General features: G+C 60.9%; 49 protein-coding genes, 2 tRNA genes and 2 pseudogenes (1 of these 53 running past the window's edge). 18 read left to right on the top strand and 35 right to left on the bottom strand.

The window, feature by feature from the left end; all coding sequences use genetic code 11:
- The 3 genes from AC09SL_RS18160 to AC09SL_RS18150 all read right to left on the bottom strand — a co-directional run.
- Positions 1–2,066 carry the beginning of an NEL-type E3 ubiquitin ligase domain-containing protein gene (locus tag AC09SL_RS18160; protein WP_058546570.1) on the bottom strand. The gene continues 2,986 nt to the left of window position 1, outside the view, so the window shows 2,066 of its 5,052 coding nt (coding positions 1–2,066); it begins with the start codon at positions 2,064–2,066; its stop codon lies off the left edge, out of view.
- A gap of 110 nt (positions 2,067–2,176) precedes the next feature.
- Entirely contained in the window at positions 2,177–2,476 is a 300-nt protein-coding gene (locus AC09SL_RS18155) for a chaperone modulator CbpM (protein ID WP_058546569.1), read from the bottom strand.
- Between the two features lie 213 nt (positions 2,477–2,689).
- The gene (locus AC09SL_RS18150; protein ID WP_058546568.1) at positions 2,690–3,628 is read right to left on the bottom strand and encodes a DnaJ C-terminal domain-containing protein; all 939 of its coding nucleotides are present in this window, start codon (positions 3,626–3,628) and stop codon (positions 2,690–2,692) included.
- A 297-nt stretch (positions 3,629–3,925) separates the two neighbouring features.
- On the opposite strand from AC09SL_RS18150, the gene AC09SL_RS18145 reads away from it, so the two are divergent.
- Complete coding sequence (locus AC09SL_RS18145; protein WP_058546567.1) at positions 3,926–5,200, top strand: Hsp70 family protein; 1,275 nt, start codon at positions 3,926–3,928, stop codon at positions 5,198–5,200.
- A gap of 134 nt (positions 5,201–5,334) precedes the next feature.
- On the opposite strand, the gene AC09SL_RS18140 is transcribed toward AC09SL_RS18145, so the two are convergent.
- From AC09SL_RS18140 to AC09SL_RS18125, 4 genes are all read right to left on the bottom strand, one after another.
- The gene (locus AC09SL_RS18140) at positions 5,335–6,348 is read right to left on the bottom strand and encodes an AI-2E family transporter (RefSeq protein ID WP_058546566.1); all 1,014 of its coding nucleotides are present in this window, start codon (positions 6,346–6,348) and stop codon (positions 5,335–5,337) included.
- 219 nt (positions 6,349–6,567) lie between these two features.
- Entirely contained in the window at positions 6,568–6,840 is a 273-nt protein-coding gene (locus tag AC09SL_RS18135) for a PsiF family protein (RefSeq protein WP_058546565.1), read from the bottom strand.
- Between the two features lie 69 nt (positions 6,841–6,909).
- A complete protein-coding gene (locus AC09SL_RS18130; RefSeq protein WP_058546564.1) occupies positions 6,910–7,800 on the bottom strand; it encodes an esterase/lipase family protein in 891 nt (296 codons plus the stop codon).
- Positions 7,801–7,914: 114 nt separating this feature from the next.
- Positions 7,915–8,553 carry an FMN-dependent NADH-azoreductase gene (locus AC09SL_RS18125; protein WP_058546563.1) on the bottom strand — a complete coding sequence of 213 codons (639 nt, stop codon included), beginning with the start codon at positions 8,551–8,553 and terminating at the stop codon, positions 7,915–7,917.
- A gap of 136 nt (positions 8,554–8,689) precedes the next feature.
- On the opposite strand from AC09SL_RS18125, the gene AC09SL_RS18120 reads away from it, so the two are divergent.
- Positions 8,690–9,604, top strand: a complete 915-nt coding sequence (locus AC09SL_RS18120) for a LysR substrate-binding domain-containing protein (RefSeq protein WP_058546562.1) — start codon at positions 8,690–8,692, stop codon at positions 9,602–9,604.
- A gap of 227 nt (positions 9,605–9,831) precedes the next feature.
- Positions 9,832–10,362: a ferritin-like domain-containing protein gene (locus AC09SL_RS18115; protein ID WP_058546561.1), complete on the top strand. Its 531-nt coding sequence runs from the start codon at positions 9,832–9,834 to the stop codon at positions 10,360–10,362.
- A 65-nt stretch (positions 10,363–10,427) separates the two neighbouring features.
- Here AC09SL_RS18115 and AC09SL_RS18110 read toward each other — a convergent pair whose 3' ends face one another.
- Positions 10,428–12,503 (bottom strand): AsmA family protein, encoded by a 2,076-nt coding sequence (locus AC09SL_RS18110; RefSeq protein WP_058546560.1) that lies wholly within the window; start codon positions 12,501–12,503, stop codon positions 10,428–10,430.
- Between the two features lie 378 nt (positions 12,504–12,881).
- Here AC09SL_RS18110 and AC09SL_RS18105 point away from each other — a divergent pair, with 378 nt between their 5' ends.
- The 8 genes from AC09SL_RS18105 (at position 12,882) to AC09SL_RS18070 (ending at position 18,978) form a co-directional block, all read left to right on the top strand.
- Positions 12,882–13,376 (top strand): hypothetical protein, encoded by a 495-nt coding sequence (locus AC09SL_RS18105; RefSeq protein ID WP_064107017.1) that lies wholly within the window; start codon positions 12,882–12,884, stop codon positions 13,374–13,376.
- 156 nt (positions 13,377–13,532) lie between these two features.
- Complete coding sequence (locus AC09SL_RS18100; RefSeq protein ID WP_058546558.1) at positions 13,533–14,165, top strand: TetR family transcriptional regulator; 633 nt, start codon at positions 13,533–13,535, stop codon at positions 14,163–14,165.
- Positions 14,166–14,639: 474 nt separating this feature from the next.
- The gene (locus AC09SL_RS18095) at positions 14,640–15,023 is read left to right on the top strand and encodes a DUF6124 family protein (protein WP_058546557.1); all 384 of its coding nucleotides are present in this window, start codon (positions 14,640–14,642) and stop codon (positions 15,021–15,023) included.
- A 223-nt stretch (positions 15,024–15,246) separates the two neighbouring features.
- Positions 15,247–15,747: an urease accessory protein UreE gene (ureE, locus tag AC09SL_RS18090; RefSeq protein WP_058546556.1), complete on the top strand. Its 501-nt coding sequence runs from the start codon at positions 15,247–15,249 to the stop codon at positions 15,745–15,747.
- Positions 15,744–16,433 (top strand): urease accessory protein UreF, encoded by a 690-nt coding sequence (locus AC09SL_RS18085; protein WP_058546555.1) that lies wholly within the window; start codon positions 15,744–15,746, stop codon positions 16,431–16,433. The genes ureE and AC09SL_RS18085 overlap by 4 nt, the downstream gene beginning before the upstream one ends.
- Positions 16,434–16,442: 9 nt before the next feature.
- The gene (ureG, locus tag AC09SL_RS18080; protein ID WP_003197309.1) at positions 16,443–17,057 is read left to right on the top strand and encodes an urease accessory protein UreG; all 615 of its coding nucleotides are present in this window, start codon (positions 16,443–16,445) and stop codon (positions 17,055–17,057) included.
- A gap of 31 nt (positions 17,058–17,088) precedes the next feature.
- Positions 17,089–17,661 carry a HupE/UreJ family protein gene (locus tag AC09SL_RS18075; RefSeq protein ID WP_058546554.1) on the top strand — a complete coding sequence of 191 codons (573 nt, stop codon included), beginning with the start codon at positions 17,089–17,091 and terminating at the stop codon, positions 17,659–17,661.
- Positions 17,662–17,844: 183 nt separating this feature from the next.
- The gene (locus AC09SL_RS18070; protein ID WP_064107016.1) at positions 17,845–18,978 is read left to right on the top strand and encodes an AGE family epimerase/isomerase; all 1,134 of its coding nucleotides are present in this window, start codon (positions 17,845–17,847) and stop codon (positions 18,976–18,978) included.
- A gap of 162 nt (positions 18,979–19,140) precedes the next feature.
- On the opposite strand, the gene AC09SL_RS18065 is transcribed toward AC09SL_RS18070, so the two are convergent.
- The 8 genes from AC09SL_RS18065 to amaB form a co-directional block, all read right to left on the bottom strand.
- Complete coding sequence (locus AC09SL_RS18065; protein ID WP_058546553.1) at positions 19,141–19,905, bottom strand: SDR family oxidoreductase; 765 nt, start codon at positions 19,903–19,905, stop codon at positions 19,141–19,143.
- 764 nt (positions 19,906–20,669) lie between these two features.
- Complete coding sequence (locus AC09SL_RS18060) at positions 20,670–21,386, bottom strand: ABC transporter ATP-binding protein (protein ID WP_058546552.1); 717 nt, start codon at positions 21,384–21,386, stop codon at positions 20,670–20,672.
- Positions 21,383–22,255: an ATP-binding cassette domain-containing protein gene (locus AC09SL_RS18055; RefSeq protein ID WP_058546551.1), complete on the bottom strand. Its 873-nt coding sequence runs from the start codon at positions 22,253–22,255 to the stop codon at positions 21,383–21,385. Before AC09SL_RS18055 ends, AC09SL_RS18060 begins: the two co-directional genes overlap by 4 nt.
- Positions 22,252–23,535 carry a high-affinity branched-chain amino acid ABC transporter permease LivM gene (gene livM, locus AC09SL_RS18050; RefSeq protein ID WP_058546550.1) on the bottom strand — a complete coding sequence of 428 codons (1,284 nt, stop codon included), beginning with the start codon at positions 23,533–23,535 and terminating at the stop codon, positions 22,252–22,254. Before livM ends, AC09SL_RS18055 begins: the two co-directional genes overlap by 4 nt.
- Positions 23,536–23,538: 3 nt before the next feature.
- On the bottom strand, positions 23,539–24,453 hold the full coding sequence (locus tag AC09SL_RS18045) for an ABC transporter permease subunit (protein ID WP_058546549.1): 915 nt from the start codon (positions 24,451–24,453) through the stop codon (positions 23,539–23,541).
- A gap of 174 nt (positions 24,454–24,627) precedes the next feature.
- On the bottom strand, positions 24,628–25,761 hold the full coding sequence (locus AC09SL_RS18040; RefSeq protein WP_058546548.1) for an ABC transporter substrate-binding protein: 1,134 nt from the start codon (positions 25,759–25,761) through the stop codon (positions 24,628–24,630).
- A gap of 370 nt (positions 25,762–26,131) precedes the next feature.
- On the bottom strand, positions 26,132–27,415 hold the full coding sequence (amaA, locus tag AC09SL_RS18035) for an L-pipecolate oxidase (RefSeq protein WP_058546547.1): 1,284 nt from the start codon (positions 27,413–27,415) through the stop codon (positions 26,132–26,134).
- A gap of 169 nt (positions 27,416–27,584) precedes the next feature.
- Positions 27,585–29,075 carry an L-piperidine-6-carboxylate dehydrogenase gene (amaB, locus tag AC09SL_RS18030; protein ID WP_058546546.1) on the bottom strand — a complete coding sequence of 497 codons (1,491 nt, stop codon included), beginning with the start codon at positions 29,073–29,075 and terminating at the stop codon, positions 27,585–27,587.
- A 178-nt stretch (positions 29,076–29,253) separates the two neighbouring features.
- Here amaB and AC09SL_RS18025 point away from each other — a divergent pair, with 178 nt between their 5' ends.
- From AC09SL_RS18025 to nadE, 3 genes are all read left to right on the top strand, one after another.
- Entirely contained in the window at positions 29,254–30,162 is a 909-nt protein-coding gene (locus AC09SL_RS18025) for a LysR family transcriptional regulator (RefSeq protein WP_058546545.1), read from the top strand.
- A 279-nt stretch (positions 30,163–30,441) separates the two neighbouring features.
- The gene (gene pncB, locus AC09SL_RS18020; RefSeq protein ID WP_058546544.1) at positions 30,442–31,668 is read left to right on the top strand and encodes a nicotinate phosphoribosyltransferase; all 1,227 of its coding nucleotides are present in this window, start codon (positions 30,442–30,444) and stop codon (positions 31,666–31,668) included.
- 4 nt (positions 31,669–31,672) lie between these two features.
- Entirely contained in the window at positions 31,673–32,500 is an 828-nt protein-coding gene (gene nadE, locus AC09SL_RS18015) for an ammonia-dependent NAD(+) synthetase (protein ID WP_058546543.1), read from the top strand.
- Between the two features lie 186 nt (positions 32,501–32,686).
- Here nadE and azu read toward each other — a convergent pair whose 3' ends face one another.
- Positions 32,687–33,133 carry an azurin gene (azu, locus tag AC09SL_RS18010; RefSeq protein ID WP_058546542.1) on the bottom strand — a complete coding sequence of 149 codons (447 nt, stop codon included), beginning with the start codon at positions 33,131–33,133 and terminating at the stop codon, positions 32,687–32,689.
- 341 nt (positions 33,134–33,474) lie between these two features.
- On the opposite strand from azu, the gene AC09SL_RS18005 reads away from it, so the two are divergent.
- Both AC09SL_RS18005 and AC09SL_RS18000 read left to right on the top strand, forming a co-directional pair.
- Positions 33,475–34,062 (top strand): LOG family protein, encoded by a 588-nt coding sequence (locus tag AC09SL_RS18005; protein ID WP_003197276.1) that lies wholly within the window; start codon positions 33,475–33,477, stop codon positions 34,060–34,062.
- A gap of 68 nt (positions 34,063–34,130) precedes the next feature.
- Positions 34,131–34,319: a hypothetical protein gene (locus AC09SL_RS18000; RefSeq protein ID WP_057448273.1), complete on the top strand. Its 189-nt coding sequence runs from the start codon at positions 34,131–34,133 to the stop codon at positions 34,317–34,319.
- 278 nt (positions 34,320–34,597) lie between these two features.
- Here AC09SL_RS18000 and AC09SL_RS17995 read toward each other — a convergent pair whose 3' ends face one another.
- From AC09SL_RS17995 to rnr, 16 genes and pseudogenes are all read right to left on the bottom strand, one after another.
- A complete protein-coding gene (locus AC09SL_RS17995) occupies positions 34,598–35,491 on the bottom strand; it encodes a transglutaminase family protein (RefSeq protein WP_058546541.1) in 894 nt (297 codons plus the stop codon).
- Positions 35,491–37,977 carry a circularly permuted type 2 ATP-grasp protein gene (locus tag AC09SL_RS17990; RefSeq protein WP_058546540.1) on the bottom strand — a complete coding sequence of 829 codons (2,487 nt, stop codon included), beginning with the start codon at positions 37,975–37,977 and terminating at the stop codon, positions 35,491–35,493. The genes AC09SL_RS17995 and AC09SL_RS17990 overlap by 1 nt, the downstream gene beginning before the upstream one ends.
- A 253-nt stretch (positions 37,978–38,230) precedes the next feature.
- Positions 38,231–41,521, bottom strand: coding sequence for a transglutaminase family protein (locus tag AC09SL_RS17985; protein WP_058546539.1), 3,291 nt, complete (start codon positions 41,519–41,521; stop codon positions 38,231–38,233).
- A 174-nt stretch (positions 41,522–41,695) separates the two neighbouring features.
- A complete protein-coding gene (locus AC09SL_RS17980; RefSeq protein ID WP_058546538.1) occupies positions 41,696–42,157 on the bottom strand; it encodes a hypothetical protein in 462 nt (153 codons plus the stop codon).
- Positions 42,154–43,080: a hypothetical protein gene (locus AC09SL_RS17975; protein WP_058546537.1), complete on the bottom strand. Its 927-nt coding sequence runs from the start codon at positions 43,078–43,080 to the stop codon at positions 42,154–42,156. Before AC09SL_RS17975 ends, AC09SL_RS17980 begins: the two co-directional genes overlap by 4 nt.
- A 96-nt stretch (positions 43,081–43,176) precedes the next feature.
- The gene (locus AC09SL_RS17970) at positions 43,177–43,638 is read right to left on the bottom strand and encodes a hypothetical protein (protein WP_058546536.1); all 462 of its coding nucleotides are present in this window, start codon (positions 43,636–43,638) and stop codon (positions 43,177–43,179) included.
- Complete coding sequence (locus AC09SL_RS17965) at positions 43,639–44,103, bottom strand: hypothetical protein (RefSeq protein WP_064107015.1); 465 nt, start codon at positions 44,101–44,103, stop codon at positions 43,639–43,641. It abuts the gene before it with no gap.
- Positions 44,100–45,017, bottom strand: a pseudogene (locus tag AC09SL_RS17960) (NAD synthetase). The gene AC09SL_RS17965 and the pseudogene AC09SL_RS17960 overlap by 4 nt, the downstream one beginning before the upstream one ends.
- A 360-nt stretch (positions 45,018–45,377) precedes the next feature.
- The gene (locus tag AC09SL_RS17955; protein WP_058546535.1) at positions 45,378–47,678 is read right to left on the bottom strand and encodes a YgiQ family radical SAM protein; all 2,301 of its coding nucleotides are present in this window, start codon (positions 47,676–47,678) and stop codon (positions 45,378–45,380) included.
- A gap of 251 nt (positions 47,679–47,929) precedes the next feature.
- Positions 47,930–49,327 (bottom strand): replicative DNA helicase, encoded by a 1,398-nt coding sequence (gene dnaB, locus AC09SL_RS17950; RefSeq protein ID WP_027911801.1) that lies wholly within the window; start codon positions 49,325–49,327, stop codon positions 47,930–47,932.
- A gap of 117 nt (positions 49,328–49,444) precedes the next feature.
- A complete protein-coding gene (gene rplI, locus AC09SL_RS17945) occupies positions 49,445–49,891 on the bottom strand; it encodes a 50S ribosomal protein L9 (RefSeq protein WP_058546534.1) in 447 nt (148 codons plus the stop codon).
- A gap of 18 nt (positions 49,892–49,909) precedes the next feature.
- Entirely contained in the window at positions 49,910–50,800 is an 891-nt protein-coding gene (locus AC09SL_RS17940; RefSeq protein WP_058546533.1) for a YybS family protein, read from the bottom strand.
- Between the two features lie 36 nt (positions 50,801–50,836).
- A complete protein-coding gene (rpsR, locus tag AC09SL_RS17935) occupies positions 50,837–51,067 on the bottom strand; it encodes a 30S ribosomal protein S18 (RefSeq protein WP_002551829.1) in 231 nt (76 codons plus the stop codon).
- Between the two features lie 28 nt (positions 51,068–51,095).
- Positions 51,096–51,524, bottom strand: coding sequence for a 30S ribosomal protein S6 (gene rpsF, locus AC09SL_RS17930; RefSeq protein WP_003186395.1), 429 nt, complete (start codon positions 51,522–51,524; stop codon positions 51,096–51,098).
- A gap of 309 nt (positions 51,525–51,833) precedes the next feature.
- Positions 51,834–52,595 carry a 23S rRNA (guanosine(2251)-2'-O)-methyltransferase RlmB gene (gene rlmB, locus AC09SL_RS17925; protein WP_025211553.1) on the bottom strand — a complete coding sequence of 254 codons (762 nt, stop codon included), beginning with the start codon at positions 52,593–52,595 and terminating at the stop codon, positions 51,834–51,836.
- Positions 52,592–55,210 (bottom strand): ribonuclease R, encoded by a 2,619-nt coding sequence (gene rnr, locus AC09SL_RS17920; protein ID WP_058546532.1) that lies wholly within the window; start codon positions 55,208–55,210, stop codon positions 52,592–52,594. The genes rlmB and rnr overlap by 4 nt, the downstream gene beginning before the upstream one ends.
- A gap of 226 nt (positions 55,211–55,436) precedes the next feature.
- On the opposite strand from rnr, the gene AC09SL_RS17915 reads away from it, so the two are divergent.
- Together AC09SL_RS17915 and AC09SL_RS17910 are read left to right on the top strand one after the other, a co-directional pair.
- Positions 55,437–55,523, top strand: a tRNA-Leu gene (locus tag AC09SL_RS17915).
- Positions 55,524–55,701: 178 nt separating this feature from the next.
- Positions 55,702–55,788: transfer RNA gene (locus AC09SL_RS17910), tRNA-Leu, on the top strand.
- Positions 55,789–56,004: 216 nt separating this feature from the next.
- Here AC09SL_RS17910 and AC09SL_RS17905 read toward each other — a convergent pair.
- Both AC09SL_RS17905 and AC09SL_RS17900 read right to left on the bottom strand, forming a co-directional pair.
- Positions 56,005–56,754 carry a methyl-accepting chemotaxis protein gene (locus AC09SL_RS17905; RefSeq protein ID WP_413468845.1) on the bottom strand — a complete coding sequence of 250 codons (750 nt, stop codon included), beginning with the start codon at positions 56,752–56,754 and terminating at the stop codon, positions 56,005–56,007.
- 108 nt (positions 56,755–56,862) lie between these two features.
- Positions 56,863–57,123: pseudogene (locus tag AC09SL_RS17900) on the bottom strand (HAMP domain-containing protein); the annotation flags it as partial.
- Positions 57,124–57,550: the final 427 nt, after the last annotated feature.

Raw genomic sequence — 57,550 nt, 5'->3', positions numbered from 1 at the left:
TCGACTTGCCGACACAGGCCGAAGCGCTTGATCGTATCGGCCAGCAAGGCAGGCATCGGCTCGCCCTCGACGTGCATCCGCCGCAGCACCGCTTCGCTCGTACCGCTGGCCGTACGGATCTGTTCCAGTTCGGCATCGCCGAAGTCCCTGACGAGGTGACCGAGTCTTCGCATCAGCGTGCTTCCCTCCCAACTCCGGGGCTGCTCCAGTTCATGGCGCCAGGCCCCGCTGCCGTTGTGCATCAACTCGGGCTGATAGGCCTGCGGTCCGCGGGAAGGATGACGGACACGATAACGCTGGGTCGTCGGCTCCTGTTGCACTTCGTAATGGTCGCCGTCCAGCGACACGACATCCCGACCACCGACTCGATACAGGCCTCGAGCGTCGGGAACCGACGCGGCCGGCGGTTCCCGATCGCTGCGGTAGGCGCGCAGGTCAGGACGCCAGAGGCGTGACTCGCCATTGGCCAAGGTCACAGGTTCCATTTGGGCCACCGTGTCCGATGGCACGACGTGCGGCAGCACTTTCGCGCCGGCGGCGGCGAATACCACGTTAAGCGCCAGGCTTGAGAAATGCGCCCACATCTCCTGGGTCTCACCGCGCTCGAATGCTTCAATGCCCTCGACTGCCTCATCGAGCATCTGCACGGCCCACACCGTCATCATCACCGGCCCTAGCCCGGGCACTATGAAGGCGGCCATGTTGAGCACATCGATAACCGTGTTCTCCCAGCTATCCAGACGCGCCTGGCGCGCTTTTTGGTCTTCGTCGCCGGTGGGCACCGCCGCCGCGCGTGCATCCGTCAGGATCTTGCCAACTTGCTCGCGGCGCAGCTTCTCCCACAAGGCGTCACGAATGAGCAATGTCTCCATGGGCAGATTGCGCAACTGCGACGCGAGAGGAAAATCCGCCTGCTGGTCGGTTTGCGATGAAGGTTGATAGAGCCGGTTGAAGCGCTCGAAAAAAGCGCCTTGCTCGCGCAGCGGCACGAAGCGACTGAAGAAACGCCGGTACTGGAGGCCATGCAGGCGTCGACGCAGTTCCACCATGAATTCGGCGCTGGAGGCATATTCCTTGACCGGGTGTTCCGGGTCGTCAGGTATGTACGCCACCACCCGCTCCACACGGTTGCTGTGCTCGCGCTCGGGACCGATCAGCAGGGGGCCGATCAGTTCCACATCGAAGATTTTCAGCGAAGCGACGGTCACCGAGCGGCCATCGAGCTTGATGCCGGATTGACCCCCGACGAGCTGCAGCAGCATCTGGTAGGTGTCCTGGCGGATATCGGACTTGGATCGGGCGATTTCGATGCTGATCGCCAGCGATTGTCTATGATGCTCGCGCAGTTGGCGGTCCAGTTCGTTGCGGCCCTGGTCATTGCTCGGTTGCAGGATCGCCTTGAGGTGCTCCTGGTATCGGCGGCCCAGGTCCAGCTCGCGGCACAGCTTGATGAAGGCCTGCGGGGCAATCGGCAGCGCGCCCTCCCGGACAGACTGCAAGGTAGGGTTCAGGGTGCCATCGGAAGATACGGGCGTCGTCGTGATGAAATGGCAGTCATCGCAGTCGAGCTTGCGTTCTTCGTCCGGCTCGAAATTCGCGAGGGCCGCCTCCAGCAACGAACTGCCCCGATACTCGATGGTATCGAACGCCTCTCCTGTCAAGCGATGGAGCAGATTGCTGCCGAGGTCGGTGCGGGTCTTGACGGCGAATTTGCGCGCAAGATAAACCTCCCTGACGTTCAACGTTCGCCGGAAGGTGTTTTCAATGGCCTGGCTGAGAAGCGGTTCGGCAAAGGTGCGAATGTCTTGCACCGAGCCCAACGTGTTGTCGATCTGGCTCAAGACGGCGCAGTATCGCTCATGGCTGCGCTTGAGCTCGGTCCTGGTTTCAGGGTCCGCCTTCGCGTACCAGTCGGGAATTTCCAGCTGATGTTTGCTCAGCGCCACCTGGCGCAGCGTACTGGCCTGGGTGTAGCAGGCGGGGATCCGACTCTTGAGCAGATCGTCATGCACGCCGGCGGGGTTGGAAGGCGAAGCCGCAATGGCTTCGTTTGGCGGTATAGGCATATCGGGTCATCCTTGACGAAGAAAACCCGAGCCTAAGCATTCGCCCCATGTTGAATGAGGTAACTATTTATCGCTTGTACAACATGACATGACGTAAAGGCCCACCATGGTCAGCCCACCCAACGCCCCAATTGCTGACGCAGCCGCCGGTTCTCAGCGCGCAACTGTTGCACTTCCTCGAGCAGGTCCAGCGCCAGGGCAACGCCTTCCCATTCCAACTCCAGTTCGCGCCGCAGCTTGGCGGCGCGCCGCGCAAGGACCAGTTCGTAGTCAGTGAAACGCCAATCCGAGGGGGCGGCGCCGTGAGGTTCGAGAATGCCGTGTTCGACGATTTCGATGACATGGACATCCAGCAAAGCCGCGGCCTCGCAAAATTCCCTCAGGTTCAGTTCAATGATCGGGTTGTTCATGGTCTGCTTCTCCCAATGCTGTAACTGTGTAGGAGTGTAGGAGCTGGTAGAGCTGGTAGGAGCTGACGAGTGAAACGAGGCTGCGATCTTTTGATCTTGATCTTTCGCTTCGGACTCAATGGCTAGCGCAAAGATCGCAGCCTCGTTTCACTCGTCAGCTCCTACATGCTCCTACCCGTTCCTACGGGGCGATGCTCAAAAACCGGCCCGTGTTCAGAAATTCTCCCGCGGATCGAATGCGGCTTTCTTCGCCAGTTCCGCCCACAACGCCTTGACCGCCTCGTCACTGGCCTTGGGCATCACGGCCTTGAGCTGCACGAACAGGTTACCGCGCTCGCCCGCCTTGTTGCGCAGGCCGTGGCCCTTGGCGCGCATGCGCTGGCCGTTCTGGCTGCCGGCCGGGACCTTGAGGTTGATCTTGCCAGTGAGGGTCGGCACCGCCACTTCCGTACCCAGCGCCAATTCCCACGGAGCCAGGGGCAAGGTGATGATCAGGTCCTGGCCTTCGACATCGAACTTGGGGTGCGGGGCGAAACGAATGGTCAGGTACAAATCGCCATTGGCGCCGCCACCGATACCCGGCGCGCCCTGGCCCTTGAGGCGGATGCGTTCGCCGTCGGTCACCCCCAGCGGAATCTTCACGTTCAGGCTTTTGCTGGTGTTGCTCACATGCTGACCGGCCGCGTTGTACTGCGGCACCTGGAAACTGACCTTTTTCGACTCGCTCGACAGGCTTTCTTCCAGGAAGATCGGTAATTCCATTTCCACGTCTTGCCCTCGACGGCCGGCGCTGCGACCTGACTGCCCACCACCGAAACCTGGCCCGCGATTACCGAAGATCGAACTGAAGAAGTCCGAGAAGTCCCCGGTGTCCTGGCCACCAAAACCACCACGGCTCTGCCAGCCCGGCGGGCCCTGGAAGGGTTGGCCGTGCTGACCGTAGCGGCGCAGGTCGTCGTATTCGGCGCGCTTGTCGGCGCTTTTCAGCGCTTCATAGGCTTCGGAGACGTCCTTGAACTGGGTCTCGGCATCCTTTTCCTTGCTTACGTCCGGGTGGTACTTGCGCGCCAGTTTGCGATAGGCGGCCTTGATCGTGGCGTCGTCAGCCGTCGGCTCGACACCCAGGATCTTGTAATAGTCTTTGAAGTCCATTGAAGGATCACCATCCGTTATCGATATAGCACCGCCATGCACAGCATGCCCGTGGTACAAGCCCCGGAATTTGACCAATCTCAAGGTTTGTGACCGGGCGGCGCTTCAGAAGTTTATCGGCAGCCGGTGGCGGTTCTTGTACCCGCCCTGTGGCTACCAGGCCCATGCCAGCAAGTTTGGGGGTATAAGGGCCGCTTTCAAGGCCGACGATTGCGAATTACTAGATAACCGGCCTTCGAATCCGCGCCACACTGGCATACACTGCGCGGCCGTTTTTTCAACTGGAACCCGAAAGACATGAAAAACGCATCCCCGGCCCGTGCCTGCGGCATCGACTTTGGCACGTCCAACTCCACTGTCGGCTGGCTGCGCCCCGGCATGGAAACGTTGATCGCGCTGGAGGACGACAAGATCACCCTGCCTTCGGTGGTCTTTTTCAATCTCGAGGAACGTCGCCCGGTGTATGGCCGCCTGGCCCTGCACGAATACCTGGAAGGCTACGAAGGCCGGCTGATGCGCTCGCTCAAGAGCCTGCTGGGCTCCAAGCTGATCAAGCACGACACCAGCGTGTTGGGCACGGCCATGCCGTTCAAGGATCTGCTGGGGCTGTTCATCGGCCAGCTGAAGAAACGCGCCGAAGCCACCGCCGGTCGGGAATTCGAAGAAGTGGTGCTGGGTCGCCCGGTGTTTTTCGTCGACGACGATGAAATGGCCGACCAGGAAGCGGAAAACACCTTGGTGGACGTCGCCCGCGCCATCGGTTTCAAGGAGGTTTCGTTCCAGTACGAGCCCATCGCGGCGGCATTCGACTATGAATCGACCATCGAGAAAGAAGAGCTGGTGCTGATCGTCGACATCGGCGGTGGTACCTCGGACTTCTCCCTGGTGCGCCTGTCCCCCGAGCGTCGCACCCACGATAACCGTCACGCCGACATCCTCGCCACCGGTGGCGTGCACATCGGAGGGACCGACTTCGACAAGCAACTTTCGCTGGCCGGCCTGATGCCGCTGTTCGGCTACGGCAGCCGCATGAAGAGTGGCGCCTACATGCCCACCAGTCACCACATGAACCTGGCGACCTGGCACACCATCAACGCGGTGTACTCGCAAAAATCCACCCTGGCCCTGGGCAGCATGCGCTACGACATCGAAGACACCGGCGGCATCGACCGGCTGTTCAAACTGATCGAACAGCGCGCCGGGCACTGGCTGGCGATGGAAGTGGAAGAAACCAAGATCGAGCTGACCCACGCCGACCAGCGCCACGTGCCGCTGGACCGGATCGAGCCAGGCCTGAGCGTGGACCTGAGCCGGGCCTTGTTCGAGTCGGCCATCGACGGCTTGCTGGAGCGGGTACGCGGCAGCGTCACGCAGCTGCTCAACGATGCCAACGTGCGGGTCGATCAGGTGGACACGGTGTTCTTCACCGGCGGTTCCAGCGGCATCCCGGCGCTGCGCAACAGCGTCTCGGCGATGCTGCCCCAGGCGCGGCATGTGGAAGGCAATATCTTCGGCAGTATTGGCAGTGGGTTGGCGATCGAGGCGATGAAGCGGTATGGGAGCCAGGTCTGATCCAAGACCCAGGCGCGGCCTTCGCGAGCAAGCCCGCTCCCCCAGTTTGATCGCATTCTTCCTGAAGGAACTCGGTCACCTGTGGGAGCGGGCTTGCTCGCGAAGACGCCAGATCAGTCAACCCATTGGCTGGATCAGACCATCCCCACCAGCTTCAACTCACTCTTGAGATACGCATAATAAATCGGCCCCGCCACCACCCCCGGCAGGCCGAATGCGGCTTCGAATACCAGCATCGCCATGAGCAACTCCCAGGACTTGGCGCTGATCTGCCCGCCGACGATGCGGGCATTGAGGAAGTACTCGAGCTTGTGGATCACGATCAGGTAACCCAGCGCCGCCACCGCCACCCAGATCGACAGCGACAAGGCGACGATGGTGATCAAGGTGTTGGACATCAGGTTGCCGATGACCGGCAGCAGGCCCAGCAAAAACGTCATCACGATCAGGGTCTTGGTCAACGGTAGATGGATGCCGAACAGCGGCAGCACCACCGCCAGGAAAATCCCGGTGAAGAAGGTGTTGAGCAAGGAAATCTTGATCTGCGCGAAGACGATGTTACGAAACGCCTTGACCAGCAGGCTCAGGCGATCGAACAGCGCCGCGGCCAGGGGCTTGCGCTTGGTCACGTCGGGGATGCGCTGCAGGGCAACGATGGCCCCCAACACCATGCCGATCAGCAACGTCACGAACATGTGGGCCGCGTCCTTGCCCACCAGTTGCAGGTCGCTCAGGTGCTTGCTCACCCAGTCACCGATCGCCACCCGGAACTCGGCGGCGCTGGCCGGCAGGTAAGCGTCGATGAACGGCGGCAATTGCCCACGGGCGCGATCGACCACCGCCATGAACATGTCCAGGGACGCGCCTGGGTTTTCTGCTTCATGGAGCAGGAAACTGAAGGCCCCGGCGAAAATCAACGAAAGCACACTGACCACCAGCGTACCCAGCAACGCCACCGCCAGCCAGCGAGCGCGGCGGCCTTCGATCAATCGCTGCAACTGCGGGGTGAGCATGTTGACGAGTTCGAACACCAGCAGCCCGGCCAGCAGGCTCGGCAACAGACGCAACGGCAGCACCAGCAACAACCCACCAAAAATGATCACCCAACTGATCACCAACAACACATGACGCTGAGAAAACGTTGGCATACAGCCTCAGGACAAAACGGCGTGAAAGGATCGGCAGTCTGCCAGCCTTCCACCAGCAGCACTAGAGATTGTATCGGCCGACATTGGCCGCAGTTCAGGTGTTTTTTGCAGTGGCTGTGCCGCCCTCATCGCGAGCAAGCTCGCTCCCACCCTGGGCCGGGCAATAAAAACCCACTGTGGGGAGCGAGCTTGCTCGCGATAGGGTTATGGATTCAACGCTTATTTTTTCTTCAGGCACTCACTCATGAACGCCTTGCGGGCGTCACCCTTCAGGGCCTGCTCGGTGGCCGTGGCGTTGCAGCTTTTCATGCGTTCCTGCGGGGTAGCCTTGAGGCACTTGCTCATGAAGGCCTTGCGCTCGTCGCCCTTGAGCGCCTTGGCGGTAGCGTCGGCGTTGCAGGTGGTCATCTTGGACTGCTGCGCCGTTTCGGCGAAGCCCTGGGAACAAAGCAATAAACCGATCATCAACAAAGGCACACGCAGCATCTTCATGGTGTTTCTCCTGGCTGCCACACGAGGGCGTGGCGATGAAATGCAGTGTAGACAAAGCCTGTTACTGATCTACACCCCGGCAGCCTTCAACCGCTCGGCATGCTCGACAAACAAGCGGATCGGCTCGGCCCCCTTGCCCACCAGTCCCAGCGATTGGTTGACGATATCGAAGTGGTCCAGCGGATAGTCATCGCGGATCACCGTGCCCAGGTGCGAGCTGTAGCGTCCGACCATGCCGTCGCACTGCCCCGCTTCCCGCACAAACGTACGCGCAAATAAACGGCAGCTGCGGTTGGTGCCGTCGAACAGGTTGCGCCCCTTGTCGGTCTTGCCCGGCTGCAGGGTGCCGGACCACGAGTAATAGCGCACGCCGCTGACCTCTTCCGGCCCATTCCCGCCCCAGGTAACCGGCAGGCCCTGTGGATAACGTTGGTTGAACAGCGCCACGCCGGCGGTAGTCAGGGAGGCATGGGACGCGTGAATATCCACCGGCAGCTTGGGCCCACGATAGCCGGTTTCCAGCAGGCTCATCAGGGCGTTGACCAGGCGTAGCACGGCACTGAGCAGACGCCCCTTGGCACTCTCGGCGGGGTAGTGGGCTTGCAGGTAATCCGCCAGTTCGGAGCCGTGGTTGGTGCCGGCCACCGACGTGACCGACGCCACCAGGTCCGGACGTTTGGCGGCCGCATAGCGGGCGGTGAGGCTGCCCTGGCTGTGGCCGATCAGGTTGACTTTCTGCGCTCCGGTTTGCCGCAGGATCTCCTCGATCCGCGCCAGCAATTGCTCGCCGCGCACCTCGGAAGAATGCAGCGGCGAAACCTTCACCGCCACGACCACGGCACCGCCGCGACGCAACGCCGAGACGATCCCATACCAGTACGGATACAGCACCAGGCGGATGAACCCGAGCATGCCCGGGACCAGTACCAGCGGGTAACGAGTGGCGCAGCGTTGCGACATGGCGACATCCTTGTGATCAAGAGGGGATCAGCATCGGCACTGATGATGACCCGTCTATGACACCCATGTCACTGCTAGGGATCCGCGGCCAGAGATTGCCGCCCGTTGGGCCGATCAGAACGTCCGCGCCAGCGCCAGCAAACGCTCCTCGGCCTCGGCGCAGGACAACGCAAAGCTGCGCTCGGCCGATTCTTCGCCTTCTGCCGCCACCACCGTCACATCGGTGATGCCGATAAACCCCAGGACGGAGCGCAATAGCGTGTCGGCGTGGTTCATGCTTTCCAGCGCGCCGCCGGGCCCGAAACCGAAATCGCCGCGACTGGTCACGATCAAGGCCTTCTTGCCCAGCACCAGCGGCTCGTAGTGCGACACGCCGTTATCCAGGCTGTGGTTGAACGTCAGCCCGATGCGCACGATCTGGTCGATCCAGGCCTTCACGCCGCTGGGCACGCTGAAGTTGTGCATGGGCGCGGAAATCACCAATCGGTCATGGGCTTGCAACTCCTCGACCAAGGCATCGCTCAGGGCCAGGTCCGCTTGCATGGTCAACGGTCGAGCCTGGGGCTCGGGGTAGAACGCCGCGGCGATGAATGCTTCATTGACCGGCGCAATCACCGTCCGCCCGACTTCGCGACGGGTCAATTGGGATTGCGGATGGGCACCCTGCCACGCCGAAACAAAGGCCTCGGCCAAGCGCCGGGAATGAGAGCGCTCGCCACGGGGACTGCCATGCACCACAAGAATCTTACTCATCTGAATCTCCTTTTATGCGGCTACAATCAACACTGCTTGTGCCTTTCAGCTTGAAGCTCGTAGCCGCTGGCAGACAAATGAGCGTTAGTTCATCTGGATGAGTTAATTTCATCCATCGTATTTCAGGAGAATCAGAATGTTCGCCAAGCTGCCGCTCAACGCCCTGCGCGCCTTCGAGGCAGCCGCGCGGCTGCTCAGTTTCAAGGCGGCTGCGGCGGAGCTGTCGGTGACGCCTACGGCGGTCTCCCATCAGATTCGGTCCCTGGAGAGCTGGCTGGGGCTGGTGCTATTCGAACGCCTGCCTCGCCAGGTACGCCTCACCGACGGCGGGCAACGCTTGTTCCACAGCCTGCACGGGGCATTGCTGGAGGTGGCACAAAGCGTCGACACCCTGCGTCCGCAACGCAGCACCAGCCACCTGACACTGTCCACCACCGCAGCGTTTGCCGCCCTGTGGCTAGTGCCTCGCCTGGGGCGTTTTTATGCGCGCCACCCGAACATCAACGTGCGCCTGGACACCCACTGCGAGGTGATCGACCTGCACCAGGACGCCAGCGTCGACCTGGTGGTGCGCTACAGCCTGGACGCCTACCCGAACCTGTACGGCATGTGCCTGTTCGATGAAAGCTTCGGGGTCTATGGCTCGCCTGAACAAGTGGCCCTGGCGGCCCTACAGGTGCCGACGCTGATCAGCGTGCATTGGCACAACTCCAAGCTGTACGCCCACGGTTGGGATGCCTGGTGCGCCCAGGCCGGGGAAACCTGGCTCACCCGGCAACCGTGCATGCGCGAGTACGACGAGGAGCATTACGCCTTGCAAGCGGCGATTGCCGGACAGGGCCTGGTGCTGGCGAGCAATATCCTGGCCTCTGAAAGCATCGCCAGCGGTTTGCTGGTGGGCTATCGCCCGGACGTCCAGGTCAACGGCGCAGGCTACAGCGCACTGTGCGTCCCGGGCCGCGAACGCCATCCGCCGGTGCGGGCGTTCTTCCAGTGGCTAGGTGAGGAAGCGCGGCTGTCCGCATCGCTCCTGACGCCATCACCGGTGTAGGAGCTGCCGAAGGCTCGGGCCGCGTTCGGACGATCTTTTGATTTTGCTCTTTTGGCGTTCGCTCATGACTCAATGGTCTGGGACAAGATCGCAGCCTCGTTACACTCGGCAGCTCCTACACGGGGTATTTCATAAAACTTTTTGCTTCGCTCATCACTCCCACTTTAAGAAGTGATCGCGCCATCAGAGCGTGACGCTCCCACCGGATCAGCCTCCAGGAGAACGAGATGAGCGACATGCACTTATCCGATGTAACCACCCTGCGCGAACGTGCACGGCAGAACGTGCAGAACGGCGCAGTGACCGAGGGCTACGGCGCCGATCGGCAGGAAGTCGTCCGCCTGCTCAATGAAGCGCTGGCCACCGAACTGGTCTGCGTGCTGCGCTACAAGCGCCACTACTTCATGGCCGCCGGCCTCAAGGCCAGCGTGGCGGCCAGTGAATTCCTCGAACACGCGAACCAGGAAGCCGAACACGCCGACAAACTCGCCGAACGCATCGTGCAGTTGGGTGGCGAGCCGGAGTTCAACCCCGACCTGTTGACCCGCAATTCCCACGCCCAGTACGTGGCGGGTAACACCCTCAAGGAAATGGTGTACGAGGACTTGGTAGCCGAACGGATCGCCATCGACAGCTATCGGGAAATCATCCAGTACATCGGCGAAAAAGACCCAACCACCCGGCGCATCTTCGAAGACATCCTGGCCCAGGAAGAAGAGCATGCCGATGACATGGCCGATATCCTGGCCGATCTCTAATACACCTTAGGGCCCCTTCGCGAGCTAGCTCGCGATGAGGCCCACCGCCTCACCGCAAAATCTGGCTACCGCGTGGGCTTGACCGTCACTGGTGCCTTGCCCGCCTTCATCTGCTCCAGCAGCGGCGCGCACTGGTTCGGCTCACCGCCGCTGGGCGCTATCAGCGCGAGCAAGCCGGCGGCCGGTGCAGCGATCACACCCAACGCCACCATCCCGGCGCCGCGCAGCATCAGCGGCACCGCCTTGATCCCCGCGGCAGGCTTGGCGAACGAGCCCCGCACGTACAACGGCGAGCGCAGGGAAATCAGGCGCCAGCCCTTGGACTCGGGAGTGATGGTCAGGTCCAGTTGCTCACTCGCCATGTTCGCCGTGCCGTCGATGTAGATGATCGCGTTCTCGGTGTCGAACACGAACAGGCGCGTGGTCGCCAGGCCCGTCTTGATGTCGAAGTCCGCCGCCGCGCAGTTGATCTTCACTTCCTCGTCGCCAAAGATTTTACCCACCACGTAGTTACCGACGTTCAGCCCCGCCAGCTCCATCAGCTCACGACTGATGGCGCCATCGTTGATGAGCATTTTCAGCGAGCCATTGGCAGTGCCCAGCAACGCCGCCACCGAATTGCCGCGCCCGGTGATATCGGCATCGCCGTTCAGTTCGCCGAAGCTGGTTTTCATCGGCTCAAAGCCCGGAAACAGCTGCTTGAGCTTGAAGCCGCGCGCCGTCAACTTCGCCTTGCCTTCCAAGGGCTGGGTGTGGCCGTTGAGGCGGATCTGCGCATCGAGGCGACCACCGGCCACGCCAAAGCGCAGGGGCTCGAGGCTCAACTGCCCATCGTTGAGCACCAGATGGGTGTAAAGGTCGGTGAACGGCAGTTGCTCGCTATGAACGATGCGTTTGCCGGTGAACTCCACATCGGCGTCCATCACGCTCCAGCGCTCGGTGCGAAACTCCTCCACGGGCAAAATCTTGTCGGCCGGCTGCTTGCTGGCGCCGCCCCGGGCCTTTTGCTCGGTATTGGAGTCGGCACCGATCAACGGCGCCAAGTCGCTGAACAGCAGTTGATTGGAGACCAGCGCGCCACTGAGCTTTGGCCGCGGCTGGCTGGCGACATAAGCCAGGTCGCCATGGATATCGCTGTCGCCGATCTTGCCGTTGAACGCCTCATAGCGAAACAGCGCCCCACCCGGCTCATGCAGCTTGGCAATCAAGCGGCCGTCAGTGGCATAAGGCGGCGAATCCGGCAAGGTGACGCCGGTCAGCGGGTAGAGATGGGCCAGGCTGTTGCCGGCCAGCTTCAGGCGCAAGTCCAGGGCCCCCAGATTCAGCGGGTCGGTGAGGGTGCCGGCCAGTTCGACGCGGGTCTCGGCGATTTTCGCCTGGGCCTGGAGCGGAAAGGGTCGTGACGCATCCTGCAATGCCAGCAAGCCGCCGACCTTGCCGGAGCCGGCCAGGGCTTGCCCGTGATACTGCCCGTCGACCTTGAAGGCGAACGCGTAGTCCTGCGGTGTCGCGCCCTGGTCCTGGGCTTTTTTGGCGGTCTTTTCACCGACGATATCGCTGAACGGGATGGGTTTGCCCAAGGGGTCGATCAACAGGTCGAGGCGAGTCTTGAGTGTTTGGTCGTCAAGGGTGACGTGGCCCTTGTCGAAACTGATGGCGCCGATGTCCACCACCCAGCTGGACGGCTTGGCGTCAGGGTCTTTCGGATCGAATTGGAAGGTCCAGTTGGCGCGCCCGTCAGCCAGGCGTTGCAGGTTGGCGTCGGGCTCCGTCAGGTCGATACGCGCAATCGCCACCCGCCGGGCCAGCAAGGCCAAGGGCGAGACGCGCAACTCAACACGTTTGAGCGTGACCATTTGCGGGGTTTTCGACCACTCCGGGTTGCCCAGGCTCAAGTCCTCGGCCACCACATGGGGCCACGGCAACCAGGCTCGCCAGCCCCCTTCCTCCGGCTCACGCTGCCAGGTCACCGCCAGGTTGCCGTTGATGGCAAAGGGACGATGCAACTCCTCGGAAACCTTGGTATTGAGCGCAGGCTTGATGCGGTTCCAGTCGAAGAAGGCGATGATCAGGATCAGCACGGCCAGCAGGACAACAAGGCTGGCAAAGCTCCAGGCGAGGATTTTCGAGGTGCGCGTCATGCACAAGGCTCCTGATGACAAGATCGGCGTCCGTAACCGCGACGCCGCTGGGAACACAACCCTGCAGTCGGTTCGTTATGAAGGGTTGGACTGGTAAAACGGTCCACAGGTGCCGATTAACGGCACAAAAAACTGCAAGATTGCTGACCGATCAGACAACAAACTGTTACCGCGCCCGCACACTTGCGAGGCAGCGATGGGTACAAAATACCCACCACGGTGCAAAACCAACCCTCGGAAAGGCCCGTCCTAGAGCCTTCGCCCCGAACAATCAATTCCGTTGATTATTACCATTGCGTTTATGAACTTTTATATCGACTTATCGAGAGTAGCATTGCCCTCGTACCCACTTTATCGCCCTCCCAAGGAGCAACGATCATGAAACGCCAACTACTGATGAGCCTTTCCCTTTCACTGCTGGCCTCGACTGCCTTTGCATTGCCAGCCTCCGAACAAGCTACGCCACAGGTCAAGGACAGCCACTCTGTCTACAGCCAGACTGTTGCCGAAGGTGGCCGTGATCGCCTGGAAGAAAAAGGTCTGGCTGAGGACGGTTCTTCTCGCACACCTGGCCAGACTCTCGCCGAAGATGGTTCTGACCGCACACCTGGCCAGACCCTCGCCGAAGACGGTTCTGACCGCACACCTGGCCAGACCCTCGCCGAAGATGGTTCTGACCGCACACCTGGCCAGACCCTCGCCGAAGATGGTTCTGACCGCACACCTGGCCAGACCCTCGCTGAAGACGGTTCTGATCGCACCAAGCTGGGCGAAACCCTTGCCGAAGACGGTTTTGATCGCACCAAACAGGGCGAAACCCTCGCCGAAGGCGGTGGTGATCGCGTGATCGAACGCAACAGCACAGTGAGCTGAGCCCATGGTGGCCCGGAAAAAAGCCCGATTCCTGCAATCGGGCTTTTGACTTTTCAAGCCCTTCGTTTTCCCGCCTGATCCCTCTCTACCGTTCGACGTCGACAAAGCCGATTTGCTAGAGTGCGTCGCTCCCATGAATCAGAAGCCAGCCTTGCGATGCTGCCCCGCGCCGAACAGAAACAACAGACCCGAATTGCCCTGATGGACGCAGCCCGCCATTTGATGGAGTGCGGCCGGGGGTTCGGCAGCCTGAGCCTGCGGGAAGTCGCCCGGACTGCCGGCATCGTGCCCACCGGGTTCTACCGGCACTTCGACGATATGAACCAATTGGGCCTGGCACTGGTCAGCGAAGTCGGCCAGACCTTCCGCGAAACCATCCGCCTGGTGCGCCACAACGAATTCGTCATGGGCGGCATTATCGACGCGTCGGTGCGGATCTTTCTCGATGTGGTGCAGGCCAACCGATCGCAGTTCCTGTTCCTGGCCCGCGAGCAATACGGCGGCTCCCTGCCGGTACGCCAGGCCATCGCCCAGCTGCGCGAAGACATCAGCTCGGACCTGGCAGCCGACCTGGCCTTGATGCCCAAGCTGCAGCACCTGGACCTGGCTGCCCTGGGCGTGATGGCCGACCTCATCGTCAAGAGCGTGTTCGCCACCCTGCCGGACATCATCGACCCACCCGCCCAAGCCCTCCCCGAACACCTCACGCCCCAGGCGAAGATCACCCAGCAACTGCGGTTCATCTTTATTGGCCTCAAGCATTGGCAAGGGTTGGGCAGTACCGAATAAACCCCGGATGTACCCCACTGTGGGAGCGAGCTTGCTCGCGATAGCGGAGTCTCAGCCCCCTGATTGCTCACCTGACACACCGCCTCCCGAAGAACCGCCTGGTAAATATGGCCATCTCTGTAGGAGCTGCCGACCGCTGTGATCTTTCGGTGCTTTTCCCCCGCCAAACCCTCGGACATTTCCTTCAACACGCCGGGCTGTTCATGAACTAGGCAGCGCTTTCGAGCGCCGTTAACCTTTGTTCGTCATCGCAAAAAACGGTGATACGGACGTGCAAGTCCGATCTAGGAACGCATTCGTTATGGCTATTCGCCGAGCATTTTTCTATGCTCGCCGACTGTTATGGCGGCTGCGCGTGGGAGACCTTCGGGTCTGCCGGGTTCCTGGACCGGTCTTGCACACCTACGTACAGCTGCCACCCATTTTTCGACGTGCAATCGGAGGGTGCCGGCTCCACTTCCAGGAATTTTCACTATGTTCATAGCAACTCCGAATCCCCCACAAAGCGGCCATAAGTCCCGCGTCGAAACGCAGGAAGAAAAAAAGCTCGATGACGCCGCCACCCGCGCCCTCGACTACTACCTCAAGCCCAAGCCCGCCTCACCGCCCGAACCTGACAAAAACCAACTCTTCATCGTTTCCCCACACATCGACACCGAAACCCTGCTCGCCAACGCCTCCGAAGACCTGCTCTCCATCAGCACCATCGCCGCCGACCTGGCTGACGACGTGGACGATTCACGCCGCTGCGTCGCCCTGGCAATCAGCCGGATGGCCGATGGAGTGCAGTTGTTGGTCGAGCGGGCATTGGATCATCTGGAAACCAAGGAGATGGCGGCGCCTGGAGCCAAGGGGTAGCGCTTTGCATTGATGCAGGCTGAGCCGGCGCCATCGCAAGCAAGCCCGCTCCCACAGGTTCTTTTGCGCAGGTCGCAAAATGGTGCGCAAAACTCCAATGCGCACCAACCTGGCACACATCCCGCCCCATCCTGAAACGCCATCCCAGCTATTTCCTACATCTCTTTCGGTTGGCAAGCCCCTTGCTCTAAACACAGCACTGTTCATTGCTGGAAGCACTCCGATGCTGGTGATTCACCGCAGAATCGACACTCAACCGCGCTGGGACGCCGAGCTGCACCTGACCTTTGACGCCCGTAGCAAAAGCCGCCTGCGCTGTTTCAGTGCCGAAGGTGAAGACGTGGGGTTGTTCCTGGAACGAGGCCAACCGCCACTGTACGACGGCGAATGCCTGCAAGCTGAAGACGGGCGCATCGTGCGCGTTTGCGCCCGCGCCGAACAATTGCTGCATGTCACCTGCGCCAACGCGTTCGAACTGACCCGCGCCGCCTATCACCTGGGCAATCGCCATGTCGCCTTGCAAGTGGGCGATGGCTGGCTGCGCCTGCTGGACGACTACGTGCTCAAGGCGATGCTCGAACAACTGGGCGCCCGCGCCGAGCCCATCGAAGCCCCATTCCAACCGGAACACGGCGCCTATGGCGGCGGTCACCATCACTCCCGGCACGGCGACGAAGCGTTCAACTACGCGCCGCGCCTGCATCAGTTTGGCGTGCGCACATGAACCCGGCCTGGGCGCTGTTGCGTCTGGCCAGCCCGCAGTTGCCGATTGGCGGCTACAGCTATTCCCAGGGGCTGGAGATGGCGGTGGACAACGGCCAGGTGAAGAATCCCGACGACGCCCGTCGCTGGATCAGCGATCAACTGCTGCTGAACCTGGCGCGTTTCGAAGCGCCCTTGTTGCTGGCGCACTGCAGCGCAGCCGCGGCTGACGATTGGGATGCGCTGCTGCTGCATTGCCAAGAACACCGCGCCAGCCGGGAAACCCGTGAGCTGTATCAAGAGAGCCGGCAGATGGGCTACTCATTGCAGCAACTGCTCGCTGGCCTGCCGGAACTCGACCGTGCCGCGCGCGGCTTTCTTGAACAGCTCAGCCTCCAACAGCGCAGCGAGCCGCACCTGGCCTTGTGCTGGGCTCTGGCGGCCCGCGCCTGGCAGATCGCCCCCCAGGACGCCCTCGCCGCCTGGCTGTGGAGCTGGCTGGAAAACCAATTGGCGGTGCTGATGAAAACCCTGCCCCTGGGCCAGCAAGCCGCCCAGCGCTTGACCAGCGAACTGCTGCCGCTGCTGCAACAGGCCCAGCACGACGCCTCGAACATCGACCCTGACCATTACGGCAGCGCCGCATTTGGCCTGTCCCTGGCGTGCATGGCCCATGAGCGCCAGTACAGCCGTCTATTCCGTTCCTAGGAGACACTCATGAATACACAACCTCTGCGCGTCGGTATCGGCGGCCCGGTGGGTTCCGGCAAGACCGCCCTGACCCTGGCCCTGTGCCTGGCTCTACGTGAACGCTACAACCTGGCGGTGGTCACCAACGACATCTATACCCGCGAAGACGCCGACTTCCTGGTGCGCAACGAGGCCCTGGCGCCGGAACGGATCATCGGCGTGGAAACCGGCGGCTGCCCGCACACGGCGATTCGCGAAGATGCCTCGATCAACCTTGAGGCGGTGGATCAGTTGAACCGGCGCTTCCCGGGCCTGGACCTGATTCTGGTGGAGTCGGGCGGCGACAACCTGTCAGCGACCTTCAGCCCGGAGCTGTCGGACCTGACCATCTATGTGATCGACGTCTCGGCCGGCGACAAGCTGCCGCGCAAGGGCGGGCCGGGCATCTGCAAATCCGACCTGCTGGTCATCAATAAAATCGACCTGGCCCCCCTGGTGGGTGCGTCCCTGGAAATGATGGACAGCGACACCCGGCGGATGCGCAACGGCAAGCCCTTCGTGTTCAGCAACCAGAAGACCGGCCAGGGCCTGGACGACATCATCGCCTTCATCGAGCGCCAGGGCCTGCTGACCGCCGCCTGATCTTTCCGACTGACCACAAGGAAGCTTATCCATGACCTTCAAACGTATCCTCGGCGCCCTCGCCCTGCTGCTGACCCCAGCCCTGGCCTTCGCCCATCCCGGCCATGGCGACAATGGCCTGATCGCCGGCCTCGGCCACCCCATCGGCGGGCTCGACCACTTGCTGGCGATGCTGGCGGTCGGTTTGTGGGCCGCACAACAACAAGGTGCCGCGCGCTGGGCGCTGCCGTGCACCTTCGTCGGGACGATGCTGCTCGGCGGCCTACTGGGCTTTGAAGGCCTGGACCTGCCGGCGCTGGAAAGCGGGATCGCCGCCTCGGTGCTCGCCCTGGGCCTGGCGGTGGCACTGGCGGTGCGTCCGCCATTGAGCCTGGCAGTCGGTGCGACGGCACTGTTTGCGCTGTTCCATGGCGTGGCCCATGGCCTGGAACTGCCGGACATGTCGAGCCCGTGGGCCTATGCGGCGGGCTTCGTCGTGGCAACAGCGGCGCTGCACGGCGCCGGTTTTGCGCTGGTGCGGGTGTTGCCGCGCGCGGCGGCGCCATTGGTCCGGTTGGCCGGGGCGGCTTCGGCGGCGGCTGGGGTTTGGTTGCTGGCGGGCTGATTCTCTAGCGCCTGCCGGGCCCCTATCGCGAGCAAGCTCGCTCCCACTGTTTGATCGGGGTACACCGGCCCCTGTGGGAGCGAGCTTGCTCGCGATGACGGACTTGCAGACGCCATCTCTCTGGAGTCGGTCACTCTGCTACCATGTCGCGCAATCGCCCCCCAGCCGTGACGACGTCCGCCCATGCCTGATGCTTCCCGCCCCGCTCCCCAGCCTGAATTGACCGCCCTGTTCGCAACGGTGCGTCAGCATTTTCACGACGTGATCGTGCCGATGTGGCAAGGCCCGGGCTGGAATGCCGAACTGGCGTTGCCCTATGAATCCCTGGATGCCGAACATGCGCCGCTGCCACCCCAGCGCTACCGCGCCATGGCCTGTGCGCGGCAGCTGTATGTGTTCGCCAGCCTGATCGGCGAAGTGCCCCAGGCCGAGGAACGGGCCGGCGCACTGTTCCGCTCGCTGCAGCGTCATTTCCACGACGCCGAGCATGGCGGCTGGTTCTACAGCATCGATCCGCAAGGCGCGCCGCTGGACACCAGCAAGGACCTCTACACCCACGCCTTCATCCTGTTCGCCTGCGCCCATTACTGGGGCAAGGTCCGCGAGCCGCTGGTGGAATCGGTACTCAACGCGAGCCTGGAGGTCATTGCCCGGCGCTTCGCCAGCGCAGACGGTCTCTACGAAGCCAGCCTCAAGCGTGATTGGTCAACGACCGGATCCGGCCCGCTGCAAAACCCGTTGATGCACTTGGCCGAAGCGTTTCTCGCCACCCTCTCGGTCCGCGAAGACGCCAACGTCCGCCAGGCATTGCTGAGCCTGTGCGACGCAATGGCCAAGCAGTTCATCGAGCCGCAGCAAGGCGTAATGATGGAGAAGCCGCTCAAGGCTGTGGATAACTGGTTCGAACCGGGGCACCAGTTCGAATGGTATTACTTGCTGGCCTCATCGCCCCTGTTGCGCAACGGCAAGTTGCACACAGCTCTGGAGCATAGCTTCGGCCATACCGAGCAACGCGGCATCGACCCGGACTCCGGTGCTGTGTGTGCAATGCTGGCCTTGGGATCACAGGCAGGCCCACGCGATGCCACCCAACGCATCTGGGCCCAGGCGGAATACTTGCGGGCCCTCACATTGCGCCCGGGCAGCCAGGGGTTGTTGCTGCGCCAACTGCAAGCGCTGCAGCAACATTTCCTGCATGCCAAGGGCTGGCATGAATGCCTGGACGCCGACGGCATTGTCAGCCGCCGGGACATGCCGTCCACCACGCCCTATCACCTGCTGACCTGCTATCGCGGACTGGCCGATTATCTGGCGTAGAGATTGCCCCCACTGGACCTGTAGGAGCTGTCGAGCGAAGCGAGGCTGCGATCTTTCCAAGATCAAAAGATCGTCCGAACGCGGCCCGAGCCTTCGGCAGCTCCTACAGCGCAGCCAAGCGGGAGCAATCTCTGGCCACAAAAGCTCACTTCAAAACACTCGTCAGGCCTTGTTGCGCTCAATGGCAAACCCAGCCCAGGTCTGGCTCACGGGCATCAGTTCCAGGCTATTGATGTTGATGTGCGCCGGCGTGTTGAGCACCCAGAAAATCGTATCGGCGATGTCCTGCGGCTGGATCGGCTCGGCGCCGGCGTAGGTGGCGTTGTAGCGCTCCTGGTCGCCACCGAAGCGCACCAGGGAGAATTCGCTCTCGCACAGGCCCGGCTCAATATTGCTCACCCGCACGCCCGTGCCTTGCAGGTCGCACCGCAGGTTCAGGGAGAACTGCTTGACGAACGCCTTGCTCGCGCCATACACGTGGCTGCCCGGATACGGGTAGTTGCCGGCGATGGAGCCCAGGTTGACGATCCCGGCACCACGGCCGTGGGCGATCAGACGCGGCAACAGCAGGCGAGTGCTGTAGATCAGCCCTTTGACATTGGTGTCGACCATGGTGTCCCAGTCATCGAGGTCGCACTTGGGCGCCGGGTCGACGCCCAGGGCCAGGCCGGCGTTGTTGATCAACCCCCGCAATTTGGCGAAGGACGGCGGCAGGTTGGCGACGGCCTCCTCCATGGCCTTGCGATCACGCACGTCCAGGACCAGGCCATGGACTTCGGTCTGCTTCGACAGCTCGGCGCAGAGGGCATTGAGGCGTTCTTCACGACGACCGGTCAGCACCAGTTTCCAACCGGCCTCGGCAAAACGACGGGCACAGGCTTCACCAAAACCGGATGTCGCGCCGGTGATAAACAGGGTGTCAGACATCGTGTTCTCCTTGTTTGAACTTCAAAAGCCATTGAATGGAAATCGGCCCACAGCATGCCCGGCCTGGCATGGGAGGAGCAAGGCTTGCGCGCCAGCTTTCGGACCACAACTGCTCATAAAATAACCAATCCACGCCAGGCCTTGCTCAATAAGGCCCGCAGGCGATTGCCCGCACCTTATCCACAGGCACGTCCACAGTAATAGGGGGCAAGTGCAAAACCCGCAAGCCGCTGTGCATAAGGCTTTGCGGGGTATTTGGAAATTTTTTTCGCTTGACCCTGCAAGTGGGGTTGTGCAGCCCAAGTTATCTGCTATAAGCCAACATCAGATGGACGATGGCTCCAAGCCAGTAACGACGCTGCTCAGCGCAGTCTTTCCAGAGTTTAGTCACAGACTTATCCACAGGCTTTCCCACCGACTTTAGCGCCCATCGCAGCGCTCATAAAAGTGTTGACAACAGCCACTACCGCCTGGCGGAAAACACCTGATCAAAAAACGATCACAGCCCTGCAAGCCACGTATTCAAAGGCTTGCAGCCAGCTACTCCCACGTTACCCACAGCCAGTTCCACAGCAAACGGGGACAAGTCAAAACTGTGACAAAACAACTGTTTGCGGCGACTTTATGTCGCGGTTTCGCAGGGGCTCAGGATTGTTGTCCACAATTGTGAAAAACATACGAAACCCCTGTGGGAGCGGCGGTGTTTGGGGGAGATAAAAAAACCGGCGATCACTCGCCGGTTTGTTTTCATCGCAACAACAGCCTCAATGCCCGCCCAGATACGCGTTGCGCACCTCTTCATTGGCGAGCAACTCCTTGCCCGTGCCGGTCAGGCGGATTTCTCCGTTGACCATCACATAGGCCCGGTCCGACAGCCTGAGGGCGTGGTTGGCGTTCTGTTCCACCAGGAAGATGGTCATCCCGGTGGACGCCAGCTCACGCAGGGTGGCGAAGATCTGCTTCACCACGATCGGCGCCAGCCCCAGGCTCGGCTCATCGAGCAGCAACAACTTTGGCCGGCTCATCAATGCCCGGGCGATGGCGAGCATTTGCTGCTCGCCGCCGGACATGGTCATGGCCCGCTGGTTGCGGCGTTCCTTGAGCCGTGGAAACAGCTCGAACATGCGCTGCATGTCTTCGCTGGCGTATTTGTCACCAATGGGAATGGTGCCCATCAGCAGGTTTTCCTCGACGGTCATGTCCGGGAATACCCGCCGCCCTTCCGGCGACTGCGCGATGCCGTGGGACGCAATGTAGTGCGACGACTTGTGGGTGATGTCCACGCCCTGGTAGATGATCTGCCCGCCCGCCGCACGAGGCTGGCCGAAAATCGACATCAGCAGCGTGGACTTGCCGGCACCGTTGGAGCCGATCAGGCTCACGGTTTCACCTTCGTCAATGTGCATCGAGACCTTTTTCAGGGCCTGGATCGGCCCGTAGAACACGTCCAGCTCCTTGAGCTCGAGGATAGGTCCACTCATACCAGTTCCTCTTCGTCGGCACCCAGGTAAGCCGCGATCACCTTCGGATCGTTGCGAATCGCCTCGGGACCGCCCTCGGCGATCACCGTGCCGTGGTCCAGCACCACGATGTGGTCGGAAATACTCATTACCATGCCCATGTCGTGTTCGATCAGCACCACGGTCAGATCGTGCTCGTCGCGCAGCAGCCGGATCATCGCGCTCAGCGCTTCGGTTTCCTGAGGGTTGAGGCCGGCGGCCGGCTCGTCGAGGCAGATGATCTGCGGACGCGTGCACATGGCCCGGGCGATTTCCAGGCGCCGCTGCTGGCCATAGGAAAGCTCCCCGGCGAGGCGGTTGGCACAATCGACCAGGTCCACCACTTCCAGCCAATAGAAGGCGTGGTCCAGGGCGTCGCTTTCTGCCTGGCGGTAACCCTTGGTGTTGAGCACGCCCGCCAACAGACTGCGGTTGACCCACATGTGCTGGGCCACCAACAGGTTTTCCAGCACCGACATTTCCTTGAACAGGCGAATGTTCTGGAAGGTACGCGCCAGGCCAGCGCGGTTCACCAGGTGGGTGCCGCCAAACATCTTGTAGTACAGCCGGCTGGCGAAGGATTTCGGCGACACGAAGTCCGTCGGGCGAAACGCCTCGCCCAACAACTTGATGACGTTGGTTTGCTCGCCACGCACGTTGAGCTCGATCTTGCCGCCCGAGGCCTTGTAGAAACCGGTCAGGCAGTTGAACACCGTGGTCTTGCCCGCGCCGTTGGGGCCGATCAGGGCGAAGATCGAGTTGCGTTTGACTTGCAGGCTGACGTCGCTGAGGGCCTTGATGCCACCGAACTGCATCATCAGGTTTTCAACTTTGAGTACGACTTCGCTCATGGCGCTACCCCCTTGCGCGGCATCACCCCGGTACGGCTGATACGGATCAGGCCGCGTGGGCGCCAGATCATCATCAACACCATCAGTATGCCAAACAGCAGCACCCGGTATTCCGCAAAGCCGCGCAGCAGTTCCGGGGCGACGGTCAGCACAAATGCCGCAATCACCACGCCAATGGTCGAGCCCATGCCACCCAATACCACGATGGCGAGGATCAGCGCCGATTCAAAGAAGGTGAACGATGTCGGATTGACGAAGCCTTGGTAAGTGGCGAAGAACACTCCGGCCAGGCCGGCCGTCGAGGCGCCGATGGTGAATGCCGAGAGCTTGACCAGGACATGGTTCAGGCCCATCGAGCGGCAGGCGATTTCATCTTCACGCAAGGCTTCCCATGCGCGACCGACCGGCATGCGGGTCAGGCGATGCTTGATGTACAACACGGCCAGTACGACGAGGAACAATACCGCGTAGATGAAGTAGTACTTCACGTCCGGGTTGTAGGCGATGCCGAAAAACTCATGGAAGGGGACACCACCGTCCTTGGCTCTTTTACTGAATTCCAGACCGAAGAAGGTTGGCAGCGGCGCGGACATGCCGTTCGGGCCACCGGTCAGGCTCAGCCAGTTATTGAGGACCAAGCGGATGATTTCACCGAAGCCCAGGGTCACGATCGCCAGGTAATCACCGTGCAGACGCAACACGGGGAAACCGAGGATGCAACCGGCCAGCCCCGCCATGATCGCAGCCAGCGGCAGCACCGTCCAGAAACCCAGCCCCAGGTACTGATAACCGAGCGCCAGCCCATAGGCACCGATGGCGTAGAACGCCACGTAGCCCAGGTCGAGCAGGCCAGCCAGGCCTACCACAATGTTCAAGCCCAGACCCAGCAGCACGTAGATCAACCCTAGGATGACCACGCCCAGCAGGTATGAATTGGAGAAAAACGGGAATACCACGGCGACGACAATCACCAGCGGGATGATCCAGCGCAACCGTGTTTTGTAATCAGGCGGCAGTACATGAACCCCGGAGCTGGTGCTTTCGAAGCCATCAAGAATTCTCAGCCCCTTGGGCGTCTGCAGGAACAGGCCCAGGGCAAAGCGGCCAGCCATGACGATGGCGACAATCCATGCCACACGGGTAGGCTGCAGGTTGAAGTTGTAGCCGTCCAGCACCACACCGACAATCGGCCCGAACACAATCAGGGCGACAAGGCCGGCGAGAATTGCGTCAACCAGGCTTTTTTTCAGTTCAATATTTTTTTTAGTGGTTGATGACATCGCTTACACCTTCGACACAAGAGGACGGCCGAGCAGACCTTGAGGCCGAAAGACCAGAACGAGAACGAGCAGCGAGAAGCTGAAGACGTCTTTGTAGTCCGAGTTGACCAGGCCGGAGAACAGCGATTCGGAAATTCCGAGAATGATCCCGCCAAGCATCGCACCAGGCAGTGAGCCGATCCCGCCGAGCACCGCTGCGGTGAACGCCTTGATGCCGATGATGAATCCGGCATAGAAGTCGAACGTGCCGTAGTTCATGGTGATCAGCACACCAGCCAGGGCCGCCATCGCGGCACCGATGATGAACACGTAGGAAATCACCCGGTCGGTGTTGATCCCCAGGATCGAGGCCATCTTGCGGTCTTGCTGGGTCGCGCGGCACATACGGCCGAGCTTGGTGTACTTGATGACGTAGGTCAGCAGGGCCATGCCGGCAAACGCGGCAACCAGAATGAAGACCTTGGTATAGGTCAGTTGTACGAATCCTGTGCCGACTTCGACACGCCAGGCACCGGTCAGCAAGGTTGGAACGCCTTGTTGCTTCGCGCCCTGGGCGATTTGTGCATAGTTTTGCAGGATCAGCGAAATCCCGATGGCGCTGATCAGCGGTGCCAGCCGGGTGGAATTACGCAGGGGTTTGTAGGCGACACGCTCGATGACCCAGCCATACACCGCCGTGACGACGATGGTGAAGACCAGTGTGCCAAGCATCAGTAGAGGGAAGGATTCAATACCGAAGTATGCCAGCAGAGCCAGACTGATCGCCGCGAGGTACGCAGAGATCATATAAACCTCGCCATGGGCGAAGTTGATCATGCCGATGATGCCATAGACCATTGTGTAGCCGATGGCGATCAGGCCATAGACCGACCCGAGGGTCAGGCCGTTGACCAGTTGCTGCAGGAAAATACCATCCATAACGCAATCTCACGCAATTGGAGAGACTGCACAAAAGCTGGATGCGACGAGCCGAGGGTTCAACCACCCGCGCAACACAGTTGAGTGCAGCTCTACGAGAAAAGACAGGTACTGCATGGACAGAGTTGTTGGATTGCCCGGCGCACGAGGCACCGGGCAAATCAGCAGCTCATATCACTTCTGTTTTTCCAATTGGTGGTATTTGCCGTCCTTGTCCCACTCGTAAACCACGTAGTCGGAGACTTTCAGGTCGCCCTTGGCGTCCCAGGTCTTCTCGCCCATGACGGTCTTGACCGGGTTTTTCTTCAGCCATTCAGCTGCTTTTTCGCCGTCGTTGGACTTGGCGCCATTGAAGGCAGCCGCGAGGGCCTGCACCGAAGCGTAGGCATACAGGGTGTAGCCTTCCGGCTCGGTGCCACTTTTGCGGAACGCATCCACTACGGCCTTGCTATCTGGCAGCAGGCGCGGGTCGGCACCGAAGGTCATCAGCACGCCATCGACAAATTGCGGGCCGCCAGCGGTGGTGACCAGCTCGTCAGTCACGATACCGTCGTCGGACATGAACTTGACGTCCTTGAGGCCTTGCTCACGCAGTTGGCGAACCAGGGGACCGGCTTCCGGGTGCAGACCACCGAAGTACACGACGTCGGCGCCAGCGCCACGGATCTTGGTGACAATGGTGCTGAAGTCTTTTTCACCGCGGGTCAGGCCTTCGTACAGCACTGGCGTAACGCCGCGCTTGGCCAGTTGAGCCTTGGTCGCATCCGCCAGGCCCTGACCGTAGGTGTCCTTGTCATGCAGCACAACGACTTTTTTACCTTTGAGCACGTCAACGATGTAGTCGCCAGCGACGATACCTTGCTGGTCGTCACGACCGCACATACGGAACATGGCGCCCAGGCCGCGCTCGGTCACCTGTGGGTTGGTAGAACCCGGGGTGATTGCAATGATGCCGGCTTCGTCGTAGATCTCGGAGGCCGGAATGGTCGACGAGGAGCAGAAGTGACCGACCACGCCCGCCACTTTCTGGTTGGTCAGGTCCTTGGCCACCGTAACAGCCTGTTTCGGTTCACAGGCGTCATCGCCCTTGACTAGCAGGATCTTCTCACCGTTGACGCCACCCGCCGCGTTAATGGCATCGGCTGCCGCTTGGGCACCCTTCATGTACTGCTCGCCAAATGCAGCGTTGGCGCCGGTCATCGGCCCAGCCACACCAATTTTTACATCAGCTTGAGCAAACGCAGAAACACCCAACGCAGTTGCCACTGCTAGGGCCAGGAAACCTTTCTTGTAAAACGTCTGGGACATGAGGTGGTGCTCCAAGGTTTTTTTTAGTTGGCACTGCGACTTCATTTCACTGAAAAGCTCAGAGCAAGGGCCGTGCCATCGGTTTTTTATTCTGAAAAAAGTCGCTGCTTTATTGTTATTTCGACTGTTTCGAGCCCTTTTTCATAGGGCGTGCAACCGCCTAAACCGCACGAGGTGCAACCTTTTATTTAAATAGGTGAAACCCTCCGTGAGCCATCATTGCAACCATTGCACGAAACGGCGTGCAACCACTGTGTAACAACCCACGTCACCGAACTGCACACTGTCGGTGCGCGATTGCTACAACCCGCACCATAACAGGCTAGACGCTACGCCGGAAAACGCGGGGGCCTGCAACAATTTTCAACACTCAAATGACAATCCGCAGGCACTGGCCCGCGTGATACAGCGAAAAACCGGCTTCATACAGGCAACTGCGCAAGCCCACCCCGGCCACTGGCTGCATGGGTGCGAAGGGGATCGGCAGCGCCTTGGCGTCACCGTGGCACAGGTAGTCGGCGAACGCCTTGCCGACCACCGTGCCGGTAGTCACGCCTCGACCGTTGTAACCGGTCACTGCCACCAACCCTGGGGCAGGTTCGAACAGGCGCATCAGGTGGTCGGGCGTAAACGCGATGCGCCCGGTCCAGGTGCATTCCCATTCCACTGGCTTGAGGTAGGGGAAATAGTGCTGCTGCACCCGGTCGGCCCAGGCCTTGAGGAACCAGGTCGGCTTGCGGTTGCCGTTGCCCAGGCTGCCCAGCAGCAAACGGCCGTCCTTGTCCCGGCGGATGCTGCTCAACACCTGGCGGGTATCCCACGAGCCCTGCCCGCCCGGCAGAATGCGTCGGGCGGCGTCGTCGGTCAGCGGGACCGAGGCGACCTGATAGTAATAACCAGGGAAGAAATTGCGCCGCAGTTCGGTCCAGTCGCCCTCGGTATAGGCGTTGGAGGCGATCACCACCTGCTCGGCCAGTACCGAACCCTGGGCGGTCTGCACCGACCAGCGCTGGCCCTGGCGTTCCAGGCGCGTCACCGGTGAATGGTCGAACAGTTGGCCACCCAGGTCCGTGGCCGCCTTGGCCAATCCGCTGGTGTAGGCCATCGGGTTGAGCGTACCGGCGCGACGGTCGAGTAATGCCGCGGCGATTTTCGACGTGCCGGTGGCCTCGACACAGGCCTGGCCGGTGAGCAATTGCACCGGGGCACCACGGCGCTTCCATTGCTCTTCGCGACTGCGCAGGTCGGCCTCGCCCCGGGCGTTATGGGCCATGTGCAGGGTGCCTTCGCGGCGCAGTTGGCAATCGATGTTGTATTTATCGACGAGGCTGAACACCAGCGCCGGCGCAGCCCCCAGCATGCGGTTGAGCTGGCTGCCCACCGCCTCGCCGAACCCGGCCTCGATGTCGTCCGGCGGGATCCACAGGCCGGCGTTGACCAACCCGACGTTACGCCCCGATCCGCCGTGCCCGGCCCGATGAGCCTCCAACACGGCAACGCGCTTGCCCTGTTCCAGCAAATGCACCGCCGCCGACAGCCCGGTGAAGCCGGCGCCAATCACACACACATCGACGCTGACTTCGCCGGCCAGAGCGGTGTTTTCAGGCCTTTGCGGCGTCAGGTTTTCCCACAGACATTCTTCGCGTAACGGCATTGCCAGACTCCGGAAATGAAACCTAACCATCACACTATTTAGTGTGGGAGCGAGCTTGCTCGCGATAGCGGCCCTACAGTCACTTTCCTATTGAATGTGCCGCCGTCATCGCGAGCAAGCTCGCTCCCACAAAGGATCTCCACGCATTGAAGATCCGGCCCCAACGTCCTCAGTCGAAGGTAATCCCCTGCGCCAACGGCAACTCCAGCGAGTAGTTCACGGTGTTGGTCTGGCGGCGCATGTAGCCGCGCCAGGCGTCGGAGCCGGATTCGCGACCGCCGCCGGTTTCCTTTTCACCACCGAATGCGCCGCCGATCTCCGCGCCGCTCGGGCCAATGTTGACGTTGGCGATGCCGCAGTCGCTGCCCACGGCCGACATGAATTGCTCGGCTTCACGCACGTCGGTGGTGAAGATGCAGGACGACAGGCCCTGGGGCACGGAGTTGTTCAGGTCCAAGGCCTCGGCAAAGTCCTTGTAGCCAACCACGTACAGGATCGGTGCGAAGGTTTCGTGGCGCACCACGTCGCTCTGTTCGGGCATCTCGACGATGGCCGGCGAGACGTAATAAGCATTCGGGAACTGGTCTTCAAGCTGGCGCTGGCCACCAAAGACTCGCCCGCCTTCGCTCAAGGCCTGCTCCAGCGCATCCTGCATGTTGTCGAAGCTATGTTTGTCGATCAGCGGCCCGACCAGGTTGCCTTCCAGCGGATGGCCGATACGCACTTTCGAATAGGCGGCCTTGAGGCGGGTGACGATTTCTTCCTTCACCGATTCGTGGGCAATCAGCCGGCGCAGGGTGGTGCAACGCTGGCCGGCGGTGCCGACGGCGCTGAACAGGATGGCGCGCACGGCCATGTCCAGGTCGGCGCTCGGCGCCAGGATCATGGCGTTGTTGCCGCCCAGTTCCAGGATGCTGCGGGCGAAACGCGCGGCGACTTTCGGTGCCACTTCGCGGCCCATGCGGGTGCTGCCCGTGGCGCTGATCAAGGCCACGCGCGGGTCATCCACCAGCGCTTCACCGGCATCGCGACCGCCGATGATCACCTGGCTCAGGTACGGGGGAGCGTCGCTGAAATTCTTCAGCACGCGCTCGAACAGCGCCTGGCACGCCAGGGCGGTGAGCGGGGTCTTTTCCGACGGTTTCCAGATCACTGCGTTGCCGCACACCAGGGCCAGCGTGGTGTTCCAGGCCCAGACCGCCACCGGGAAGTTGAAGGCACTGATCACCCCGACCACGCCCAGCGGATGCCAGGATTCACGCATGTGGTGGCCCGGACGCTCGGAGGCGATGGTCAGGCCATACAGTTGACGGGACAGGCCGACGGCGAAGTCGCAGATATCGATCATCTCTTGCACTTCACCCAGGCCTTCCTGGGTGATCTTGCCGGCTTCCCACGACACCAACTCGCCGAGGTCGGCCTTGTATTCACGCAACAGGTCGCCAAATTGACGCACCAGCTCGCCGCGACGCGGGGCCGGCACCTGGCGCCACAGGTCGAAGGCGTGTTCGGCACGGCTGACCTGCTGCTCGACTTCAGCCGCGCCTTCCCAGTTCACAGCGCCGATACGGCTGCCATCTATGGGCGAATGCACCGGTTGTGTGCCGTTCTGGTACAGGGCCGAGTCGACACCCAGACGATCAAGCAATGCAGCAACCATGGAAAATTTCCTCACACGAAAGACGAAGGATTGGCAGCCGGACAAATACGGCTGATCAGACCTGTAGTTGTAGCTGGCCCGAGACTTGCCAACAAACGACCTTTAAGCGAGATATCATTCCGTTTATTCATGCTGGCCATGACCGGATAAGCAGAGCCACAAGAAATAAGGCCTCATCATGCTCAATAAACGCTATTTGCCGTCGATCACGGCGCTGCAATGCTTCGAAGCGGTGACCCGCCACCTGAGCTTCACCCGTGCCGCCGAAGAGCTGAACCTGACCCAGAGCGCCGTCAGCAAACAAGTCGCGCAATTGGAAGAGTTGCTGCAGCACTTGCTGTTCCGGCGCGTACGTCGACGCCTGCAACTGACGCCAGCCGGTGATTTGTACCTGGGGGAAGTGCGAAAAATCCTCACGCAGGTGGAGATGTCTACCCATTACCTGCGCTCCTACGGCGGCGACACCGAAGTCCTGCGCGTTTCCACGCCTCCGACCTTCGGCGCTCGCTGGCTGGTCCCACGCTTGAAGGGCTGGCGATTGCGGCACCCGAAAATTCACCTGGACCTGTGCAGCGAGCAGGAGGCTGACGACTTGCTGCAAGGGCGCAGCGACCTGGCGTTCTATTTCGGCCAAGGCTCGCGACCTGGTACCGAATCCCTGAAGCTGTTTGGCGAAGAACTGGTACCGGTTTGCGCGCCCGGCAGCCTGCCTGACCAGCCCTTCACCGACCCGACCCAACTGGCCGAACTGGTGCTGCTGCAAAACGCCTCGCGGCCCCAGGCCTGGCACGACTGGTTCGACCACCAGGGCTACCACACCGAACACAGCTACCACGGGCCGCGCTTCGAAACCTTCTACATGTGCATTCGCGCCGCCCAGGTCGGCTGCGGTGTCGCCCTGCTGCCGCGGTTTCTGGTGGAAGAAGAACTGGCCGACGGCAAACTGGTCATCCCCTGGCCGCACGCGATGCCCAGCACCAACGCCTATTACCTGGCCTATCCGGAACATTCGGCGGAAGTGCCCAAGGTGCGGCTTTTTGTGGAGTGGATGCTGGAGCAGATCGACAACCCGGATATACCGGCATAACCCGACGCGAACCTGTGGGAGCAAGGCTTGCCCGCGAAGAGCGCGCCACGGCCTCCCGGAAACCGAGTCGCCTGTATCGCGGGCAAGCCTTGCTCCCACAGCGGGGCGGGGCGACGTTTCGATAAATTCCCTCGCCACAAACAGCTCTACTTTGCCGAAAAAGACCCAGTGGCCAAAAAAAACTGGCAATCATCATGAGTGATATGCGCCACTAGCCCTTTCACTACAAACCGCTGCACCCCGCTGCCCACCGCAGCGGCTTGCCTGGAGATTCCCGTTATGAGCGAGAGTGTGTTTGCCGATCGTATCGTGCAGAACCTGCTCGACACCGACTTCTACAAACTGACGATGATGCAGGCGGTGTTGCACAACTACCCCAACGTCGAAGTCGAATGGGAGTTTCGCTGCCGCAACAGCGAAGACCTGCGCCCGTACCTGGCGGAGATCCGCTTTCAGATCGAGCGTCTGGCCGAGTTGAGCCTGAGCGCCGACCAGTTGGGTTTCCTGGAGCGCATCAGCTTTCTGAAGCCGGACTTCCTGCGTTTCCTGGGCCTGTTTCGCTTCAACCTGCGTTACGTGCACACCGGTATCGAAAACGGCGAGTTGTTCATCCGCCTGCGCGGGCCGTGGTTGCACGTCATCCTGTTCGAAGTGCCGCTGCTGGCCATTGTCAGCGAGGTGCGCAATCGTTATCGCTATCGTGAAGTCGTCCTGGAACAGGCGCGGGAACAGCTTTATCGCAAGTTCGACTGGCTGAGCGCCAACGCCAGTGCCGAGGAACTGTCCGAACTGCAAGTCGCGGACTTCGGCACCCGCCGTCGTTTTTCCTTCCGCGTCCAGGAAGAAGTGGTCAACGTGCTCAAGCACGACTTCCCCGGGCGTTTCGTCGGCACCAGTAACGTGCACCTGTCCCGGGAATTGGACATGAAGCCCCTGGGTACCATGGCCCATGAGTGGATCATGGCCCACCAGCAATTGGGCCCGCGGCTGATCGACAGCCAGATCGCCGCCCTCGATTGCTGGGTGCGCGAGTACCGAGGCCTGCTGGGGATCGCCCTGACCGATTGCATCACCATGGACGCCTTCCTCAAGGATTTCGATCTGTTCTTCGCCAAGCTGTTCGACGGCTTGCGCCATGACTCGGGCGATCCGGTGATCTGGGCCGAAAAAGCCATTGCCCACTACCACAAGCTCGGCATCGACCCCATGAGCAAGACCCTGGTGTTCTCCGATAGCCTGACATTGCCCAAATGCCTGGAGATTTTTCGGGCATTGCGTGGTCGCATTAATGTCAGCTTCGGTATTGGCACCAACCTGACGTGTGACATTCCAGGTGTAGAGCCGATGAGCATCGTGCTTAAAATGATCAGCTGTGACGGGCAACCCGTGGCCAAGATTTCAGACGAGCCCGGCAAGACCCACTGCAAAGACCCGAATTTCGTCGCCTACATGCGACACGTTTTCCAAGTACCTGCCGCCCTTTCAGATACATCAAGCAAGGAGTGAATTCATGCAAGCCGTACAGCGTGAGATTGCTGAACAGCTCAAGGTCCAGCCGCCGTTCGCCGATGACGCCGCCCTCAAGGCCGAAATCGCCCGTCGGGTGAGTTTTATTCAGGATTGCCTGGTCAACTCCGGGCTCAAGTCCCTCGTGCTGGGCATCAGCGGTGGCGTTGACTCGTTAACCGCCGGGCTGCTGGCCCAACGTGCCATGCGCGAACTGCGGGAGAAAACCGGTAACGTCGCCTACAAGTTCATCGCCGTGCGCCTGCCGTACGAAACCCAGTTCGACGAGCATGAAGCCCAAGCCTGCGTGGACTTCATCGACCCGGACGAGCGCCATACCGTCAACATCGGTCCGGCGGTCAAGGCCCTGGCCGAACAAGTCGCGGCGTTCGAAGGCAAGGCAGCGGTTTCGCGGGATTTCGTGCTGGGCAATACCAAGGCGCGGATGCGCATGGTGGCGCAATACACCATCGCGGGCACCGAGCACGGCCTGGTGATCGGCACCGATCATGCCGCCGAAGCGGTGATGGGTTTCTTCACCAAGTTCGGTGATGGCGCCTGCGACCTGGCCCCGCTCAGTGGCTTGGTCAAAAACCAGGTCCGGGCCATTGCCCGTGACTTTGGTGCGCCGGAGTCTCTGGTGGAAAAAGTCCCCACCGCCGATCTTGAAGACCTGTCGCCAGGCAAGCCGGACGAAGCCTCCCACGGCGTGACCTACGCCGAGATCGATGCGTTCCTGCACGGCGAGCCGGTGCGGGACGAGGCGTTCAGGATCATTTGCGAGACCTATCGCAAGACTGAGCACAAGCGGGTGATGCCGTACGCCCCGTAACGGGTAATCCCTGTGGGAGCGAGCTTGCTCGCGATGGCTGAGGGGCGTGGGTTGGTGTGTATATCCGTTATTTAGGTAACGGATATACACACCAAAGCAACTAAACATCGAGCTTCTAAAAAAAACCCAAAAAAACGGCGCTTCCCCATTTCTGAAAGAAGCGCCGCTTTTTTGTACCTGAAGTGATTATTTCAGGGTAACGGTGCCTTTCATCATCGAGATGTGGCCCGGGAACGAACAGAAGAAGCCGTATTTTTCAGCGGCATCCAGTTTAGACACGTCGAAGGTCACCGAGTCTTTTTCCCCGGCACCAATGATCTTGGTGTGGGCGATGATGCGCTCATCACCTTCCTTGAGGTAATTCTTGTCAATGCCAGCGCCCAGGCCATCGGTGGCGATCGGCTGCATGTCAGCCTCTTTGCTCAGCACCCAGTTATGGCCCATGACGTTTTTCGGCAAGCTGCCCGAATGCGTCAGTTCAACGGTGAACGTCTTGCAGCTCTTGTCAATCTCGATGGCCTTGGTGTTGAAGGACATCTGGTCGGTCGAGTCGATGGTGGTCTTGCACTCCGCTGCCATCAGTTGGCTGCTGGCCAGCGTCAACAGGGATACTGCAACAAGTTTGGCAAACATCGTGAATCTCCAAGGCATGGTTAACAAAAATCCGTCAAAGGGGAAGACTGCCTGAATTTCAGACAAGTTCCTATGACCTGAATCAAAGATTGTATACAACTTAAGGCTATCAGCCTGATGGACACAATCAACCAGCCAGAGGGATGACGCCGCTCTATGATCGGCCTCATCACCTCTCGGGAGCGCCATCATGAACATCAACAGCCTGTTATGCAGCTTGCTCGCCGCCTACGCCTGCGGCGCCAGTGGCACCTACGAAAAACCCCGTCGCGAGGTTTAATCGCTTTGCGCTACACAGGCCAGGCTTTACTCTGGGTCGGTTACTGATCATGGAGTAAAGCATGTCCATCGCGTCTGTTTGTGTATTTTGCGGCGCCAGCACTGGCACCGACCCAGCGTATCGTGAAGCGGCCCAGGCCCTGGGCCGGGCATTGGCGGAACGAAAATTGACCCTGGTCTACGGCGGCGGTGCCGTCGGCCTGATGGGGATCGTCGCCGACGCAGCCCTGGCGGCCGGCGGCGAGGTCATCGGCATCATCCCGCAAAGCCTCAAGGACAAGGAAATCGGCCACAGCGGCCTGACTCGCCTGGAAGTGGTGGACGGCATGCACGCGCGCAAGGCACGCATGGCCGAACTGAGTGACGCCTTCATCGCCCTGCCCGGCGGCCTCGGCACGCTGGAGGAGTTGTTCGAAGTCTGGACCTGGGGCCAACTCGGCTACCACGGCAAACCGCTGGGGCTGCTGGAAGTGAACGGTTTCTACAGCAAGCTCACCGGTTTTCTCGATCATATCGTCGGCGAAGGCTTCGTCCGCGCGCCCCATCGTGACATGCTGCAAGTGAGCGAATCAGCGCAGAACCTGCTCGATGCGCTGGACGAATGGCAACCGTCAGTGCAGCCAAAGTGGGCCGAACAAAAACCCAGCTAACGGCTCGGCCCCGATACAGGGCAGAATATGCGCCGCTCAACCTCACCTTCGACCCCAGAGGATCGCCCATGGCCAAACCCAATTATTCCTTCGCCAAACGTCAGAGAGACTTGGCCAAGGAGCAGAAGAAAGAGGAAAAGCTGCAGCGCAAGAAAGCCACAGCTGAAGAAGAAGCTGCACTGACCCCGGATACTGAAGGCGAAGTGGCAGCAGAAGATGATGTTGATGCACCGAAAGATCAGGCGCCCGACGCCTGATACCCCCAGGGCCCGATGATCCGATCCGGCCCCCCGATTCTGTGTCCAGGGCCGGCAGCTCCACTGCCGGCCCTCACAATTCCAGCGCTTTGAAACCGCCCGGCAACTGGCAGCGGTACGTGTAAATCAAGACGTGCTTGCCGGGATGCACCTTCCTCATCCATTCAGTACATACCCTGTGGGAGCGGGCTTGCTCGCGAAAGCGGTGGTTCAGTCGACATCCATGTTGAATGATGGTCCGTTTTCGCGAGCAAGCCCGCTCGCACAAGGTGATCTCCTTACGATTCCAGCGGCATCACCGTCACCCGCACCTCGGGGTCATGATTGCCGCCCCCCAGGATCACCCCCCGCAACGGCGACACATCGGAAAAATCGCGACCCCAGGCCAGGGTGATGTGTTCCAGGGCCGGCTGGACGTTGTTGGTCGGGTCGAAGTCCACCCACCCCAATACCGGGCAATACACCGAGACCCAGGCATGGGATGCATCGGCGCCAATCAGCCGAGGTTGGCCGGGCGGTGGCTGGGTCAGCAGGTAGCCACTGACGTAACGCGCCGCCAGCCCGCGAGAACGCACGCAGGCCAGCATCAGGTGGGCAAAGTCCTGGCACACGCCCCGCCGCCGCTCCAACACCTCCACCAGCGGTGTGGCCACCTGGGTCGCTTCGGCATCGAAGGTGAACTCCTCGAAAATCTTCTCCATCAGCGCCCGCACGCCGATCATCAACGGACGCCCCGGCGGGAAGCAGCTTTCGGAAAACTCGACGAAGCTGCGCTTGAGGTGCACATAGGGTGACTCGAAACGGTAGCGGCACGCGTCCAGCAGCGGTGCCGCGAGCGGTCGGCTGCTATAGGTCAGCGCGCGACAGGTCGACTCCCAGGCCGGGGACAGGTTGAAGTCCAGCGCGGGGCGGGCCAGTACCTCGACGCTCAAGCGGGCATTGACCAGCAGCTCGTCATGGGGCCGTTCGAAAGCCAGGCGGGTCAGCGGGTTGCCGAACACATCCCGTTCATCGCGACGGGTCGTCGGCTCCGGGCTGATCAGCAACTGCTGTTCGGTGCAACGCTGCCAGTCACAGGCGCGTGGCCACAGATGGGCAAGCTGCTGGGCCAGGGACACCGGACTGTCATAGTGGTAATGGGTGTCGTGGAGGATCTGGTAACGGGCGTTCATCAGACAGACACCGTGCGTTGGCTGACGTCATCGACGTGGGCGAAATGGCGCAAGGCCAGGCGATCGGATACCTGGCCACCGACATCGGCCACTTCCTGCAACAGGTCGGCCAGCCCATCGAGTGCTGCGCGCAGGCTGGCTTCACCGAACAATGGGTTTTCCAGGCAGCGCAGGTCAAAGCGCGACAGACGTGCGACCAAGTCAGGCAATGCCGTTTCCCTGGGTGCGGCAAAATCATCGTTCAAGCGCTTGAGGGTGCGGTTCACCAGCTTCAACTGGAAGAGCACCGCGTGGGGGTTCTGTTCATCCAGTAGCAGCAGGTCCAGCACCGGGATCAGTTGCGCCACCGCCAGGTAGCGCGAACGGTAGGTGATGCTGCTGTTGCCCAGTTCCAGCAACCACTCCAGCCCAGCCTGGTCGAACACTGCATCGCTGCGCAAAAACGCCGCCAGGCTGCTGCTGAGGAACTGCAAGCGTTCCAGGCGCCGGCCAATCATCAAGAAGCGCCAGCCCTCGTCACGGGTCATGTCGTCCAGAGCAAAGCCGGACAATGCCGCCAGGGACATCACCAGCCGATTGAGGAAATCCAGCAACTCACCAAAATCCGGCTCCTCGGTTTCCAGCTCCATCGCTTCGCGCTGCAACTCCACCAGCGCCTGCCAGTTCTCCCGGGACAGCTTGCCGCGAACCTGCGAGGCCGCCCACTGCAAGCGCTGCAGGTTGGAGCGCAGGCTGAACGACCAGTCGTCCCCCAACAGCGCCGCCAGCAAACGCTCGTGCAGCTCGCCCTCTTCAGGCAGCAGCATCAGGCTTTCGCCCAGGGACACCGCCGATTGCAGGGCCTGTGGGTCATCGCCATCGACATAACGCCCCAGCATGATCCGCAGCAGCCGTGCGCTGTCGTCGCAACGTTCGCAATAACGGCCGAACCAGAACAGGTTTTCCACCACCCGCGAAGGCAAGTACGGATCGCGTCGAACCAGGTCGTGGACACCTACCGTTCGCTGGGCCGTCCATTGTTCACCGCCGGGCGCCTGCTCGCTCAACACCCAAGTGTCCTTGCTGGCGCCACCGCGCTGCATCGACACCACTTCGGCGTCGGCCTCGGCGGCCACGCGGGTCAGGCCACCCGACAGCACCCGATAATCATCCTTGCCGGACACGGCATACACACGCATGCCAATCGCCCGTGGCTGGATGTGGCCGTCTTCGGCCTGCCAGACCGGGGCCTGGGACAGTTGCGCCAACTCCTGGGCGACATAGGCATAGGGCCGGGCCTGCATGCGCGCCGCCAATTGGCCGCGCTGCTCCTCGTTCAGGTCACGGCCAAATACCGGGGTGAAGCTTTGGGAAGGAAACGCCGGCTTGATCAACAGCTGCGGCAGTTTTTCCAGGGCCTGGGCCAGCACCGGCGGCTCACCGCACCACCAGGTGGCGATGGACGGCAGTATCAGTTCCTCACCGAACAGATACTGGTTGATCTTCGGCAGGAACCCCAACAGGCCCGGCGACTCCAGCACACCGCTGCCCAGGGCATTGGCCACCAGCACCCGGCCCTGGCGCACCGCCTCCAGCAGTCCCGGCACGCCGAGGGCTGAATCGGTGCGCAGCTCCAGGGGGTCGCAGAAATCGTCGTCGAGCCGGCGCATGATGGCGTGGACCCGGCGCAGGCCGCTGAGGGTCTTGAGGTAGACCGTGGCGTCCCGCACGGTCAGGTCGCCCCCCTCTACCAACGGATAGCCCAGCTGGCGTGCCAGATAAAGATGCTCGAAATAACTTTCGTTGAACCGCCCCGGCGTCAACAGCACCACCAGTGGCGACTCACCATCGCTGGGCGCCTGTCGTGCCAGGGTTTCCTGCAAGGTGCGGAAGAACCCGGACAGGTGTCGCACCCTCAGGTCGCGATACAACTCGGGGAACGCACGGGAAACGATCATGCGATTTTCCAGCGCATAACCGGCCCCCGAAGGCGCCTGGGTCCGATCCGCCGTGACCCACCAACGGCCATCGGGCGTGCGCGCCAGATCTACCGCATACAAATGCAGGAAACTGCCATCCGGCGGCGCGATGCCCTGGCAGGGCCAAAGGAAATTGTTGTGCCCGAATACCAGCTCTGCCGGCAGCAGCCCCTCGCTGATCAGCCGCTGTGGCCCATACAGGTCGGCCAGAACCGCATTGAGCAGCCGCGCACGCTGGGCGATCCCGGCCGACAGGTGTTTCCACTCCTGCGGGTCGATCACATGGGGCAGCAGGTCCAGCTCCCACGGCCGGTCCGCGCCCTTCGGATCGGCGTAGACGTTATAGGTGACACCGTTTTCCTGGATCTGCCGAGCCAGCAGGGCCTGGCGCTGGAGCAACTGGGCCCGCGTGCTGCGCTGCAACTGGTCGAACAGCCGCCGCCAATGCGTGCGCACGGCACCGCTGTCGTCCAGCAGCTCATGATAGGTGCCCGTTGTCAGCGGGTAACGGTCAAGCAGGTCAGGCATGGAAAGCTCGGCAGACGGCAATGAAAGGTGAGACTAGCGCAAGCGCATGACGCCCGGATAGGTGCAAGCGTGTGACCAGACGCTGGGGCGTGCCCTGTAGGAGCTGTCGAGTGAAACGAGGCTGCGATCTTTTGATCTTGATCTTGATCTTTCATCTTTCACTCCAGACTCAATTGGCAGGGGAAAGATCGCAGCCTCGTTTCACTCGACAGCTCCTACACAGCTCACATAGCCCCTACACAGCTCATAGCGCCTACGTTGAGGCCCCTGGAAAGCGTCGCAGATCGAGCGTGAGTGGAAACTCTTCATCCACTGCCAGGCTGGGTATCGGCAGTTTCCCAGGCGTGTGTCCGAGACGGAAGAAACGCGCCATCCGCCGGCTCTCGGCCTCGTTGGCATTCACCGGCAGGCTGTCATAGTTGCGCCCGCCCGGATGGGCCACGTGATACTGGCAGCCGCCCACGGAGCGTTGCATCCAGGTGTCGAGCAAATCGAAGACCAGCGGCGCATGCACCGGGATAGTCGGTTGCAGGCAGTTGGCCGGTTGCCAGGCGCGGAAACGCACCCCGGCGACGAACTCGCCGACCCGACCGGTGGGTTGCAACGGCACCGGCACGCCATTGCAGGTCAGCAGGTAGCGTTGTGGCGCCAGGCCGCTGAGCTTGACCTGCAAGCGCTCCAGGGACGAATCCACATAACGCACGGTGCCGCCCACCGCGCCCTCCTCCCCCAGCACATGCCAAGGCTCAAGGGCTTGGCGCAATTGCAGTTCGATGCCGCTGACCGCGTAATCGCCCACCTTGGGGAAGCGGAACTCCAAGTGCGCGGCAAACCACTCGGCCCGCAGCGGGTAACCGGCAGCGTTCAGTTCATGGATGACGTCGGCAAAATCCTGCTCGATAAAGTGCGGCAACAGGAAACGGTCATGCAGCTCGGTGCCCCAGCGCGCCAGTTTCGCCGGCGCATAAGGCTCGCGCCAGAACCGCGCCACCAGCGCCCGCAGCAGTAACTGCTGGGCCAGGCTCATGCGGGCGTGAGGTGGCATCTCGAAGGCACGCAACTCCAACAGGCCGAGACGCCCGGTGGCGCCGTCTGGTGAATAGAGCTTGTCGATGCAGAATTCGGCGCGGTGGGTATTGCCGGTCACGTCGATCAACAGGTTACGCAGCAGGCGATCGACCAACCACGGCGGGCATTGCTCGCCGGGCTGCGGCATTTGCGCGAAAGCGATTTCCAGTTCGTACAACGCGTCGTTGCGCGCCTCGTCCACGCGAGGCGCCTGGGAGGTCGGGCCGATGAACAATCCGGAAAACAGGTAGGACAACGACGGGTGGTTATGCCAGTAACTGATCAGGCTACGCAGCAGGTCGGGACGCCGCAGAAACGGTGAGTCGGCCGGTGTCGCGCCACCCAGTACGAAATGGTTACCGCCGCCGGTGCCAGTGTGCCGGCCGTCGATCATGAATTTCTCGGTGGTCAGCCGGGTCTGACGCGCTTCTTCGTAAAGAAACTCGGTGCGCTCGACCAACTCATCCCAAGTCGCCGAGGGTTGCACGTTGACCTCGATCACACCCGGGTCGGGGGTGATGCGGAAATTGCCCAGGCGCGGGTCGCTCGGCGGTTCGTAGCCTTCCAACAGCACCGGGCAGTGCAACTCCTCAGCCGTCGCCTCGATAGCACTGACCAGTTCCAGGTAATCCTCGACCCGCTCCAGTGGCGGCATGAACAGATACAGCCGACCTTCACGGGCCTCGGCACAGAAGGCGGTGCGGGTCAGCCAGTCGGCGGATTTATCGATCTCCGGGACACGCTCCTGTTCGGCCGCCGGCTCGCCGTGACGCGCCAGTTGCTCGGTACCGGGCAACTCGGGCAAGTCCTGGTTCGGGTCGGTGGGGTGGATGAACGGGTACTCGGCTGCCGTCACCCACGGCTGGGACGCCAGTGGCAAGCGATAGCCCAGGGGCGAATCCCCCGGTACCAGGCGGCAGTGGTTATCGCGCAGGTACCAGCGACCGCTTTGCCATTGATCGCCCTTGGCGGTGCGGGCCAGCGGCAGGACCTGGCCGATGACCTTGTCCAGGCCCTGGCTGAAGACCTTGCGCAGCCGCGCGCGCTCCAGGGCGTCTTCCAGGCGTGGGTCCTGGGCCGTGACATTCGAAGGCAATGCGCCTTCGCGCCAGAGGTAATAGAAGTTGTCTTCGTAGGCCGGAAACACGAACCGCGCCGGAATTTTCAAACGCTCGGCGACGCTCGCCAGGAAGCGTCCAGCCAGTTCGCCATCGGCGCCGTAGTCCTCCTGCTCATCGGCGATCAACGCGCTGTTGTGCCAGATCGGCACCCCGTCGCGCCGCCAATAGCAGTTGAGCGACCAGCGCGGCAATTGCTCGCCGGGGTACCACTTGCCCTGGCCGAAATGCACCAGTCCCTGGGGCGCATAGTGCTTGCGCATGCGCTGGAACAGCTCGGCGGAGAGCCGGCGTTTGTCCGGCCCGAGTGCCGCGGTATTCCACTCGGCACCGTCCGGGTCATCGATGGAGACAAAGGTCGGCTCGCCGCCCATGGTCAGGCGAACGTCGCCCTCCAGCAGGTCGGCATCGATCTGCCGTCCCAGTGCCTGGATCGCCAGCCACTGTGCGTCGGTGTAAGGCTTGGTCACCCGCGGCGCTTCCCAGACCCGCTCGACGGACATTTCGTGGCTGAACTCACACTCGCAAGGCTCCACCAAACCACTGATCGGTGCCGCCGAGGACGGATCGGGACTACAGGCCAACGGGATGTGGCCTTCACCGGCGAACAACCCGGACGTCGCATCCAGGCCGATCCAGCCGGCACCGGGCAAGTAGACCTCGCACCAGGCATGCAAGTCAGTGAAGTCCACGTCGGTGCCGGACGGGCCATCGAGGCTTTTCACATCGGCGGTCAACTGAATCAGGTAACCGGAAACGAAACGCGCGGCCAAACCAAGGTTGCGCAACAGCTGCACCAACAGCCAGGCCGAGTCGCGACAGGAACCGGACGCATGCTCAAGGGTGTGCTCCGGGGTCTGCACGCCCGGCTCCATGCGAATCAGGTAGTTGATGTCTTCGCTCAGGCGCTGGTTGAGCGCCACCAGAAAATCCACCGCCGGCAATGGCGTGCGGTCGATACCGTCCAGATAGGCCTGGAACTTCGGCGTCAACGGCAGGGTTTCCAGGTAAGGCGCCAGCTCCTTGCGCTCGTCGGCCGCGTAGGCGAACGGGATCTTTTCGGCGTAGGGCTCAAGGAAGAAGTCGAACGGATTGAACACCGCCATTTCCGCCAGCAGATCGACTTCGATGCGCAGCTCCCGGGTTTTCTCGGGAAACACCAGCCGCGCCAAGTAGTTGCCCTGAGGGTCCTGCTGCCAGTTGATGAAATGCTGCTCGGGCGAAACCTTCAGCGAATAGGAAAGAATCCGCGTGCGGCTGTGGGCCGCCGGGCGCAGGCGAACGATCTGCGGGCCGAGTTCGACGGCGCGGTCGTAGCGGTAATGCGTGACGTGATGCAATGCGACATGGATCGACACGACGTGCCTCCTGCGAGCCTGGGCGTTATCGAAAGCGGCGCAAGACTTATGCCATGCAGGCAGGCCGGACACTTTCTTCGTCTACTCAAGGCAGTAGAGCACTAAAAACGCGCGCGGCCCGAATTCATCTGCAAAGCAATGCACATAAATGCGGCGCGGGCAGCGCGAATCGACTCAGCGACGCGAGCGTGATGCCTTGGCAGACTGGAGGATGCGTTCGCGTTGGTGGCGGATTTCGATGAGCTTGCTGCGCATCTCACGGTGGCGTTTGCTATTGAGCAGCAGGAGTCCCAGCAGCGGCAACAGCACCGCAAACACGTACACACCTTGATGCGGCCCATAAGCGAACGTCGGCAGCACCGCCGCCAGACAGGCGAGGAAATAACCCGCCACCCACCCGATCGCCCAGGCGCGTCCGCGTGCGATCATGAGATTGCCCAGGACCAGGACACTCACCAGAGCCAAGGTGCCGAGTCCAACATAGTTGCTCCTGACGGAAGGCTCCAAGGCTCGCCAATAAGTGCCTGCGGACAAAACGAGCAGCGCAGACCCGGAAAAGCAGCCCAGAAAGATCGTACCCATGAACACCGGAAAATAATGGGCGAGGAACCGCTTCATTGATCCGCCGCCAATCATTCGGTGAACTCCTCATACAGCCCGACGGCAACAGTCTTCACGGCGCCATCGCCGGTATAACTGCCAATGACCCCCAAAGCACCACCGAGAGAATCCTTTATCTGAGTCAGCGTGGCATGCCTGATTTCAGCGGAAGAATAACGCTTGGGCAAGGCGCCCGCTCGTTGCTGCAGTTTAAGCAACTTCGCGGTAAGACTCGGATCTTTCAGGGTCAACAATTCCTTGGTCAGTTTGCTGCGCTCCTGACGACTCAGGCCCTTGAGCAACTGATACCAGCTCTTCCCGGTGCCCGCTGCTTTGCTGGCCTTCAGCAGCCGAACAGTCGTGAGAGCCGAGCCACCGACGCCCACAAGGGAAACACCGTCAAGAATGGGGCTTACAATGTTGTACCAATCGGCGTCGTTCATTTCATCGTTGCCAGTAGGATTGGTCAGCTCATTCGCCACCCGCATCCCCCCAATAAAGCACTGCGCGGTACTGGCCGTCGCGGCAGCGGCGCCCAAGGCGACGACAAAGGCACTGGCTCCGGCCGTAAAGGGCACAGCGACGCTCCCACTGAATACCACCACCCAACCGATGACCGCGGCGACACAGGACAAACCGGCATTCATCGACTCAGTCCCGAGCTTTGACTCACGCGGACTACTTTTTACCTGGTCAATGAATTGCTGTGGGGCGATGTATTTCTTCGCCTCGCGCAAGATGACTCGCTTGGGCGCGATGCTGCAAATCGGCTTGAATTCGCGCAGCGTCACCACGTTGTACTCGGAATCGATGTACACCACGCCCGCACCGGCGATGTTGGGATCGGCATCGATGGCAGCGAACAGACGCGGCAGGTTGACTTGGCTTTCGATGCGTTTGCGGGCCATGAACTGGGAAAAGCTCAGGTCCATGCCGATGCTTGTTGCGGCGCTGCTCATACGAATCGTCCTTGAAGAATTGGAGAGTTGATTTTTTATTGTGCCGTGCCCTGAAGTATCTACGCCAGCTCAGATTTCTGCCCTGACGACACCGACTCAGCGACGCGGTCGCGACGTCTTTGCGGACTGGAGGATGCGTTCGCGCTGGTGGCGGATTTCGACGAGCTTGCTGCGCATCTCGCGGTGGCGTTTGCTGTTGAGCAGTAGTAATCCTATTAGTGGAAAAAACAGACCTGCCGCATAGGCGATTCGATTAGGACGATAGCCAATAGTCGGTAATACACACAGCAGACAAACTACGAACAATCCGACAAACAGCCAGATCCAGCCGGGCTTGCCACGGATGACCATGAAATTGCTATGGACCAGGACCATTGTGCAAATAGCGATACCTATGGCGGAAAACTTTGTTTGGCTCGCCAACGGAACGCCTGCAAGGAAACTGTCGAGCAGAGCAAAGAGGGCAAACAAAAACGATATCTTCGCCACGAAGATCGCTGCGATGAAGGTTGGAAAGTAGCGCCTCATGAAATCGATGAAATTCGGATGGCTTTTCATCTAGCGTCCTTTCATTTTTTTCCGCTGCCGGGTGGCAGATCTTGTCGCCATACGCTCATTGCGTAACTCCAACAGTTTTTGACGCATCTCTCGATGGCGTTTGCTATTGAGCAATAGCAACCCCAGCAACGGGAACAACAACCCAGTCACGTAGGCAACGGGATATGGTCTATAGCCGTAGGTGGGAAGGACAATGAAGAGGCAAACGAGATAGAACACAACGATGGCCCGAACACCCCACGACCGTCCTCTGATCATGAAGAAATGACTCAACGCCAAGAGCAGAGATAGCACCAGTGCAATCAGAAAAGAATATTTAGCCCGCTCAGGATCGCCTCGAAAATAAGTACTTGAGGCCAATGAAATCGAAGCGGAAACCGCAAAACAGGCTAGAAAAAAGGCGCCTATGAAGGTTGGAAAATAGTCAGCAAGGAACGCGTTCAATGAATGCTTGCGGTCCATCATTCAACTTCCTCATACAGCCCCACAGCAATTGTTTTCAGGTTCCCAGACAAGCTGCTGCCCGTTAAACCGATGGCCGCCCCCAGAGAGTCGCGGATCTGGGTCACGGTTGCGTGGTTGATCTGAGTAGGCGTGAAACGCTTTGCAAGCGTCCCCGAACGTTGTCGAAGCTTTAACAATTTATTCGTCAGGCTTGGGTCCTTCAGCGTTAACAACTCTTGGGTCAATGCCTTTCGTTGTTGTCGGGTCAAACCTTTTGAAAGCTCATACCAACTTTTGCCGGTCGAGACTTTCCTGGCCTGCAGGAGTTTGAGCGTGGTTAAAGTAGACGCCCCAGCCCCCAACAGCGATGCAGCATCCAACACTGGCATTGCGTAGCGATACCAGTCCTCACTGTCCATATCATCATTAGCTGATGGATCGTTGAGTTCGTTGTACGTACGCACACCTCCAACCACGCACTTCGCCGTGCTCGCAGAGGCGGCGGTGGCCCCAATGGCGGTAACGACCAGACTCGCTCCCGCAGTAAACGGAACAGCAATCGTGCCGCTGAAAACTACAATCCAACCCAAAATGGCGCCGGCGCAGGACAACGTCGTATTGACAGCCTCCCCCACCAAACGAGACTCACGTGGATTGTTCTTTACCTGATCAGCAAACTGAGCCGGTGCAATGTACTTCTGCGCCTCGCGCAAGATGATCCGTTTGGGTTTGATGCTGCAGATCGGCTTGAACTCACGCAGGGTCACTACATTGAATTCAGCATCGATCTACACCACACCGGCGCCGACGATGCTTGGATCGGCATCAATGGCCGCGAACAACCGTGGCAGGTTGATTTGGCTTTCTATGCGGCGACGGGCCATCAACTGGGAGATGCTGTTGTCCATGCCGATGCCGGGTAACGGAGTGCTCATATGAATCGTCCTTGAGAATCGGAGGGGGAGAATTTATCCACACGGGACCTTGCTCCCGCTGGGCTATGCCCTGTAGGAGCTGCCGAAGGCTGCGATCTTTTGATCTTTTGATCTTTCGCTTGAGATTTAAGTGTCTGGAGAAAGATCGCAGCCTCGTTGCACTCGACAGCTCCTACACAGCTCCTACATAGCTCCTACATAGCTCCTACATAGCTCCTACACAGCGTCTGCGCCGCCGAGCGGGAGCAAGCTCCCTCGCCACAAAGGCTACGCGGGCGCCACGATAACAAACGGCCAGCACCGCCGCTAGAAAGCAAAACGCCAGCACTTAGGCTGGCGTTTTGCGAGGTGGCAGGGCGATCAGCGCGGCACGACAGGCTTGCGCGCCGGCTTCGGTCCCTTGCCCTTGGCGGCGTCCTTGCGTTCCTTGGCGGCCTGCTGGTTGCGGGCGAATGCCGCGGCCTTGGCCTGCTCGCGCTTGTCCCACGGGTTGCCGCCGTCGCTGGCGCGCGGTGGCAGGCCGGTGTGCTGGGTGAGGATCTTGGTGGTTTCCTTGCCTACCTTGTGGCTGCCGGCTGGCGTCGAGTTCTTGCGACGGGCGCTCTGGTAGCTGTCGGTGGCCGGCTGGTGCAACGGAATCAATTGGTTCTTGCCCGGCCCGATCAGGTCGGCGCGGCCCATGCGGGTCAGCGCTTCGCGCAGCATCGGCCAACCCTTGGGGTCGTGATAACGCAGGAAGGCCTTGTGCAGGCGGCGCTGCTCCTCGCTCTTTACGATGGTCACCGCGTCGCTCTTGTAGGTGACCTTGCGCAGCGGGTTCTTGCCCGAGTGGTACATCGCCGTGGCCGTGGCCATCGGTGACGGATAGAACGCTTGCACCTGGTCGGCCCGGAAGCCGTTGCCCTTGAGCCACAGCGCCAGGTTCATCATGTCTTCGTCGGTGGTGCCCGGGTGGGCGGCGATGAAGTACGGAATCAGGTACTGCTCTTTCCCGGCTTCCTTGGTGTACTTCTCGAACATCCGCTTGAATTTGTCATAGCTGCCGATGCCCGGCTTCATCATCTGGTTGAGCGGGCCTTCCTCGGTGTGCTCCGGAGCGATCTTCAGGTAACCGCCGACGTGGTGGGTCACCAGTTCCTTGACGTATTCCGGCGACTCGACCGCCAGGTCGTAACGCAGGCCGGAGGCAATCAGGATCTTCTTTACCCCAGGCAACGCCCGGGCGCTGCGGTACAGCTGGATCAGCGAAGAATGGTCAGTGTTCAGGTTCGGGCAGATGCCGGGGAACACACACGACGGCTTGCGGCACGCGGATTCGATTTCCGGGCTCTTGCAGGCGATGCGGTACATGTTCGCGGTCGGGCCGCCGAGGTCGGAAATGACCCCGGTGAAACCCGGGACCTTGTCGCGGATCTCTTCGATCTCGCGGATGATCGACTCTTCGGAACGGTTCTGGATGATCCGGCCTTCGTGCTCGGTGATCGAGCAGAAGGTGCAGCCGCCGAAGCAGCCACGCATGATGTTCACCGAGAAACGGATCATCTCGTAGGCAGGGATCTTCTCCTTGCCGTACGCCGGATGGGGGACACGTGCGTAAGGCATGCCAAACACGTAGTCCATTTCTTCGGTGGTCATCGGAATGGGCGGCGGGTTGAACCAGACATCGACTTCGCCGTGCTTCTGCACCAGGGCGCGGGCATTGCCTGGGTTGGTTTCCAGGTGAAGCACGCGGTTGGCGTGGGCGTAGAGCACCGCATCGCCACGAACCTTTTCCACCGATGGCAGACGGATCACGGTTTTGTCGCGGGTCATTTTCGGGCTCGCCAGGATCTGCACGACCTTGGCTTCGCTCGGATCCTCGACCGGCCCCTTCTCCTGCTCGATCGCGCAAGCAGCAGTGTCCTGGGTGTTCACATACGGGTTGATGATCTTGTCGATCTTGCCCGGACGGTCGATGCGCGTGGAGTCGACTTCGTACCAGCCTTGCGGCGTGTCACGACGGATAAAGGCCGTGCCGCGCACGTCGGTGATGTCTTCGATCTTGTGGCCGTAGGACAGGCGCTGGGCGACTTCGACAATCGCCCGCTCGGCGTTGCCGTAGAGCAGGATGTCGGCGCAAGCGTCGATCAGGATCGAGTTGCGCACACGGTCCTGCCAGTAATCGTAGTGAGCGATTCGGCGCAGCGAGGCTTCGATGCCACCGAGCACGATCGGCACATGCTTGTAGGCTTCCTTGCAGCGCTGGCTGTAGACCAGGCTCGCACGGTCCGGCCGCTTGCCCGCCATGCCACCCGGGGTGTAGGCGTCGTCGGAGCGAATCTTCTTGTCGGCGGTGTAGCGGTTGATCATCGAGTCCATGTTGCCGGCCGCGACACCGAAAAACAGGTTGGGCTCGCCAAGCTTCATGAAGTCATCTTTGGACTGCCAGTTCGGCTGGGCAATGATCCCGACGCGAAAGCCCTGGGCTTCCAGCAAACGGCCAATGATCGCCATGCCGAACGACGGGTGATCGACGTAGGCATCACCGGTCACGATGATGATGTCGCACGAATCCCAGCCGAGCTGATCCATCTCCTCCCTGCTCATGGGCAGGAACGGCGCTGGGCCGAAACACTCGGCCCAGTACTTGGGATAGTCAAATAACGGCTTGGCTGCTTGCATGTCGATAACCGGTATAAAAGATGAAAAATCGCGGGCGCGGAATATAGCACAAAAAATAACCAATTCCGACGGCTATGGTCGGAAATTGGTCGCGCACTGCACATCACATGGGGGAGCGAGCTTGCTCGCGAAGGGGTCAGCCCACTCAATGCATGTGTTGACTGTTATACCGCCATCGCGAGCAAGCTCGCTCCCACAGGAGAAGCACAACCTTCTGAAAAAGGGGTTTGCCTCAAGAGATGCCGAACAGGTTACTCGTCGTCATCAAAATTGTAGCTACCCGGCGCCAGGTTCTCGAACCGGGTGTACTTACCGATGAACGCCAGGCGAATGAAGCCGATCGGGCCGTTCCGCTGTTTGCCGATGATGATTTCGGCAATGCCCTTGTGCTCCGTCTCGGGGTGATACACCTCGTCGCGGTACACGAACATGATGACGTCGGCGTCCTGCTCGATCGCTCCGGATTCCCGCAAGTCGGAGTTCACCGGACGCTTGTTGGGGCGCTGTTCCAGGGAACGGTTCAACTGGGAAAGTGCCACCACCGGGCAGTTGAATTCCTTGGCCAGGGCCTTGAGGGAACGGGAGATTTCGGAAATCTCGTTGGTCCGGTTGTCGCCGCTGGAACCGGGGATCTGCATCAACTGCAGGTAGTCGATCATGATCAGCGCGATGTCACCGTGCTCACGCACCAGGCGACGGGTACGGGCACGCATTTCCGACGGGCTGATACCGGCCGTATCGTCGATGAACAGCTTGCGGTCGTTGAGCAGGTTGACCGCCGAGGTAAGGCGCGGCCAGTCATCGTCTTCCAATTGGCCGGAACGGACCTTGGTCTGGTCGATACGCCCCAGGGACGAAAGCATACGCATGATCAGCGATTCGCCTGGCATCTCGAGGGAGTACACCAGCACCGCCTTGTCGCTGCGCAGCACGGCGTTTTCCACCAGGTTCATCGCAAAGGTGGTCTTACCCATGGACGGACGGCCGGCGACGATGATCAGGTCGGACGGTTGCAGGCCGCTGGTCTTCTCGTCGAGGTCGGTGTAACCGGTAGACAGGCCGGTGATGGCGTTGTCCGTGTTGAACAAGGTGTCGATGCGGTCGATGGCCTTGGTCAGCAAGTCGTTGACGCTCACCGGCCCGCCGGTCTTCGGGCGGGCCTCGGCGATCTGGAAGATCTGCCGTTCGGCTTCGTCAAGGATCTCGGCGGCAGTGCGGCCTTCCGGGTTGAAGGCGCTGTCGGCGATCTCGGTGCTGATACCGATCAATTGGCGCAAGGTCGCCCGCTCGCGCACGATCTGGGCATAGGCCTTGATGTTGGCGACAGACGGCGTGTTTTTCGCCAGTTCGCCCAGGTAACCGAGGCCGCCGACCTGGGACGTCTGCCCTTCCTTGTCCAATTGCTCGGCCAGGGTGACGACGTCGATCGGCATGTTCTGATCGGCCAGACGGGCGATCGCACGGAAAATCAGGCGGTGGTCATGCCGGTAGAAATCGCCGTCGGAGACTTGATCGAGCACACGCTCCCAGGCGTTATTGTCCAGCATCAGGCCACCGAGCACGGCCTGTTCGGCCTCGATGGAATGCGGAGGTACCTTCAGGGCAGCGGTTTGCAGATCGTATTGCTCGGGAGCGGTGATTTCGTTCATGGCCACTTCTGGTTATGAAAATCAGGAATTGCAGAAAGACAAAGGGCACGACCTGTAAACAGGATCGTGCCCGATGTTACCGGCAAGCACCCGAGGGTGCCAGCCGACAGGTATTGCTTAGGCTGCTACCACGACAACGCGTACGGTGGCTTCAACTTCGGCGTGCAGGTGCACGGCTACGTCGAATTCACCTACGTTGCGGATGGTGCCGTTCGGCAGACGAACTTCGCTTTTCGCCACTTCAACGCCGGAGGCGGTCAGTGCGTCAGCGATGTCGTGAGTACCGATCGAACCGAACAGCTTGCCTTCGTCGCCAGCGGTGGCAGTGATGGTCACTTCCAGCTCGGCCAGTTGGGCAGCACGGTCTTCAGCCGAAGTTTTACGGTCGGCAGCGGCTTTTTCCAGCTCAGCACGACGCTCTTCGAACGCAGCCAGGTTGGCAGCGGTCGCAGCGGTGGCTTTGCCGTAAGGCAGCAGGTAGTTACGACCGTAGCCGGCCTTAACGTTTACTTTGTCACCCAGGTTGCCCAGGTTGGTGACTTTTTCCAGAAGGATCAGTTGCATGTGAAAATCCTCTAACTTTTAATCTTCACCGTTCGCGTTGTCGGCGTCTTTCGGCGCCATACGACCGCGAAAATCAATCAGGCTGTCGACGATGGCCATGACCACGAGCAACGGACCGAGCAAGTGCATGAAAGGCAACAACGTCACGTACAACCCCACCAGCCAGAACGTGGCCAGTCGCTTCTGCGCCACCAGCCCGTGAATCAGAGCCAGGCCGGCGAAGACCAGCGGTACACTGCACAACGGCAACAGGATCAGTGCATGCAGCCCGAAAAACGGAGCCACACACATGACGGCCAGCAGTGACAGCGCCACGCTCTTGGGGAATCGGATGGCGCGAAATTCGCGACCGAAACCACCGGGGTTATACAACAACGCCTGCCAATAGCGCCCAAGAATCAGGCACAGCACGCTAAAGATCTGCAGCGAAGACGCTATCGAAATGATCATCAGCGGAGCGCTCAGGGCGGTGAGAGACGCCTTCTGGTCTGCCGAGAATGTCTCATAGACCTCACCCATCGCCAGCGGCAGGACGTGTTCGAACGTCTGCGCCAGTGACTCGATGAAGGAGCTGAATACAGCTCCCAGACTCACCGCACACAACAACCCCACGGCCACGCTGCACAGCAGCACGCGGTTCCAGGTATGTCCGGCGCGCAAAACCAACGCCAGGCCACAAGCCCCGAGCAACACCAAAAGTGTTGTCGGGTCCTTCAGGAAGTACCAGCTCACCAACGCTGACAACAACCCGATACCCAGGACGCTCAAGGCGTCCGAACCGCGCCGCAGGAGCACAAGGCACCCAGCGGCGGCACTCAACCAGAACAACAGCGGCAATGCCGCGGATCCGGCCACAACCAACGTGGCCTGCACACGTCCCCGCATGATGAAGTCAGCTAAGGCGCGCATGCATTCAATCCCTTACTACTCGTCGACTGCCCGGTCTCAGCGGCCGTGGCTGTCGGTGTAGGCCAGCAGGGCCAGGAAGCGGGCGCGCTTGATAGCGGTGGCCAGCTGACGCTGATAACGAGCTTTGGTACCGGTGATACGGCTTGGAACGATTTTGCCGGTCTCGGATACGTAGGCTTTCAGAGTGTTGAGATCTTTGTAATCGATCTCTTTCACGTCTTCAGCGGTGAAGCGGCAGAATTTACGACGACGGAAGAAACGTGCCATGTGATTGGCTCCTTAAAAGGTCCGTGGATTACTCGTCAGCGTTATCGCTGTTGTCGCTGTCGCTATCGCTGTCATCGCCATCGGCGCTGTCAGAGTGCTCAGGACGGTCGCGACGCTCACGGCGCTCACTGCGGTTTTCTTCAGCCTTGAGCATCTCGGATTGGCCGGTGACGGCTTCTTCGCGACGGATGACCAGGTTACGGATCACTGCATCGTTGTAGCGGAAGTTGTCTTCCAGCTCGGCCAGGGCCTTGCCAGTGCACTCAACGTTCAGCATCACGTAGTGAGCCTTGTGAACATTGTTGATTGCGTAGGCCAGTTGACGACGGCCCCAATCTTCCAGACGGTGGATTTTGCCGCCGTCTTCTTCGATCAGCTTGGTGTAACGCTCAACCATGCCGCCGACTTGCTCGCTTTGATCCGGGTGGACCAAAAAGATGATTTCGTAATGACGCATGAATGCTCCTTACGGGTTGTAGCCTGCCGCTCAAAAACGGTCAGACAAGGAGTGAATGACACTTATGGACTTGTGGACGCTAGACACATAAGTGCCTGCCATCACAGCAAGGGGCGCAATTGTAGAGAAGGGCCGAGGGAGGTGCAAGGCAATTGGCGATTATTTGAACAACCACCGACGATCGCGAAGCTGAACAATGTAGGAGCTGCCGAAGGCTGCGATCTTTTGATCCTGATCTTTCGCTTGAGACTCAAGTGTCAGGGACAAGATCGCAGCCTCGTTGCACTCGTCAGCTCCTACAAGGGTATGTCAGGGCTTTTTGGCGACAGCCTTGACGCTGCGCTGGCGCAACGCTTCAAACAGGCACACACCGGTCGCGACCGAAACGTTGAGGCTACTGACGCTGCCGGCCATCGGCAGCTTGACCAAGTAATCGCAGTGCTCGCGGGTCAGGCGGCGCATGCCCTTGCCTTCGGCCCCCATGATCAGGATCGTCGGGCCCGTCAGGTCCTGGTCGTAAATACTGACCTCGGCCTCGCCAGCCGTACCGACCACCCACAAGCCGCGCTGCTGGAGTTTTTCCAGGGTGCGCGCCAGGTTGGTCACCGCCACCAGCGGAATCACTTCCGCCGCGCCGCAGGCCACCTTGCGCACCACTGGCGTCAAGGTTGCCGACTTGTCTTTAGGCACGATCACCGCCAACGCACCGGCCGCATCTGCCGAACGCAGGCAAGCGCCAAGGTTATGCGGGTCGGTCACGCCGTCCAGCACCAGCAGCAGGGGAGCGCCTTCGGTGCGATCGAGCAGTTCGTCGAGCATCGCCTCGCCCCAGACCTGGCTCGGGCTGACCTCGGCCACGACGCCCTGGTGCACGCCTTCGACCCAGGCGTCCATCTCGCGCCGCTCGGCCTGGCCCACCGCAACGCGGCTTTCGCTGGCCAGCTCGATCAGCGTCTGGACGCGTGGATCGCTACGCCCCTCCGCCAACCAGATCTGCTTGACCCGCTTGGGGTGATGACGCAACAACGCCTCCACGGCATGCACGCCGTAGATTTTTTCCAACTGACTCATGACTTGGCCTTGGGTTTACGCGCCCCGCCGCTCTTGGCTGGGGCCGAGCCCGCTTTCGGCGGGCCTTTACGGTGTTTGCTCGGCTTGCTGGTCGCCTTGTCCGGGGCCGACCTTCCAGCCTTTCCCCCAGACGCCGCTTTACCACCGTTCTTGGCTTCGGCCAGCAACGCCTGCTTCATTTCACGACTTTTGCGCAGCTCGGCGTTTTTTGCCGCCGCATCGCTCGGACGATAGGCTTCGACTACCTTTTCCTTGGCCGCACCGCGACGCCCAGACCTGGACGATGCTGGCTCGGCGGCAGTCTTGGCCGCAGGCGCCGTGGTTTCGGTACCGCGTTTCTTGCGGCCGATCGGCGCGCTGATGGTTTTTTCCGCCATCTCGAAGTCGATCTTGCGTTCGTCGAGGTCGACGCGCATCACCCGCACTTCGACGGTATCGCCAAGACGGAAGCTGCGCCCGGTGCGCTCGCCCGCCAGACGGTGATGCACAGGGTCGAAGTGATAGTAGTCGCCCGGCAGCGCGGTGACATGCACCAGGCCTTCGACATAGATATCGGTCAGTTCGACGAACAGGCCGAAACCGGTCACGGCGGTGATCACGCCCGGGAACGACTCGCCCACGCGATCCTTCATGTATTCGCACTTGAGCCAGTTCACCACGTCGCGCGTCGCTTCGTCGGCGCGCCGCTCGCTCATCGAGCATTGCTCGCCAAGCTGCTCCAGGGCCGCTTCATCGTACGGATAGATACGCGCCTTCGGAATGGTCATCGCACCGGCACGCTTGACGTGCGGGGTGTTCATCTTCGAATGGATCACGCTGCGAATCGCCCGGTGCGTGAGCAGGTCGGGGTAGCGGCGGATCGGCGAAGTGAAGTGGGTATAGGCTTCGTAATTCAGGCCGAAGTGGCCTTGGTTGTCGGCGCTGTACACCGCCTGGCTCAACGAGCGCAGCATGACGGTCTGGATCAGGTGGAAATCCGGACGGTCCTTGATACTCGCCAGCAGGGCCTGGTAATCCTTGGGCGACGGACCTTCCTTGCCCTTGTGCAAGGAAAGGCCCAGCTCACCCAGGAACGCCCGCAGTTTTTCCAGACGCTCCGGCGGCGGACCGTCGTGGACCCGGTACAACGCAGGAATCTCGTGCTTCTTCAGGAACTCGGCGGTGGCCACGTTGGCCGCCAGCATGCATTCCTCGATCAGTTTGTGCGCGTCGTTGCGAACGGTCGGACGGATTTCGGCGATCTTGCGCTCGGTACCGAAGATGATCCGGGTTTCCTGGGTTTCGAAATCGATCGCACCACGCACATGACGCGCCCCCAGCAGCACCTTGTACAGCGAATAGAGCTGCTTGAGGTGCGGCACGACATCAGTGTATTCGCCACGCAGCTTGCGCGACTCGGCCAGCTTCGGCGTCTCCAGCATCGCGCTGACCTTGTTGTAGGTCAGGCGGGCGTGGGAATGGATCACCGCTTCGTAGAAGCAGTAGTCGGTCATTTCGCCGGACTTGGAGATGGTCATCTCGCAAACCATGGCCAGGCGATCGACCTGAGGATTGAGCGAGCACAGCCCGTTGGACAGTTGCTCAGGCAGCATCGGCACGACGCGCTCGGGGAAATACACCGAGTTGCCGCGTACCTGGGCCTCGGCGTCCAGCGCCGAACCGAGCTTCACGTAGCTGGAGACGTCGGCAATGGCCACGTACAACTTCCAGCCGCCGGAGAACAGGCGCAGCTTGCCAGGCTTGGCTTCGCAATAGACCGCATCATCGAAGTCCCGGGCGTCTTCACCGTCGATGGTGACGAACGGCAGGTGACGCAGGTCGATGCGCTTCTCTTTGTCTTTCTCTTCGACTTCCGGCTTGAGCTTGGCCGCCTCTTTCAGGACCGCCTCAGGCCAGACGTGTGGAATGTCATAGGTGCGCAGGGCAACGTCGATTTCCATGCCTGGCGCCATGTAGTTGCCGACCACTTCCACCACATCGCCTTGTGGCTGGAAGCGCGGGGTTGGCCAGTGGGTGATCTTCACCTCCACGAACTGACCGACCTGGGCGTTGGCGTTGCGGCCCGGAGTGACCAGCACTTCCTGCTGGATCTTCGGGTTGTCCGGGACGACAAAGCCGATGCCGCCTTCTTCGAAGTAACGGCCGACGATGCTTTCATGGGCACGGGACACCACTTCGACGATCACGCCTTCACGACGTCCGCGGCGATCCAGGCCGGACACACGGGCCAGGGCCCGGTCACCGTCGAACACCAGGCGCATTTGCGCCGGGCTCATGAACAGGTCGTCGCTGCCGTCGTCCGGGATCAGGAAACCGAAGCCGTCACGGTGACCGGCGATGCGGCCCAGGATCAGGTCGAGCTTGTCCACCGGCGCATAGGTGCCGCGCCGGGTGTAGATCAGTTGAGCGTCGCGCTCCATGGCGCGCAGACGGCGGCGCAGGGCTTCGAGTTGGTCCTCGGTGGTCAGACCGAACTCTTCGACCAACTGCTCGCGGCTAGCAGGCGAACCCCGATCGGCGAGATGCGCCAGGATCAGTTCGCGGCTAGGAATAGGGTTTTCATATTTTTCCGCTTCACGAGCGGCCTCGGGATCGAGGGACTGCCAATCGGCCATTAGAGAGTTTTCACCTTGTCTATATGCGGGTTAGTTTGGCATAGGCTTAATGAAACGGGAAATTTCAAGCATCCGATCGCTTTTCTAAAGACATTTGGCCTGCCTTGGAAGCCCGGAAAAGCACCGCTCGTGAAATTTAGCGGTTTTTTTCTCAGGAGGGGTTTACAGTTAAAAAGACGCTCCGTATAGTGCGCGCCATCGACGACGTACACACGATGTCGATATTGCCCAGATGGTGAAATTGGTAGACACGCCAGCTTCAGGTGCTGGTGACCGCAAGGTCGTGGAAGTTCGAGTCTTCTTCTGGGCACCAATTTCGAGCAACAGGTCAATGACCTGGCAGCTCAACAAAAACCCGCGAAAGCGGGTTTTTGCATTTTTGCCCCCCCTGCAATTGCATTTGGCAATTACTAAAACAAAAACAGGGGTTTACAGATCAAAATGCGCTCCGTATAGTGCGCCACATCAACAGCGGCAACGCTGAAGATGCTGCCCAGATGGTGAAATTGGTAGACACGCCAGCTTCAGGTGCTGGTGACCGCAAGGTCGTGGAAGTTCGAGTCTTCTTCTGGGCACCAATTCAAGTTTCAAGGTTACAACCTTGAACTTCACAGAAACCCGCGAAAGCGGGTTTTTGCGTTTCTGGGCTCTGGAAATATATCCGAGTCACTGACATCGCTATCGCGAGCAAGCTCGCTCCCACAAGGGATTCATGCCGGACACAAAATCTGTATCCACTAAAAATCACCTGTGGGAGCGAGCTTGCTCGCGATGAGGTCAGCCCAGCCGCCCGATCAAGCCCTGAACTGCCCCAAGCTTGCCTTCAACTGCGCCGCCAGGCTGTCGAGCACCTTGCCGCTGGCAGTGGTCTCGACCACGGCCTGAGCCGCTTTCTCGGCCTGGGCATGGATAGTTTCCACCCGCCCGCGCACCGCTTGCGCGCCCTGGGCCTGATGGGCCGCGGCCTGAGTCGCCAGACCAATGGCCGCATGCACCTGCTCTACGGACGCCTGCACCGACTGCTGCAACCGCGCACTGTCTCGCAGCACCAACAAACCTTCACTGGCCTGGCGCCCGGCCTGGCCGATAGCAGCCACTGCCTCGCGAGCCCCCTGCTGCAAGGCCACGATATGCGCCTGGATGTCACCCGTTGAGCTTTGGGTCTTGCTCGCCAAGGCCCGCACCTCATCCGCCACCACGGCAAATCCCCGCCCGGTTTCCCCGGCCCGCGCCGCCTCGATGGCCGCGTTCAAGGCCAGCAGGTTAGTCTGCTCGGCGATGCCGTGAATCACCGTCAACACCACCTCGATCTGTTCGCTCTGCTGCGCCAGCCGCTCGATCACTTTCGCCCCAGTGTCGACCTGCCCGGCCAACGCCTCGATCAAGCCACCGACCTTGGCCGAAGTGCGGGTGTTTTCATCGGTGGCCTGGCGGATCTCCACCACCTGCTGCAAGGCCGCCTGCATTGCCTGGCTTTCCGACTGAGCCTCATCAGCCATTTGCGACAGCGCACGCAGGCTCTCGGCCACTTCATCACGCTGCATCCCGGCCGCCGCATCGGCACCGGAGTTGCGCAAGGTCATCGCACCGATTTCCACACCGGTACGCTGGGCCACATCGCCCGCCTCGCGCACGATAGGTTGCAACTTATCCACAAAGCGATTGACCGCCGACGCCATGTCGCCGATTTCGTCCTTGCTGTTGATTTGCACACGCTTGGTCAGGTCGCCCTCGCCTGCCGCCAGGTCGTTCATGGCCGCGATCAGCAACTTCAAGCGATTGACCACCCGACGCCCCAGCACCACGGCCAGCAAGACCAGCACACCAAAGCCCACCAGCGCCAGGCCCAGGCCGATGCGCCAGCGCAAGGTGCCTGCCGCTTCCTGCACGGTGCTGGCGGTGTTGGTCTGCATCTGTGTGGCAGTGGCCTGGGCCGACTCCAGTCGACCGCGCATGGCGGTGGCGCTGTCCGCCGCTGCCCCCTTGAGGCTGTCGCCGACCAACTGGTCGCCGCTGGCAATCAAGGCCGAGAAGCGTTGGTCCAGCGCCTTCAGGTCGGTTTCAACGGCGGCCGTGGAAACCCCCATCAAGACTTTACCGATCTCTACGCCATTGGGACTGATCGAGGCTTCGAGGTAATACACCGACGGGTCGCTCTTCGCCGCATCCAGCACTTTGTCCAACGCCCGCTCGCCCTTGCCTTTTTCCAGCAGCGCCTTGTTGATCGGGTTTTGCCGATTCAGGTAGCGGGTCAGGTGCTCACCGCTGGCGTCGTCATAAATAACGAACAGCACATTGGGGTTGCGCTGGGCCCGGCGGGCGAATTCGGAGAGGGTCGGT

It is taken from the genome of Pseudomonas sp. PF05, from assembly GCF_056521845.1.
Note: the sequence above shows the minus strand (reverse complement) of the source record. Positions and strands in the feature narration are given on the sequence as shown.

Coding starts and splice junctions, on each gene's coding strand:
- livM (WP_058546550.1), bottom strand. CDS start 23,535: ATGTCATCAACCACTAAAAAAAATATTGAACTGAAAAAAAGCCTGGTT.
- AC09SL_RS18145 (WP_058546567.1), top strand. CDS start 3,926: ATGAAAAACGCATCCCCGGCCCGTGCCTGCGGCATCGACTTTGGCACG.
- rpsF (WP_003186395.1), bottom strand. CDS start 51,524: ATGCGTCATTACGAAATCATCTTTTTGGTCCACCCGGATCAAAGCGAG.
- rlmB (WP_025211553.1), bottom strand. CDS start 52,595: ATGAGTCAGTTGGAAAAAATCTACGGCGTGCATGCCGTGGAGGCGTTG.
- AC09SL_RS17980 (WP_058546538.1), bottom strand. CDS start 42,157: ATGATTGGCGGCGGATCAATGAAGCGGTTCCTCGCCCATTATTTTCCG.
- AC09SL_RS18085 (WP_058546555.1), top strand. CDS start 15,744: ATGAACCCGGCCTGGGCGCTGTTGCGTCTGGCCAGCCCGCAGTTGCCG.
- rplI (WP_058546534.1), bottom strand. CDS start 49,891: ATGCAACTGATCCTTCTGGAAAAAGTCACCAACCTGGGCAACCTGGGT.
- AC09SL_RS18140 (WP_058546566.1), bottom strand. CDS start 6,348: ATGCCAACGTTTTCTCAGCGTCATGTGTTGTTGGTGATCAGTTGGGTG.
- AC09SL_RS17970 (WP_058546536.1), bottom strand. CDS start 43,638: ATGAAAAGCCATCCGAATTTCATCGATTTCATGAGGCGCTACTTTCCA.
- AC09SL_RS17965 (WP_064107015.1), bottom strand. CDS start 44,103: ATGATGGACCGCAAGCATTCATTGAACGCGTTCCTTGCTGACTATTTT.
- AC09SL_RS18110 (WP_058546560.1), bottom strand. CDS start 12,503: ATGACGCGCACCTCGAAAATCCTCGCCTGGAGCTTTGCCAGCCTTGTT.
- azu (WP_058546542.1), bottom strand. CDS start 33,133: ATGTTTGCCAAACTTGTTGCAGTATCCCTGTTGACGCTGGCCAGCAGC.
- nadE (WP_058546543.1), top strand. CDS start 31,673: ATGCAAGCCGTACAGCGTGAGATTGCTGAACAGCTCAAGGTCCAGCCG.
- AC09SL_RS18125 (WP_058546563.1), bottom strand. CDS start 8,553: ATGAGTAAGATTCTTGTGGTGCATGGCAGTCCCCGTGGCGAGCGCTCT.
- rpsR (WP_002551829.1), bottom strand. CDS start 51,067: ATGGCACGTTTCTTCCGTCGTCGTAAATTCTGCCGCTTCACCGCTGAA.
- AC09SL_RS18025 (WP_058546545.1), top strand. CDS start 29,254: ATGCTCAATAAACGCTATTTGCCGTCGATCACGGCGCTGCAATGCTTC.
- AC09SL_RS18070 (WP_064107016.1), top strand. CDS start 17,845: ATGCCTGATGCTTCCCGCCCCGCTCCCCAGCCTGAATTGACCGCCCTG.
- AC09SL_RS18105 (WP_064107017.1), top strand. CDS start 12,882: ATGAAACGCCAACTACTGATGAGCCTTTCCCTTTCACTGCTGGCCTCG.
- AC09SL_RS17995 (WP_058546541.1), bottom strand. CDS start 35,491: ATGAACGCCCGTTACCAGATCCTCCACGACACCCATTACCACTATGAC.
- AC09SL_RS18135 (WP_058546565.1), bottom strand. CDS start 6,840: ATGAAGATGCTGCGTGTGCCTTTGTTGATGATCGGTTTATTGCTTTGT.
- AC09SL_RS18005 (WP_003197276.1), top strand. CDS start 33,475: ATGTCCATCGCGTCTGTTTGTGTATTTTGCGGCGCCAGCACTGGCACC.
- AC09SL_RS18065 (WP_058546553.1), bottom strand. CDS start 19,905: ATGTCTGACACCCTGTTTATCACCGGCGCGACATCCGGTTTTGGTGAA.
- AC09SL_RS18040 (WP_058546548.1), bottom strand. CDS start 25,761: ATGTCCCAGACGTTTTACAAGAAAGGTTTCCTGGCCCTAGCAGTGGCA.
- AC09SL_RS18055 (WP_058546551.1), bottom strand. CDS start 22,255: ATGAGCGAAGTCGTACTCAAAGTTGAAAACCTGATGATGCAGTTCGGT.
- AC09SL_RS17905 (WP_413468845.1), bottom strand. CDS start 56,754: ATGCAGCGTGATGAAGTGGCCGAGAGCCTGCGTGCGCTGTCGCAAATG.
- ureE (WP_058546556.1), top strand. CDS start 15,247: ATGCTGGTGATTCACCGCAGAATCGACACTCAACCGCGCTGGGACGCC.
- AC09SL_RS18130 (WP_058546564.1), bottom strand. CDS start 7,800: ATGTCGCAACGCTGCGCCACTCGTTACCCGCTGGTACTGGTCCCGGGC.
- AC09SL_RS18150 (WP_058546568.1), bottom strand. CDS start 3,628: ATGGACTTCAAAGACTATTACAAGATCCTGGGTGTCGAGCCGACGGCT.
- AC09SL_RS18155 (WP_058546569.1), bottom strand. CDS start 2,476: ATGAACAACCCGATCATTGAACTGAACCTGAGGGAATTTTGCGAGGCC.
- AC09SL_RS18000 (WP_057448273.1), top strand. CDS start 34,131: ATGGCCAAACCCAATTATTCCTTCGCCAAACGTCAGAGAGACTTGGCC.
- AC09SL_RS17975 (WP_058546537.1), bottom strand. CDS start 43,080: ATGAGCAGCGCCGCAACAAGCATCGGCATGGACCTGAGCTTTTCCCAG.
- AC09SL_RS18095 (WP_058546557.1), top strand. CDS start 14,640: ATGTTCATAGCAACTCCGAATCCCCCACAAAGCGGCCATAAGTCCCGC.
- AC09SL_RS17940 (WP_058546533.1), bottom strand. CDS start 50,800: ATGCGCGCCTTAGCTGACTTCATCATGCGGGGACGTGTGCAGGCCACG.
- pncB (WP_058546544.1), top strand. CDS start 30,442: ATGAGCGAGAGTGTGTTTGCCGATCGTATCGTGCAGAACCTGCTCGAC.
- AC09SL_RS18120 (WP_058546562.1), top strand. CDS start 8,690: ATGTTCGCCAAGCTGCCGCTCAACGCCCTGCGCGCCTTCGAGGCAGCC.
- ureG (WP_003197309.1), top strand. CDS start 16,443: ATGAATACACAACCTCTGCGCGTCGGTATCGGCGGCCCGGTGGGTTCC.
- dnaB (WP_027911801.1), bottom strand. CDS start 49,327: ATGAACGAAATCACCGCTCCCGAGCAATACGATCTGCAAACCGCTGCC.
- AC09SL_RS18045 (WP_058546549.1), bottom strand. CDS start 24,453: ATGGATGGTATTTTCCTGCAGCAACTGGTCAACGGCCTGACCCTCGGG.
- AC09SL_RS18115 (WP_058546561.1), top strand. CDS start 9,832: ATGAGCGACATGCACTTATCCGATGTAACCACCCTGCGCGAACGTGCA.
- AC09SL_RS17955 (WP_058546535.1), bottom strand. CDS start 47,678: ATGCAAGCAGCCAAGCCGTTATTTGACTATCCCAAGTACTGGGCCGAG.
- AC09SL_RS17990 (WP_058546540.1), bottom strand. CDS start 37,977: ATGCCTGACCTGCTTGACCGTTACCCGCTGACAACGGGCACCTATCAT.
- rnr (WP_058546532.1), bottom strand. CDS start 55,210: ATGGCCGATTGGCAGTCCCTCGATCCCGAGGCCGCTCGTGAAGCGGAA.
- AC09SL_RS18060 (WP_058546552.1), bottom strand. CDS start 21,386: ATGAGTGGACCTATCCTCGAGCTCAAGGAGCTGGACGTGTTCTACGGG.
- AC09SL_RS18100 (WP_058546558.1), top strand. CDS start 13,533: ATGCTGCCCCGCGCCGAACAGAAACAACAGACCCGAATTGCCCTGATG.
- amaA (WP_058546547.1), bottom strand. CDS start 27,415: ATGCCGTTACGCGAAGAATGTCTGTGGGAAAACCTGACGCCGCAAAGG.
- amaB (WP_058546546.1), bottom strand. CDS start 29,075: ATGGTTGCTGCATTGCTTGATCGTCTGGGTGTCGACTCGGCCCTGTAC.
- AC09SL_RS18075 (WP_058546554.1), top strand. CDS start 17,089: ATGACCTTCAAACGTATCCTCGGCGCCCTCGCCCTGCTGCTGACCCCA.